The 43739-nt window shown below is 63.8% G+C and carries 41 protein-coding genes, 1 tRNA gene and 2 pseudogenes; 19 read left to right on the top strand and 25 right to left on the bottom strand.

Going from position 1 to position 43739, the window contains the following annotated elements; genetic code table 11:
* From PKE80_RS20905 to guaA, 3 genes are all read left to right on the top strand, one after another.
* On the top strand, nt 1-1102 hold a 1102-nt coding region (locus tag PKE80_RS20905; protein ID WP_271184190.1), incomplete at its 5' end, for an acyltransferase family protein.
* Between the two features lie 362 nt (nt 1103-1464).
* A complete protein-coding gene (locus PKE80_RS20900; RefSeq protein WP_271184189.1) occupies nt 1465-1674 on the top strand; it encodes a hypothetical protein in 210 nt (69 codons plus the stop codon).
* Nucleotides 1675-1758: 84 nt separating this feature from the next.
* Complete coding sequence (guaA, locus tag PKE80_RS20895; protein ID WP_271184188.1) at nt 1759-3318, top strand: glutamine-hydrolyzing GMP synthase; 1560 nt, start codon at nt 1759-1761, stop codon at nt 3316-3318.
* 18 nt (nt 3319-3336) lie between these two features.
* On the opposite strand, the gene PKE80_RS20890 is transcribed toward guaA, so the two are convergent.
* The 7 genes from PKE80_RS20890 to PKE80_RS20860 form a co-directional block, all read right to left on the bottom strand.
* Nucleotides 3337-4815 carry a thiol-disulfide oxidoreductase gene (locus tag PKE80_RS20890; protein ID WP_271184187.1) on the bottom strand — a complete coding sequence of 493 codons (1479 nt, stop codon included), beginning with the start codon at nt 4813-4815 and terminating at the stop codon, nt 3337-3339.
* Between the two features lie 30 nt (nt 4816-4845).
* On the bottom strand, nt 4846-5247 hold the full coding sequence (locus PKE80_RS20885) for a thiol-disulfide oxidoreductase DCC family protein (protein WP_271184186.1): 402 nt from the start codon (nt 5245-5247) through the stop codon (nt 4846-4848).
* Nucleotides 5244-5441 carry a hypothetical protein gene (locus tag PKE80_RS20880; RefSeq protein ID WP_271184185.1) on the bottom strand — a complete coding sequence of 66 codons (198 nt, stop codon included), beginning with the start codon at nt 5439-5441 and terminating at the stop codon, nt 5244-5246. The genes PKE80_RS20885 and PKE80_RS20880 overlap by 4 nt, the downstream gene beginning before the upstream one ends.
* A 184-nt stretch (nt 5442-5625) precedes the next feature.
* A complete protein-coding gene (locus PKE80_RS20875; RefSeq protein WP_271184184.1) occupies nt 5626-6033 on the bottom strand; it encodes a hypothetical protein in 408 nt (135 codons plus the stop codon).
* A 172-nt stretch (nt 6034-6205) separates the two neighbouring features.
* Entirely contained in the window at nt 6206-7624 is a 1419-nt protein-coding gene (gene tldD, locus PKE80_RS20870) for a metalloprotease TldD (RefSeq protein WP_008827764.1), read from the bottom strand.
* Between the two features lie 54 nt (nt 7625-7678).
* Nucleotides 7679-7888: a zinc-finger domain-containing protein gene (locus tag PKE80_RS20865; protein WP_008827765.1), complete on the bottom strand. Its 210-nt coding sequence runs from the start codon at nt 7886-7888 to the stop codon at nt 7679-7681.
* Nucleotides 7889-8085: 197 nt separating this feature from the next.
* The gene (locus tag PKE80_RS20860; RefSeq protein ID WP_271184183.1) at nt 8086-8655 is read right to left on the bottom strand and encodes an FMN-dependent NADH-azoreductase; all 570 of its coding nucleotides are present in this window, start codon (nt 8653-8655) and stop codon (nt 8086-8088) included.
* Between the two features lie 91 nt (nt 8656-8746).
* Here PKE80_RS20860 and PKE80_RS20855 point away from each other — a divergent pair, with 91 nt between their 5' ends.
* Entirely contained in the window at nt 8747-9172 is a 426-nt protein-coding gene (locus PKE80_RS20855) for a winged helix-turn-helix transcriptional regulator (RefSeq protein ID WP_271184182.1), read from the top strand.
* Between the two features lie 84 nt (nt 9173-9256).
* Here PKE80_RS20855 and PKE80_RS20850 read toward each other — a convergent pair whose 3' ends face one another.
* Nucleotides 9257-10540: a cytochrome P450 gene (locus PKE80_RS20850; protein WP_271184181.1), complete on the bottom strand. Its 1284-nt coding sequence runs from the start codon at nt 10538-10540 to the stop codon at nt 9257-9259.
* Between the two features lie 134 nt (nt 10541-10674).
* On the opposite strand from PKE80_RS20850, the gene PKE80_RS20845 reads away from it, so the two are divergent.
* Both PKE80_RS20845 and nadB read left to right on the top strand, forming a co-directional pair.
* Nucleotides 10675-11625, top strand: coding sequence for an ABC transporter ATP-binding protein (locus tag PKE80_RS20845; RefSeq protein ID WP_271184180.1), 951 nt, complete (start codon nt 10675-10677; stop codon nt 11623-11625).
* 593 nt (nt 11626-12218) lie between these two features.
* Nucleotides 12219-13820: an L-aspartate oxidase gene (gene nadB, locus PKE80_RS20840; RefSeq protein WP_271184179.1), complete on the top strand. Its 1602-nt coding sequence runs from the start codon at nt 12219-12221 to the stop codon at nt 13818-13820.
* A gap of 95 nt (nt 13821-13915) precedes the next feature.
* On the opposite strand, the gene PKE80_RS20835 is transcribed toward nadB, so the two are convergent.
* Entirely contained in the window at nt 13916-14158 is a 243-nt protein-coding gene (locus PKE80_RS20835) for a GlsB/YeaQ/YmgE family stress response membrane protein (protein ID WP_036529465.1), read from the bottom strand.
* A gap of 720 nt (nt 14159-14878) precedes the next feature.
* On the opposite strand from PKE80_RS20835, the gene PKE80_RS20830 reads away from it, so the two are divergent.
* Nucleotides 14879-16837 (top strand): ribonucleoside-diphosphate reductase subunit alpha, encoded by a 1959-nt coding sequence (locus tag PKE80_RS20830; RefSeq protein WP_271184193.1) that lies wholly within the window; start codon nt 14879-14881, stop codon nt 16835-16837.
* A gap of 72 nt (nt 16838-16909) precedes the next feature.
* On the opposite strand, the gene PKE80_RS20825 is transcribed toward PKE80_RS20830, so the two are convergent.
* From PKE80_RS20825 to PKE80_RS20795, 7 genes are all read right to left on the bottom strand, one after another.
* Complete coding sequence (locus PKE80_RS20825; protein WP_271184178.1) at nt 16910-17710, bottom strand: glycosyltransferase family 61 protein; 801 nt, start codon at nt 17708-17710, stop codon at nt 16910-16912.
* A gap of 495 nt (nt 17711-18205) precedes the next feature.
* Nucleotides 18206-18916 carry a hypothetical protein gene (locus tag PKE80_RS20820; RefSeq protein ID WP_271184177.1) on the bottom strand — a complete coding sequence of 237 codons (711 nt, stop codon included), beginning with the start codon at nt 18914-18916 and terminating at the stop codon, nt 18206-18208.
* 51 nt (nt 18917-18967) lie between these two features.
* Nucleotides 18968-19270, bottom strand: a complete 303-nt coding sequence (locus PKE80_RS20815; RefSeq protein WP_271184176.1) for a hypothetical protein — start codon at nt 19268-19270, stop codon at nt 18968-18970.
* Nucleotides 19271-19382: 112 nt separating this feature from the next.
* Nucleotides 19383-21794 (bottom strand): outer membrane protein assembly factor BamB family protein, encoded by a 2412-nt coding sequence (locus PKE80_RS20810; RefSeq protein WP_271184175.1) that lies wholly within the window; start codon nt 21792-21794, stop codon nt 19383-19385.
* A gap of 238 nt (nt 21795-22032) precedes the next feature.
* Nucleotides 22033-22260 (bottom strand): DUF2171 domain-containing protein, encoded by a 228-nt coding sequence (locus PKE80_RS20805; protein WP_271184174.1) that lies wholly within the window; start codon nt 22258-22260, stop codon nt 22033-22035.
* Between the two features lie 104 nt (nt 22261-22364).
* The gene (locus PKE80_RS20800) at nt 22365-22604 is read right to left on the bottom strand and encodes a DUF2171 domain-containing protein (protein ID WP_271184173.1); all 240 of its coding nucleotides are present in this window, start codon (nt 22602-22604) and stop codon (nt 22365-22367) included.
* Between the two features lie 127 nt (nt 22605-22731).
* Entirely contained in the window at nt 22732-23685 is a 954-nt protein-coding gene (locus PKE80_RS20795) for a complex I NDUFA9 subunit family protein (RefSeq protein WP_271184172.1), read from the bottom strand.
* 217 nt (nt 23686-23902) lie between these two features.
* On the opposite strand from PKE80_RS20795, the gene PKE80_RS20790 reads away from it, so the two are divergent.
* The 6 genes and pseudogenes from PKE80_RS20790 to PKE80_RS20765 all read left to right on the top strand — a co-directional run bounded on the left by PKE80_RS20790 (nt 23903) and on the right by PKE80_RS20765 (nt 27360).
* Nucleotides 23903-23989: transfer RNA gene (locus tag PKE80_RS20790), tRNA-Leu, on the top strand.
* Between the two features lie 179 nt (nt 23990-24168).
* The gene (locus PKE80_RS25270) at nt 24169-24504 is read left to right on the top strand and encodes a DUF6538 domain-containing protein (protein WP_309299000.1); all 336 of its coding nucleotides are present in this window, start codon (nt 24169-24171) and stop codon (nt 24502-24504) included.
* Nucleotides 24485-25010: pseudogene (locus PKE80_RS20780) on the top strand (tyrosine-type recombinase/integrase); the annotation flags it as partial. The gene PKE80_RS25270 and the pseudogene PKE80_RS20780, both read left to right, overlap by 20 nt.
* A 137-nt stretch (nt 25011-25147) precedes the next feature.
* Nucleotides 25148-25396 carry a helix-turn-helix domain-containing protein gene (locus PKE80_RS20775; RefSeq protein ID WP_271184171.1) on the top strand — a complete coding sequence of 83 codons (249 nt, stop codon included), beginning with the start codon at nt 25148-25150 and terminating at the stop codon, nt 25394-25396.
* A 3-nt stretch (nt 25397-25399) separates the two neighbouring features.
* On the top strand, nt 25400-26734 hold the full coding sequence (locus PKE80_RS20770) for a type II toxin-antitoxin system HipA family toxin (RefSeq protein ID WP_271184170.1): 1335 nt from the start codon (nt 25400-25402) through the stop codon (nt 26732-26734).
* Nucleotides 26735-26862: 128 nt separating this feature from the next.
* Entirely contained in the window at nt 26863-27360 is a 498-nt protein-coding gene (locus tag PKE80_RS20765) for a hypothetical protein (protein WP_271184169.1), read from the top strand.
* A gap of 258 nt (nt 27361-27618) precedes the next feature.
* Here the strand turns inward: PKE80_RS20765 and PKE80_RS20760 are convergent, their stop codons facing one another.
* Nucleotides 27619-27828, bottom strand: a complete 210-nt coding sequence (locus PKE80_RS20760) for a hypothetical protein (RefSeq protein ID WP_271184168.1) — start codon at nt 27826-27828, stop codon at nt 27619-27621.
* A 153-nt stretch (nt 27829-27981) separates the two neighbouring features.
* Nucleotides 27982-29211, bottom strand: coding sequence for a S41 family peptidase (locus PKE80_RS20755; protein WP_271184167.1), 1230 nt, complete (start codon nt 29209-29211; stop codon nt 27982-27984).
* Between the two features lie 292 nt (nt 29212-29503).
* Here PKE80_RS20755 and PKE80_RS20750 point away from each other — a divergent pair, with 292 nt between their 5' ends.
* On the top strand, nt 29504-29866 hold the full coding sequence (locus PKE80_RS20750) for a PRC-barrel domain-containing protein (protein ID WP_271184166.1): 363 nt from the start codon (nt 29504-29506) through the stop codon (nt 29864-29866).
* A 17-nt stretch (nt 29867-29883) separates the two neighbouring features.
* Here PKE80_RS20750 and PKE80_RS20745 read toward each other — a convergent pair whose 3' ends face one another.
* Genes PKE80_RS20745 through PKE80_RS20735 form a run of 3 tightly spaced genes read right to left on the bottom strand, consistent with a single transcriptional unit; the run spans nt 29884 to nt 33045 of the window.
* The gene (locus tag PKE80_RS20745) at nt 29884-31125 is read right to left on the bottom strand and encodes an SEL1-like repeat protein (RefSeq protein WP_271184165.1); all 1242 of its coding nucleotides are present in this window, start codon (nt 31123-31125) and stop codon (nt 29884-29886) included.
* Nucleotides 31126-31129: 4 nt separating this feature from the next.
* Nucleotides 31130-32089, bottom strand: a complete 960-nt coding sequence (locus PKE80_RS20740) for a tetratricopeptide repeat protein (RefSeq protein ID WP_271184192.1) — start codon at nt 32087-32089, stop codon at nt 31130-31132.
* Nucleotides 32090-32124: 35 nt separating this feature from the next.
* Nucleotides 32125-33045 carry a hypothetical protein gene (locus PKE80_RS20735; RefSeq protein ID WP_271184164.1) on the bottom strand — a complete coding sequence of 307 codons (921 nt, stop codon included), beginning with the start codon at nt 33043-33045 and terminating at the stop codon, nt 32125-32127.
* Nucleotides 33046-33214: 169 nt separating this feature from the next.
* On the opposite strand from PKE80_RS20735, the gene PKE80_RS20730 reads away from it, so the two are divergent.
* Together PKE80_RS20730 and PKE80_RS20725 are read left to right on the top strand one after the other, a co-directional pair.
* Nucleotides 33215-33358, top strand: a complete 144-nt coding sequence (locus PKE80_RS20730) for a hypothetical protein (protein ID WP_271184163.1) — start codon at nt 33215-33217, stop codon at nt 33356-33358.
* A 164-nt stretch (nt 33359-33522) separates the two neighbouring features.
* A complete protein-coding gene (locus tag PKE80_RS20725; protein WP_271184191.1) occupies nt 33523-34272 on the top strand; it encodes an AraC family transcriptional regulator in 750 nt (249 codons plus the stop codon).
* Nucleotides 34273-34727: 455 nt separating this feature from the next.
* Here the strand turns inward: PKE80_RS20725 and PKE80_RS20720 are convergent, their stop codons facing one another.
* The 4 genes from PKE80_RS20720 to ptsP are packed head-to-tail and all read right to left on the bottom strand — an operon-like array spanning nt 34728 to nt 41328.
* Nucleotides 34728-36086, bottom strand: coding sequence for a carbohydrate porin (locus PKE80_RS20720; RefSeq protein ID WP_271184162.1), 1359 nt, complete (start codon nt 36084-36086; stop codon nt 34728-34730).
* Nucleotides 36087-36140: 54 nt separating this feature from the next.
* Nucleotides 36141-37841: a PTS fructose transporter subunit IIC gene (locus tag PKE80_RS20715; protein ID WP_271184161.1), complete on the bottom strand. Its 1701-nt coding sequence runs from the start codon at nt 37839-37841 to the stop codon at nt 36141-36143.
* A complete protein-coding gene (pfkB, locus tag PKE80_RS20710) occupies nt 37838-38806 on the bottom strand; it encodes a 1-phosphofructokinase (RefSeq protein WP_271184160.1) in 969 nt (322 codons plus the stop codon). Before pfkB ends, PKE80_RS20715 begins: the two co-directional genes overlap by 4 nt.
* Nucleotides 38806-41328: a phosphoenolpyruvate--protein phosphotransferase gene (gene ptsP, locus PKE80_RS20705; RefSeq protein WP_271184159.1), complete on the bottom strand. Its 2523-nt coding sequence runs from the start codon at nt 41326-41328 to the stop codon at nt 38806-38808. The genes pfkB and ptsP overlap by 1 nt, the downstream gene beginning before the upstream one ends.
* Before the next feature lie 144 nt (nt 41329-41472).
* On the opposite strand from ptsP, the gene PKE80_RS20700 reads away from it, so the two are divergent.
* The 3 genes and pseudogenes from PKE80_RS20700 to PKE80_RS20690 all read left to right on the top strand — a co-directional run.
* The gene (locus PKE80_RS20700; RefSeq protein WP_271184158.1) at nt 41473-42483 is read left to right on the top strand and encodes a LacI family DNA-binding transcriptional regulator; all 1011 of its coding nucleotides are present in this window, start codon (nt 41473-41475) and stop codon (nt 42481-42483) included.
* A gap of 5 nt (nt 42484-42488) precedes the next feature.
* Nucleotides 42489-43337: a shikimate 5-dehydrogenase gene (locus PKE80_RS20695; protein WP_271184157.1), complete on the top strand. Its 849-nt coding sequence runs from the start codon at nt 42489-42491 to the stop codon at nt 43335-43337.
* Between the two features lie 71 nt (nt 43338-43408).
* Nucleotides 43409-43670, top strand: a pseudogene (locus PKE80_RS20690) (class 1 fructose-bisphosphatase); the annotation flags it as partial.
* Nucleotides 43671-43739 lie beyond the last annotated feature (69 nt).

The raw sequence follows: 43739 nt of genomic DNA, 5'->3' as shown, positions 1-43739 counted from the left end.
ACGGTGGCCACCCTCTCAGGGAAACCTTCCTACACCACCCCGCGGGACACGACCACTTGTCTGGCCCAATCTTGCCAAGGCGGGGTGCATCCTGCTGGTGGTTATGATGCATTTGGGCGAGCAGATCGCGCATATGCCCTGGGCTAACCAGGCTGAGCTGGCGGCGGCGTGGCATGTCGTGAACGGTTTCATCCGCCCGGTCCGCATGCCGTTGTTCTTCCTGGTTTCGGGGATACTTGCATCGGATTCGATCATGGAGCCGCGGCCGGATACGCAGCGCAGCCGGTTGGTGAAGCCGCTCTATCTCTATTTCGTCTGGGCAACGATCTATCAGATCCTGGCGCCGATCGATCCCGTGGGCTGGTGGTTCGAGGTCGCCATGACCAATCGCTTCCTGCCAGCGCTCCTGTTGACGCAAGTGTCGTGGTATCTGGTGGCGCTCGGCATGTATTACCTGCTGACGCGGATCACCCTGTCGCTGCCGGTCTGGACGACATTGCTGCTCTGCGCGGTTCTGTCCGTGCTGGGCACCGTGTTCGAGGGGCAGCTTGCCGCGCACGAGCCCAAGATGCTGCGGTGTGCGATCTTCTTCGTCGCCGGCGTGCGGATGAAAGGCGAGGTGCTGGCCTTCGTGGAACGGGCGACGGCATCGCGGGTGCTCGTGCTGGGGGCGGCATACCTTGTCGGAGCGGCAGTCGCGCTGAAGTCTGATACGTTTCTCCTACCGGTGGATATCCTGGCGGTCGCGGCCGGGGCGATGCTCTGCATGCTCATCGCGCGGCGCGGATCGGCGCTGATCCGCCCTGCGTCCTGGCTGGCAAAGCGGACTTTGCCGATCTATCTCATGCACTTCCTGCTGATGCCGGCGCTTTCCTTCACAATCGAACGGTGGGCGGCGCCGCTTCTCGGCAGTATCTGGGTCGGCGCGGCCTATCCGCTTCTAGCGGTGCCGCTGCTCGTGGCCGGGTGTCTCGCGGGGCATGTCGTGCTGGTGCGCACGCGCGCGGCCGAGTGGCTGCTGGATCTTCCTACATGGCGCATGCCGGGGCAGCTTGCGGTCGAGGGTCGCAGTATCCCTGTGTCGTTGAAGATGGCGGCCTGACGGGAGAGAATACGTCGCCCATACGAAAAAAGGCGGCCCTGGGGCCGCCCTTCTCATGGGTAATTCAGGGTAACGCCCCCAAGGCCTGAAATCAGGCGAGGGTGAGCGCAAACGCCAGCGCGCTGGTGCCCAGCGCGGCAGCGAACCCGAACGTGCGGTGCACGAGGGTCATAATAAAGCTCCTGCAAACATTTTTATCGTTTCATCGCATGCACAGAGCGTTCCGGCGCTCTGCTTTGCGTGCGGCACGAAGCGTTCCGGCGCCTCTTGCTGCGATGCGGCAAATAGCGATGCACAAAATTTGCGCAAATTCAAAAGGGGCAAGTTAGGTTGCAAGTCTTGCAACAAAGGAGCGATTTGGCGTGCGTGATGCTCAAGTCATCGCCAAACTGAGCCAGTTTTCCGTAAATGGCATTATCGCTTTTACCATCCGGTCGCTGAAACCTCCGGTTGTCTTCGCGCTCCGGCAAGGCGTCTGCCTAAAAATTAGGCAGTCATCGCTGCCGCGGAAAATGCTGCAATGCGAACTCGAAATCGCCGAGCATTTTCGCACGAATGGAAAACTGCCTTGAGGGGGCGCCGTGCGCAGCAATGATGCGTCATCCGGGTCGTTTCGGGGGCTGGACAGTCAACGCGCGCGCGACTAGTGGCTCGCCATGAATATCCAGCCCACCGAATCCGTTCTGATCGTCGACTTCGGCAGCCAGGTGACGCAGCTGATTGCCCGGCGCGTGCGCGAGGCCGGCGTCTATTCCGAGATCGCTCCATTCAACGCCGCTGAAGAAGCGTTTCGCCGCATGAACCCGGTGGGCGTGATCCTCTCCGGCTCGCCCGCCTCGGTGCTGGACGAGAACGGTCCGCGCATTCCTGACGTGATCCTGGAAAGCGGTCGCCCGATTCTCGGCATCTGCTACGGTCAGCAGTCGTTGATGCACCAGATGGGCGGCGAAGTGACCGGCGGCGACGCGGGCGAGTTCGGCCGCGCCTTCATCGAGATCGGCGACGAGTGCGCGCTGTTCAACGGCCTGTGGAAAGTCGGCGAGAAGCACCAGGTCTGGATGAGCCACGGCGACAAGGTGACCAGCCTCGCTCCGGGCTTCCGCCCGGTCGCATCGAGCGCAGGCGCGCCCTTCGCCGTGATCGCCAACGACGAGAAGCGCATCTACGCGATGCAGTTCCATCCGGAGGTCGTGCACACGCCCGACGGCGGCAAACTGCTCAAGAACTTCGTGCGCCACGTCTGCGGCCTCGCCGGCGACTGGACGATGGCGGAATTCCGCAAGACCAAGATCGAGGAAATCCGCGCCCAGGTGGGTGACAAGCGCGTCATCTGCGGCTTGTCCGGCGGCGTCGATTCGGCGGTCTGTGCGGTCCTCATCCACGAGGCGATCGGCGACCAGCTCACTTGCGTGTTCGTCGACCACGGCCTGATGCGCATGGGCGAGGCCGACCAGGTCGTCAGCCTGTTCCGCGGCCACTACAACATCCCGCTGGTCCACGTCGATGCCTCGACGCTGTTCCTCAAGGGCCTCGAAGGCGTCACCGACCCCGAGGCCAAGCGCAAGTTCATCGGCAAGACCTTCATCGACGTGTTCGAGGACGAGGCGAAGAAGATCGGCGGCGCCGAATTCCTTGCGCAGGGCACGCTTTACCCCGACGTCATCGAGTCGGTGTCGTTCACCGGCGGTCCTTCGGTGACGATCAAGAGCCACCACAACGTCGGCGGCCTGCCCGAGCGCATGAACATGAAGCTCGTCGAGCCGCTGCGCGAACTGTTCAAGGACGAAGTGCGTGAACTCGGCCGCGAACTGGGCCTGCCCGACGTCTTCGTCGGCCGTCACCCGTTCCCCGGACCGGGCCTCGCCATCCGCATCCCTGGCGAAGTCAGCCGCGAGCGCTGTGACATCCTGCGCAAGGCGGACGCGGTCTACCTCGAGGAGATCCGTAACGCCGGTCTCTACGACGCGATCTGGCAGGCCTTTGCGGTGCTGCTGCCGGTCAAGACCGTGGGCGTGATGGGGGACAGCCGCACTTACGACAGCGTCTGCGGCCTGCGCGCGGTCACTTCGACCGACGGCATGACGGCGGATATCTACCCCTTCGACGCCGCGTTCCTCAGCCGCGTCGCGACCCGCATTATCAACGAGGTCAAGGGCATCAACCGCGTGGTCTACGACTACACCTCGAAGCCGCCCGGCACGATCGAGTGGGAGTAAACGACAACCCGGTCTGCCCTAGTGTGTGCAGACCTTGGGCTGGTTTGGGTCGACCTGCTTGAAGATGAGCAGCTTGCGTTCGAGCCAGGTCGCGGATTCCAGCGTCAGGCTGGCGGCCGTCGCCTGCTCGATCAACTGGCCGTCGTGGATGTAAGTCACCCATTGGTCAGGGTGGCGGCGCAGAAATTCCTCGATCGAAAACAGCACGTTCATCCGGCCCTCGTTCGCCGTACGGGTGAGCGAGGGGCTTGACGAGGCGACGACCTGCACCACGTCCTGCTGATAGTCGAACAGATAGGGCGGCCGCGAGAACAGCAGGTGGTTGGTGGTGCCGCCCTCGGTGTGCAGGTTGCTGAACATGCTGATCGAGCTTTCGGTCTTGAGCCCGAGATAGGGTGACAGGCAACTGACGAAGTAGAGTACCGGGACGATCCTGTTCCATGCAGCATAAGGACTGCGACCGGCGGTTCCTCCGCGATAGGGCAGGTATAGCATCGCTGCGTAGATCATCGCGGTCATGGCCACGCCGCCCACCACTGCCCAGGTCAGGATGAAGATCGAGTGCAGCAGCATGAGCGCGGGGCGGCCCGGGTTCGCGAGCGCCAGTAGCAGCACGACCAGCGTGGCGATCGCCAGAAGCGCGGCTATCGGCGCCAGAATGCCGATGCGGCCGAACAGGCTGCGCAGCGGCTCCACGACATGACGGCAGGTAATCTCGTAGATCTTCGCGCTGGCGTCGCGCGGCATCGTCAGCATGTAGAGCGCGAAGACGAGGCTGGAGAAGTCCATGTACCAGCTATAAGCCGAGATCGGGATGATATAGTGGAACACCAGCGCGCTGGTCAGGCCGATCGCGAACCACCGCTTCCAGAACAGCGCGACGATAGCGATGCCCTCGATCACGAACGTCGACCAGATCGCAAGGTAACGGCCGAAGAGGTTGTCCTCCAGCCCGAACGGCTCGGCCAGCGGCTTGTACAGGCCGACCGCGCAACTGACGGTAGGGTCGAGAAAGTCGGTATTTATCTTATGGAAGATCCCGTAAAAATACATCGTCGCGAGGATCAGGCGCGCCGGAGTGCGCAGTGACTCGTAAAGGCGCTCACGGGTCAGTTTCCCTTGTGCGGCCAGCACTGCACCGCTGAGCAGGATGCACAAGTCGAACATCGTGGTGATCGTCTTGTTGTTGGATGCGACCGGCAGACGCAGTGCGTAGAGCAGCACTGTGCAGGCGGCGAGGGCGACGAAGGCGTAAGTCTTGCGCGGGAACAGGATCGTCATCACGCTGGTGGCCACGACCGACCATGCCAGTAGCATGTAGACCGCGCCTTCGCGCCCGGTCAGGCCCCACGGATCGCCGACGATGCTGAACAGTGCCGCGACGCCCCAGCAAGGGGCTACGGCGGTCAGGCCGTCGAAAGTGGGCGTTACTGCGCCCTGCGACAGGCTGCGCCACGCGATCGGGCGGAAAAGCGGAGTGCCTGGTGCCGACGACATAAGTTTCCCCTCGGTGTCGTTAGGTGCCGGTCAGTCCCCGGCGGCAGGAGACTGTGCGATGCGCTTGCGCCCGCGCAGCCACAGGGTCGCCCTTCGCCCCGCCTTCAGCCAAGGATAGCTGAGCCGGGCGATGGTCGGCCGCGAGAAAAGCAGGGCATTCATGCGGTTGAACAGGCTGGAGGGCGATGCCAGCAGCGCCAGCGCATGCACTGCGTCGGAGCCGTGGTAAATCCGCTCGCGGTAGGAGAAGACCATGCCGTGGTCGAGGTCGAAGCCTTGCGCCGCTATCGCGGCCACGCGCGGGTCGTCGCTGCGTGCATCGACGAGTTCGACGGGGCCGACGCTGTCGCGCAACCTGAGCATGCGCACGTAGTTCTGGCAGAAGATGCACTCGCCATCGTAGATGACCAGCGCCGGCGCCTCGCCGCTCACGGGACGTCCTTGCCGAGTTTACCGGGAGGATCGCGGAAGGATTCCCTCTCGCAGTTGCCGTAGAAGGCGCACCCGGATACCACCGGGATATTGTGCAAGGCATCGACTATTCCCACGAGGGTCAGGAAGACGCTTGCGTAGACGGCCGCGCGCTTGAGAGGCGTGAGGGCCTGCGGGTGGGTGGGGTCCTGCACGGCCCGAATCCTTGACGGTGACGAGATCGATCTGATCTCGGTACATGGGGAGGTTTTCAGACTTGGCGCGGCAGGACAACCGTATCGGAGTGGCTAACCCGTTCGGATAGTCGCTGCAGTGCAGCAAAACGAGGAAAACGGCCGGGGAGGTCCCCGACCGCCTTCTTCGTGCGACCGCTCAGGCTCAGTTGGCCGATGCGACCTTCTTGTAAGGGACGAAATCCTGCAGGCCGACGAAGCCGTTCCACATGAAATTGGCGTTGCGGTCATGCAGTTGCACGGTGTCGAGGCGACACAGCTGCGACGTATACAGCTTGGTCACCATGACATCATCATCGTCCAGCCGGTCGGCATTCGTCGGACGGTTGACGTAGAGCGTGCCGCCGACCCGGTAGACGATCGCGGTCTTGTCGATCACGGTCGTGTTCTGGGTCTGCGAATAGGGGATGCAACTCACCGGCTTGCCGGCTTCGCGCCCGTCCAGCATCTTGGCGAGCTGTTGCTCACCGGTCAGCTTGGTGCGGGCCTCTGCGGCAGGCATGGCGAGCAGCGAAGCGACAGCGAGTGTCGCGCAGATCGCAAGCGTCTTCATGGCCTTCTTCCTCAGTTGACGCACCCCGCGTTGATCTTGTGTGTAGCACGATTCGTCTGAACTTGGGCTGACTGTTCGCGCCCTTCGACAGGCTCAGGGTGAGCGGGAGCAGGGTAATCCTCTCAAACCCGCTCAGGCTGAGCTTGTCGAAGCCCCGGCGACATACTTCGGCTCAGGCGGTGCCGCCCACCGTCAGCCCCTCGATAAGCAGGGTGGGCTGGCCGACACCGGCGGGCACGCTCTGGCCGCCCTTGCCGCACACGCCGACGCCGCGATCGAGTTCGAGGTCGTTGCCGATGCCCTTGACCTTGGTGAGTACCGAAGGTCCGTCGCCGATCAGCGTCGCGCCCTTGATCGGAGCGCCCAGCTTCCCGTTCTCGACCATGTAGGCCTCGGTGCACGAGAACACGAACTTGCCGGAGACGATATCGACCTGCCCGCCGCCGAAGTTCTTGGCGAAGATGCCCTTCTTCATGCCCGCGAGCAGTTCTTCCGGGTTGTCGTTCCCCGCCTTCATGAAGGTGTTGGTCATGCGCACCTGCGGGGCATGGGCGTAGTTCTCGCGGCGGCCGTTGCCGGTGGGCTCGACGCCCATCAGGCGGGCGTTGAGGCGGTCCTGCATGTAGCCCTTGAGGATGCCGTCCTCGATCAGCACCGTCTCGCGCGTGGGGGTGCCCTCGTCGTCGATGGTGAGCGAGCCGCGGCGGTTCGGGATCGAGCCGTCATCGACGATGGTCACGCCGGGTGCGGCCACCCGCTCGCCGATGCGGCCGGAGAAGGCCGAAGTGCCCTTGCGGTTGAAGTCGCCTTCGAGGCCGTGGCCGATCGCCTCGTGCAGGATCACGCCCGGCCAGCCGGGGCCGAGCAGCACGGGGAACTCACCGGCGGGGGCGTCGATGCTTTCGAGGTTCACCAGCGCGGTGGCGAGGGCGGTATCGATGCCCTCATTCCAGTTCTCGGGCTTGAACAGGTCGTCGTAGAGGAAGCGACCGCCCATGCCGAACGAGCCGGTTTCGCGCCGCCCGTTGCTTTCCGCCACGATCGAGACGTTGAGGCGCACCAGCGGGCGCACGTCGGTGGCGATGTAGCCGTCCGGGCGGACGATCTCGACCACCGACCACGAGCCGGACAGGCTGGCGCTGACTTGCGCCACGCGCGGGTCGCGGGCGCGGGCGGCGGCGTCGATCATCTCCAGCAGGCGCACCTTTTCGGCGAAGGGCACGAGGTCGAGCGGGGAGACGTCGGTGTAAAGCTTGGCGTTGGTGCGCTGCGGGGCGGCCGGACGAATGCCGGTGGCGGGATCTAGCAGGCGCAGTGTTTCGCCGGCGCGGCGGATGGCGGCGGCGGAAATCTCGTTGGCATGGGCGAAGCCGGTCATCTCGCCCGAGACGCCGCGCAGGCCGAAGCCCGCGTCGCGCGAATAGTCGGCGGTCTTGAGGCGGCCGTCGTCGAAGCCGAACGCCTCGCTGGCGACGAACTGCATGAACAGTTCGCCATCCTCGCAGGACTTGAGCGTCTCGGCGGCGAGCGCCTGTGCCTCTTCGGGCGAGAGCTGGGTGTAGAGCAGCGAGCGCGGGTCGGTCATGGTCATGCCGCCGATATAGGCAGCATTATCCCCGCGCGAAAGACAAGAACCGCGAAGGGATCAGGCGGCCTGCTGGTCTGCCCCGTTGTCGGCAACCCCGCCCTTGAGCACGAAGCGGCGGTCGCAGTAGCCGCATTCGACATAGCCCTTCTCGTCGATTTCGAGCCAGACGCGGGGATGACCGAGCGCGGCTCCGCCGGGAATATCGGTGGCCCCGTCGCAGGAGACGCGGTGGGAATCGGTGAATACGGTTTCGGGCGCGTTGGTCATGGTGTCGCCGGATTACCAAGGGTTTGCGGCGATTTCCAGATGGAATGGCAACAGTCGCAACGTCGATACCAAAAACCCGTCATTCCCGCGAAGGCGGGGACCCATCTGATGCCGATGCAACAGGCACGGTCGGGAGTTGGGTCCCCGCCTTCGCGGGAATGACGAGGGTAAATGGGAATGGTCGAATTGCGTGCAGATCAGGCCGCGACGGCTAGCGAACCCGCTTCCTCGATCGCGGCGGCGACGGACTTCGCGCGGGTGTCGGCATCGATGGCGATGCCTTCGGCCAGCACGAAAGTCGGCTCGGTCACGCCGATGAAGCCGAGCACCGCGCGCAGGTAGCTCTCTGCGTGCTCGAAAGCGGCGGCAGGCTGGCCTTCACCGTAGTAGCCGCCGCGGGCGAGCGCGACGTAGATCTTCTTGTCGCCGACGAGGCCTACGGGGCCTTCGGCGGTGTAGCGAAAGGTCTTGCCGGCGATGGCGATGCGGTCGATCCAGGCCTTGAGCTGGCTGGGGATCGAGAAGTTGTAGAAGCCCGCGCCGATCACCACCACGTCGGCGTCGAGGAACTGCGCCAGCTCGGGCGTACCCTCGGGGTTGCCGAGGACGTCGAGGGTCAGGTGCGCCAGCGGCTCGGCAGCGAGGTCGCGGTAGGTGACTTCGAGCGAGGGATCGGCCGTGGTCAGCGAGGATACGATGGCGGCGGAAATGGCGCGGCTGGCCGAATTGTCGCCGAGAATGCTGGAATCGAGGTGGAGGAGCTTCATGGGAGGGTGCCTCAGTCTGGAAATGTGACCAGGTCTAGCTATGTTGCTGGAATGATCGCGCCAAGAGCGCATATTTTCGGAACCTGGTACCATGAAGCTGACTACGTTCGACGAAGCTGACCGGCCTGCCGCCGCCCCGCAGGAAGCGATCGTCCACGACCCCAACGGCAAGGACTGCCGCCTCGTCGGCGACATTCTCGCGCGGGTCGGCGACAAGTGGTCGATGCTGGTGGTGATGACGCTGCTTGAGGCGCCGCTGCACTTCAACGAATTGAAGCGCGCGATCCGGGGCGTGTCGCAGCAGATGCTCTCGCGCAACCTGCGCGCGCTGGAGCGGGACGGGCTGGTCGAGCGTACCGTCCATGTCGGTGTGCCGGTGCGGGTGGAATATGCGCTGAGCGACCTTGGTCGCTCGCTCGCAGGCCCGGTGCAGGCGCTGGGCGCCTGGGCCGCCCGGGCACGTCCGGCGATCGAGGCCAGCCGGACGGCGTTCGACCGACAGCATGATGCGTCGTAACCTTGGAGCATAAAGCGATCGGATTGAATCGTCGTCCGTCATTACTTCGCTTCGCTAGCAATGACGGTTATTTATAATATCAGATCAGCTTTTACTCTCGAACCGCAAGTGAAGGTTCGCGAGCCCCCGGATGATGTAGCTCGGCTCGTAGTCGATCCCGCGTGCGGTCGCGGGTCCGTGATGCGCCTCGTCGAGCGTGATGGCACCGGTATGTTCCAGCAGACGGTCGAGCAGGACCGCCACTTCCGCCCGTGCCAGCGGTGCCCCGGCGCACGTATGCGCGCCGCGTCCGAACGCCAGATGCTCTTTGATGCGCGGACGCCCGATGCGGAATTCGCCCGGCTCGTCCCAGCGGCGCGGGTCGCGGTTGGCGGCGGATAGCGAGACGACCACGCGCTTGCCGGCGGGAATGTCCATGTCGCCGATCTTCGTCGCCCGGGCGGCGATGCGGAAGGTGGCCTTGGTCGAGCCCTCGACGCGCAGAACTTCCTCCAGGAACGGGCCGATCAGCGTGCGGTCCTCGCGCAGGGCCTGCTGCATCGCCTGATCCTCGCACAGGCGGCGCAAGGCATTGCCGATCAGCTTGGCGCTGGTGTCCTGCCCGGCGGCGAAGAGGAACATCGCCGACTTCACCACCTCCATCGCGTCGGGCGTCGAGCCGTCCGGATACGTGGCCAGCGCCATCTCGGTCATGACGTCGTCCTGCGGCCGGGCGCGGCGCTCGGCGATGTAGCGCGCGAAGTAGCCGGCCATGACCATGAGGGGGTGGATGCTCTGCGCGTCGGGCGTGTCCATGTTGCCGGGCGGGGGAGCATCGTCGATGATCTTGCGGAAGGCCTCGCGATCCTCTGCGGGAACGCCGAGCAGATCGGCGATGACCATGGTGACGAAGGGGGTGGCGATGGAGCCCACCAGTTCGCACCCGCCCGCCGCGACGGCCTCGCGAACCATGTCGTCGGCATAGGCGCGCATGAACGCTTCGTTGGCCTTGAGGCGCGAGGGCACGAACAGCGGGTTGAGCAGCGAGCGGGCGGCAAGATGCTTGTCGCCGTCGTAGGAGACCATCAGTTCCATCTGCCCGTTCGGGGTGGCCCCCAGCAGGGCGGAGATGTCGTCGCCCTCCACCGCGAAGGGCAGCGGCGCCAGCGGATCGGGGTTCAGCCAGGACGAGAAGTCGCGCTTGTTCAGCAGCACTTCGAGCGCCTCGGCAAAGCCGGTCACCACGATCACGTCACGGCTCTGCATCTGATAGACCGGGCCGTGGGCGCGGATCGTCTCGAAATAGTCGTAAGGGTCGAGCAGCACCGAATGGTCGGTGAAGTAATCCTTCTCGATGGGGGCCGGGGTGATCGTCGTTGCGGTTGCCATGGGCGCTCTCCAATATCGGCCGCTCGATTGGCGACGCTTAGTGATATAGTGTGGATCATATCATCTGCCGCGAGAGCGTCAACGCAGCACCTGCGGTCTTTACGCCGTGGCGATCATGGCCCACATGCACGGCCATGAGCACTTCTACCCCCGCGATCGCCATCCGTGACCTCGTCAAGCGTTATGCTCCCGCCGGAAGCGGCGAGGGCAAGCTGGCGCTCAAGGGCGTCTCGTTCGACGTGCCGGAGGGCGGCATCTTCGGCCTGCTCGGCCCCAACGGCGCGGGCAAGTCGACGCTCATCAACATCCTGGCCGGCATGGTCATGAAGACCTCGGGCTCGGTGGACATCTGGGGCTTCGACATCGACCGTGACCAGCGCAACGCCAAGCGTGCGATCGGCATCGTCCCGCAGGAGATCGTGTTCGACCCGTTCTTCACCCCGTTCGAGGTGCTGGAAATCCAGGCCGGGCTCTACGGCATCACCAAGGCACTGCGTCGTTCCGAAGACCTGCTGCGCGCGGTTCACCTGGCCGACAAGCGCGATGCCTATGCCCGCACGCTATCGGGCGGCATGAAGCGTCGCCTGCTGATCGCCAAGGCACTGGTGCACCGCCCGCCAGTGTTGGTGCTCGACGAGCCGACCGCCGGCGTCGATGTCGAACTGCGCCGCCAGCTCTGGGAACTGGTCACCGAACTGAACAAGGAAGGCGCGACGATCGTGCTGACCACGCACTACCTCGAGGAAGCCGAGGAACTGTGCGACCGGATCGCCATCATCAACCACGGCGAACTGATCGCCAACAAGCCGACCCGCGAACTGGTCGGCATGGCGCGCGAGAAGATCATCGTCCTGACCCTCGATCGCGATGTGGCGGAACTTCCCACTCACCCCGGTTTTATGAAGTGCGTGAAGACCGGCGAGCGGGTTCTGGAGATCACTTACGACAAGGATCGTGCCAATGCGGGTGAGATCATGTCGGCGTTGCAGGCGCAGGGATTCGCGATTGTCGACGTGACGACTCGCGAAGCGGATCTTGAGGATGTGTTTGTTCGCTTGACCACTGCGGTACATTTGGCCCCCTGAACCCAGTCACGACTCGGCGCACGAGGAAAACGGCTCGCCGCCGTTTCATGTTGCGGTGCAGATGTCTCGGAATTCCAGGGTAGTGCCCGGGGGTGCGGTATCGCGCGCGATTAACAAAATTTTACAACAGGCCGGGCCGGGTCAAGCAAAAGCGCTGGTGCTCACTTCTCCCCACTGAATATTCGGGAGGATGAGAGGCTTGCCCTAAAGCTAACGATTTTTACTTACTTGTCGGTTGCTTCACTGTCGTCAAGTTTCCAAACCTTGTGTTTGTGTCTGCGAATAGTCTTTCCGCAATTTTTACACGTCCCGATATAATTGAGACCATTCCACTTCACGTCATTGCGAACCGGTTCATGCCTATTGGCAAAGCAAAGCGGAATCGAGATCGCCACGAGATAGGTTCCTCAAAGAGAAGCGGAAGCTGACTAGACTAATCAACGGGGTTGGCAAGTAGCAAAATCGCCGTAAGTTAACCGTCTTTGTAATGACTTGGTCTATCTTATATAAGAACCCTATCGCACCGCAACATGGAAGTGGAGCGGTGAGCAAACTATTGCGATCCATGCGTAACGGGCGCTAGGAGCGGCGTCATGGAAACGCCATCCAGCGCCGCCGGCGCATTCGACGTCCTTGTGATCGGTTCCGGTGCGGCCGGGCTCACGGCTGCGCTCGCGGTAGCCGACAAGGTCAAGGTCGCGGTATTGGCCAAAGGCACATTGACCGGCGGTTCGACGGCATGGGCACAAGGCGGCATCGCCGCCGTGCTCGACGCAGGGGATACCTTCGAGGAGCATGTCCGCGACACCATGGTCGCAGGGGCTGGCCTCAATCGGCGCGAGACGGTCGAGTTCGTCATCGAGCGGGCACCCCATGCCATCGAGCGGCTGGTCGAACTGGGCGTGCCGTTCAACACGGACGGAGAGGCGCTTCACCTCACGCGTGAGGGCGGCCATTCGCACCGCCGCATCGTCCACGTCGCCGACGCCACGGGCTGGGCGGTACAGCAGGCGCTGCTGCAGGCCGCCGAGGCGCACCCCAACATAACCCTGCTTCCCGGCTATTCGTGCATCGACCTGATCACCGGGCGGCATGAGCTGCGCTATTCGGGCTCGGGGCGCGTCTGGGGCGTCTATGCGCTGAACGAGGAGAGCGGCCGGGTCGAGGCCTTCACCGCCCGCGCCACGGTTTTGGCGACGGGCGGCGCGGGCCGTGTCTACCAGTTCAGCACCGCCCCGCGCGGCGCCACCGGCGACGGTATCGCCATGGCCTGGCGTGCGGGCGCGCGCGTCTCCAACATGGAGATGATGCAGTTCCACCCGACCTGCCTCTACAATCTGGACGTCAAGAACTTCCTTATCACCGAGGCCGTGCGCGGCGAGGGCGGGCACCTGATTAACCCGCGCACCGGCAAGCGCTTCATGACCTTCTACGATCCCGAGCGGCTGGAACTGGCCCCGCGCGACGTCGTGGCGCGCGCCATCGACTCCGAGATCAAGCGCTTCGGCCTGGACTACGTCCACCTCGACGTCAGCCACCAGCCCGAAGACTTCGTGAAGGCGCACTTCCCGAACATCTACGAGAAGTTGATGGGCCTCGGCATCGACATGACGAAGGAGCCGATCCCGGTCGTGCCGGCGCAGCATTACACCTGCGGCGGCATCCTCGTGGACCTCGACGGCCGCACCGATCTGCCGGGGCTCTATGCCGCCGGTGAGTGCACCGAGAGCGGGCTGCACGGGGCGAACCGTCTGGCGTCAAACTCCTTGCTCGAATGCTTCGTCTTCGGCGAGGCGGCAGCGGCGGATATTCTCGCGAAGTGGGGCAGTTTCGAGGCGCCGCCGCAAGTGCGCGCCTGGGACGAAAGCCGCGTGACCGATTCCGACGAGGAAGTCGTCATCAAGCAGAACTGGACCGAAATCCGCCGCTTCATGTGGAACTACGTCGGCATCGTGCGCACCACCAAGCGGCTGGAGCGCGCCATGCACCGCATCCAGATGCTCAATGGCGAGACTGAGGAATACTACCGCCACTTCCGCGTCTCGACCGACCTGATCGAATTGCGCAACCTGCTGCAGAGTGCGGAACTGATCGTCGAATCCGCGTTGAAGCGGCACGAGAGCCGGGGGCTGCATTATACGCTGGATTATCCGGCGGCGGATGCGCAGCCGCTGGATACGGTGCTGGTGCCCTGAGCCACCGCGTCATTGCGAGCGAAGCGAAGCAACCCGGGGCAGTTTTGCTCTTCCCCGGGTTGCTTCGCTTCGCTCGCAATGACGGGATCGAGGGGTCACCCGATATGCAACACCCGACCGAGGAAGATCAGCACGATAGCGCCGATCACCGAGGCGAGGCATCCGGCGCGGCTGAAATCGCCGCGCCCGCGGCTGGTCACCAGCCCCGCCAGCAGCGAGCCGCCGACGCCCAGCAGGATCGTCGCGATCCAGCCCATGGGCACTGCACCTGGATAGAAGAACCGGGCCAGCGCGCCGATGACGAGGCCGCTGATGATGGCACCGATGATGTTCAGCATTTGCAAAATAACTCCCCTACGCGCCGCAGCGCCGTCGCATTCACGCTGATAAGCGGCGAGGCGGCCGGGGGTTGCAGGTCCTCGTCAAGGGACGCATGCATCTCGACGAACGCCGATGGGAATGCTGGGGAACGTCGCTGCGTCGGGTCTTGACCACCTCCGTTCGTCGCACGCCCGATTCGTCTCACCGGTGATTTATGTGGAAAAATTTAGAAGGCGAGGGCCGATTCAAAGGGTTGCGCTTCTGCAAGACAACGGAAATTCGGCGCGTCGCGGCAGTCAGGTGACGGCCCTGTGGCGAATGCATGGGCCAATGCCATATTCCGGCCCCCTCTTGAACCTCTCGCTGGAAAGGGCACTATAGGTTGTGTCGCACCGATCGAGGGGCCTCAATACCTAGGGATACAGCGCATAAGCCGAAAGGCCCGTGCGGAACCCGTCAGGAACCTTGGGACCAGACTTCTCGAACAGGCGCGCCGGTGGTCTGGCAGGGAATGTCGTTCTCTTTTTGTGCTGGTTCTGATAGATGGGGCGTTCTTGAGCGCCCTTCGACTCGGTGCCGGCCTGCTTGGCCGCCGAAAGCAGTTTGGATCGCCCTCGTGGCGGTTCGATGACAGGTTTTGACGATACATTGGGGGCGCACCAGTGGACTTCAGGAATGGAAGCGACGGACACGTGTCTGATTCGGATGTGAGCTACGCGGATCCCGCGCAAGTCGATATGGAGTCGCTCCTTGCCGGGCATGTCTCCGAAGCGGCGATGAAAAAGGAAGCCTCGGCCGTGGCCATGGACAAGACCGATACCTCGACCGCCGATCTGGTGGTCGAGGCGCCGAAGACGAAGAAGAAGGTCGTCGATTCCAAGACGATCCACGATCGCCGCTTCACTATCGTCACCGATGCGTCGCGTGATGCGCTCCTGACCGACTTCGGCAAGGAAACCCTCGACGACCGCTACCTGCTCCCCGGCGAGAAGTACCAGGATCTCTTCGCCCGCGTGGCCGACGCCTATGCGGACGACCAAGAGCACGCACAGCGCCTGTACGACTACATCTCGCGGCTGTGGTTCATGCCTGCCACCCCGGTCCTGTCGAACGGCGGCACCGGGCGCGGGTTGCCGATCTCCTGCTACCTCAACTCGGTCGAGGACAGCCTCGAAGGCATCGTCGCCACCTGGAACGAGAACGTTTGGCTCGCCTCGCGCGGCGGCGGCATCGGCACTTACTGGGGCAACGTGCGCGGCATCGGCGAGCCGGTCGGCCTCAACGGCAAGACCAGCGGCATCATCCCCTTCGTGCGCGTGATGGATTCGCTTACCCTCGCGATCAGCCAAGGTTCGCTGCGCCGCGGTTCGGCCGCCTGCTACCTCGACGTCTCGCACCCCGAGATCGAGGAGTTCCTGGAAATCCGCAAGACCTCGGGCGACTTCAACCGCAAGGCGCTCAACCTGCACCACGGCGTGCTGCTGACCGACGAGTTCATGGAAGCCGTGCGCGACGGCACCGACTTCGCCCTGCGCAGCCCCAAGGACGGCTCGGTGCGCGGCAAGGTCCATGCCCGCTCGCTGTTCCAGAAGCTGGTCGAAGTGCGCCTCGCCACCGGCGAGCCCTACCTCGTCTTCTCCGACACCGTGAACCGCATGATGCCCAAGCATCACCGCGATCTCGGCCTCAAGGTCTCGACTTCGAACCTGTGCTCGGAAATCACCCTCCCCACCGGCCGCGACCACCTTGGTAACGACCGTACGGCGGTGTGCTGCCTCTCCTCGCTCAACATCGAAACCTGGGAAGAGTGGAAGGGCGATCGTGCCTTCATCGAGGACGTGCTGCGCTTCCTCGACAATGTCCTGCAGGACTACATCGACCGCGCGCCGGACGAAATGGCCCGCGCCCGCTACTCGGCGGAGCGTGAGCGTTCGGTCGGCATGGGCGTGATGGGCTTCCACTCGTACCTGCAGAAGAAGGGCATCGGCTTCGAAAGCGCGATGGCCAAGGCGCTGAACCTGCAGATGTTCCAGCACATCAACGCCAAGGCCAACGAGGCCTCGATGATGCTCGCCAAGGAGCGCGGACCGTGCCTCGACGCCGCCGACCAAGGCGTGATGGAGCGTTTCAGCTGCAAGATGGCGATCGCGCCGACCGCGTCGATCTCGATCATCTGCGGCGGCACGTCGGCCTGCATTGAGCCGATCCCGGCGAACATCTACACCCACAAGACGCTCTCGGGCAGCTTCGTGGTGAAGAACCCCTACCTGCAGAAGCTGCTGGCCTCGAAGTCCAAGGATTCCAACAACGTGTGGAATTCGATCCTCGAGCAGAACGGGTCGGTCCAGCATCTCGACTTCCTCTCGGCCGAGGAAAAGGCGGTCTACAAGACCAGCTTCGAGATCGACCAGCGCTGGCTGCTCGAATTCGCGGCTGACCGTACGCCTTACATTGACCAAGCGCAGTCGCTGAACCTGTTCATCCCCGCCGACGTCGACAAGTGGGACCTGATGATGCTCCACTTCCAGGCATGGGAAAAGGGTATCAAGTCGCTCTACTACCTGCGCTCCAAGTCGGTGCAGCGTGCCGGTTTTGCAGGCGGCGTGGAAGCCGACAACACCAGCGAACTGCCCAAGTTCGAACTGGCGGCCAGCGGCGGCTCGACCGACTACGATGAATGTCTCGCCTGCCAGTAAGGCGCTGAAGTTTCACCGAGAGCGGCCTTCCGGGTAAACGGGAGGCCGCTCTCGTTTGAGCGGCGGGTGAGATCAAGACTTCACGAGATCGAGCGTCCTTTCAATATCGTCGATGTCGGCGGCAAAGATCTCGTCATTCCCTTCGCCGATGACGACCGCGAAGTCTTGCTCCTGCCTGTCCGTAAGCATCTTCATCACGGAAACCGCGCGCGTCGGCGGGAAGATGGCCAGCGCGCAGGCATTCGGCGGCATCACCGCGAAGCCGTGATTGAGATGGCTGCCCTCGACTCCTGCGACGACGCCGGCGTTCGCGCAGACGTGAGCGATCTCATCGACACTGGCGTGGCTGGGGTCGAGAATTTGGAAGCCGCGTGCCCGTCCGAGCCGCTCGGCGATCGCCCATTCGTTGCGCAACACCCGAGGATCGCCTGTGCTGCCCCTCAGGAGGAACACGCCCGGATGCGGTGGCATCGCATCACGGGCCAGACGATCCCGAATGGCATCCGCCCGTTGTCGCTTGTGTCGGTTGTTGGCGGCATCATCGAAGACGTGGAGTTCCCGGAACCACGCGCTGAACCCGCGCTCTGGCGCCATACCCAGCCGATCCTCGTAATCCTTCTTGTGGCCTGTCGGCATGCCGGTCGTGAACGGATGCCCGGTTTCTTGCGCCAGTCTGTAGGTTGGGCAGTCGTTCGCCAGCCAGAGCCCGAACCACCTGTTGCCCATCCAGCTTTCGTAGATCGAGGCGGTGTCGAACTCGCATGCAGGTGTCGCGGCAGGCTTCCAGATCGCGTGGGCGCGCAAGTGTCGCATCGCGCCCCCTGCATAGAGTGCGCCATCGGCGAGAAGCACGTCCTTGAGGCGATAGCCCATCGTCGCCCCCTGCATCGATGCGAAGTCTCCCCTGAAGTCCCGGACGACTTCGTCCAAGGTCCCGAATTCAGAGCCACGGATGCGGTCGAGCTGGCCCGGCAGGCATATCGCCGGCCGCACGCGGACCTCGGTCCCGGGTGCGATCTGCCAGGAATCGCTTGCGGCCGAAATCAGTTCGGCAACAGGGCGCCGCAAGAGCTTGCTGACGATGGAAGCGGTAGGCCGAAACGAAATACGTGGCGCTCGCGGTGGGACTGTCAAGCGCTGGGGGGATGTCCCGCCTTCTCGGGCGGCACCAGGCGATGCTTGCATACAAGTACTCCGGCTTCGAGCATGCTAATCAAGCACACCGAAGACGGTATAAGTATTCATAATAATGGGACCAGAATGTCTTTAGCACACGATCGACGGAAAGGGAAGAATTATTTCCACAATGTTTCTGAAGAGTGTTTGCGCCTCAATTCAACAACCGGATGATATGCTCGTGGCAAGGCGTCAATTGCCGGTATTCGCGAAAGACTGCATGCGAATGCGCGGGAATACCTCTTCAAGCGGCTTCATGTCCGGAGTTACGTAGACGTAGCCGCCCCTCTTCCGGAATAGCGGGCTGATGGTCTTGGTATAGAACGCGATTGGCACGTTTATGCATCCGAACGTGATGCGGTTGTCTTCGCTGGTAGGAGAAAGCATCCGTTCTCGACGCCTTTCCTTCGGCTTGCCCGGGCGAGGAATGGGGTGCAGCGCCACGGAGGTCGCATAGTCCACCCACAGCACCCTGGTGTTGGCTGCAGCCACGCCGAACTTTGCAAGGAAGCGCCCGGCAGGCGTGGTCTTTTCGGCAGGGCCGATCTCGGAGAGATTCTTGCTGCCGATGCCCGGGCTCGCATCATCCCCCGGCGCTATGCCTAAGAGGACCGGCACCTGACCCAGTTTTTCGCCCTTTGCATCGAACAACAGCAGCGCTGCGGCCTTCTTGTCGATGATGGCGTAGGGCAGGTCATTGTTATCCCCCGACGCGGCGATCCAGTCGGCGACGCGGGTTGCGTCTGGCGACTGGATCGCCGTGCTGTCCGGCGCGATTCTTTGCGGTTGCGATGTCTTCGGTCCTGCCGACCGGGCGTTTTTCGCCGCCCATGCAGGCGGGGAGCCTGTCAACGCCGCACCGATCATCAGAAGTCCGGCGAGCGCCCTGGAAACCGTGTTCATCGCTGTCAAAGTACTCGAATCAAGCCGGGACTATCGGAGTAGCCGTAAGGATCAGTTGCGGGCGCGCTTGCGCTGGGCTTCGGCCATTCGCTGTTCGACGCTGTCGACACGGCCGCCGAGCTGGTCGATGCGCTGGCTGTTCTGCTGGGCCTGGCCGGATGCGGCTTGGGCTTCGGAACGGGCGGCCTGTGCGGTCGCATCGGTCTGCTGCAAACGGCTGTCGAGGGCATCGACGCGCTGGTTCACGGCGGCGACCTGCTCACGCACGAAACCCTTGGTGGCGCAGCCGCCGAGGCCCATGGAACCGGCCAGAATGACCACGGCCGGAGCGATTTTCTTGAAGGTGGGCGACATTGTTCTTCTCCTAACGGTCAACAGACCGGAATCGTCCAAGCCCAGCGGTCGGGGTTCGACAATGCGATTCTGGCCGGTCGTGCTTCCGCTCCGATGAGCGGAAATCCGTAGTTCAGCGAACGCCCGAGACAGGAAAAGTTCCAAAAGGACCGTTGGAATTTTCGCCGACCAGCTTTCCATCGCGCACCGTGACGTCGTATTTCACGGTGATCGGCATAGGCATGGAGGCGCGTCCCTCGAACTTCGCGCGGCCGTCCCTTATACCCCCGGCGACCTCCACAGCGCCTTGTTCCGCAGAGATTTTTCCGGTCACCACATGGCCTTTGACGGTCAGGTCCATGACCGCCTTCTGGGGGCCGACGGGGGACTGGATGGTAATGTTCCAGTGGCCCGCGAAGTCCTGCGGCCTGGCATTGCTGGCCTTGGCGGCCTTTGCCTTGTCGAGCAGCGCCTTTTGCTCGGCCGGTGCTGCCTGGGCGCGGGCACGGAGGTAGAAGCGCAAGGTTTCTAGCTCGGCATCGGTGAACTGCGGGAAGGGCGGCATGCCGTTCAGCTTGAGCCCACCCTCCTTGACGATTGTGCGGAAGGTCGCTGCGTCGGTGATCGCCGGGGAATAGCGCAGGTCCGGTGCCGCGCCGCCGGCCACCGCGTTCCAGCCATGACACACGATGCAGGAGCGTGTGCCGAACAGCATCGCGCCGGCTTGCGCCCGGGCGAGGTCGGGCTTGAAGCCGGGGTCCGAGATCGGTTCCAGAGCGGGCATCGCGAACGGCGGGATAGTGTCCTTGCCGTCGAGCGCGAAAGTCAGCACACGGCGCGGCAGGCGGTAATCGGTGCGGTAGGCGGCATTGCCCAGCGTCTGCATGCCCGCTCCCTGTCCGCCGGCCCCGGTGAGCACGGTGACGTACTGTCGCCCGTTCACGCGGTAGGAGATCGGAGCGCCGACGATCGGGCTCTCGGTCTTGAAAGCCCAAAGTTCCTTGCCGGTGCCGGCATCCCGCGCGACGAACTTGCCGTCGATCTGACCTTGCCAGACGATCCCGCCGCCCGACGCCATGACACCGCCGGGCCAGGTGCCGGGAAGGTCGACGCGCCATGCCTCGGTCTGGGTGACCGGGTTCCATGCCTTGAGGTAACTCCTGTGGCCGCCGGGCAACTCGACTTCGGGGATGAGCGTGACGCCCATGCCTGCCGCAACCTCGCCGCCGCCCCTCTGGCCATCGCCGATGAGCGCGGGCAGGTCCATCACGGGCACATAGACCAGCCCGGTCTGCGGGCTGTAGGCCTGCGGCTGCCAGGAATGCGCGCCGGTCGGACCCGGCCACATCTCGAACAGGCCGGGCTTGCCATTGTAGCGAATGCCAGGGTTTTCGACCGGGCGGCCGGTCGTCGGATCGATGCGCTCGGCCCAGGTCACCTTGGCGATCTTCTGAGCCGAGATGAACTGTCCCGTCGCTCGGTCGAGGACATAGAAGAACCCGTTCTTGGGTGCCTGCATCAGCACCTTGCGGTTCTTACCATCGATCGTGAGCGTCGCCAGCGTCATGTCGGAGGTGGCGGTGCAGTCCCACTGCTCACCGGGACACAACTGGTAGTGCCATTTGTATTCCCCGGTATCGACGTTCACCGCCACTACCGAGGCGAGGAACAGGTTGTCGCCGCCGCCTGGGCTGCGCAGCTTTTGGTTGTAGGGAAAACCGTTGCCGACGCCGAGGTATACGAGGCGCAGCTCGGCATCATAGGCGAAGGCATTCCACGCCGTACCGCCGCCGCCACGCCGGGTGCCGTCGGGGTTCTTCCAGCCGCTTGGCCACGTCTTGCGCATGACCTCTTCAGCCTTGCGGTTTACCGGCGTTACCTCGTCGCCGGGCGTGGTGTAGAAGCGCCAGGCCAGCTTGCCGGTCCTGGCGTCGTAGGCGCTGACGAACCCCCGAGCCGGGCTGATGTCGCCGCCACCGAAGCCGGTGATGACTTTGCCTCCGAAGACGCGAGGTGGGCCGTTCGCGTTGCGCGGCGCATTGTCCGGAAATTCCAGGGTCTTCCAGGCTTCCTTGCCGGTCCGGGCGTCCAGAGAGACTACGTAGCCATCCGTGGTGACGAGGAAGACATGTCCGGCGTCATAAGCGATGCCCTTGCTGCCCCATGACATCTGCAGCGCTGTCTTCGCCCGTTCTCGGGTGCCGGCATCGTATTCCCACAACTGCCCGCCTGTCGCCGCGTCGAGCGCGCGGATGTGTGAGTGGCCAGTGGTGATGAAGACTTTGCCTTCGGCCATCAGCGGGGTGGTGGGCGTGTAGCCCGGCTCCAGATCGAAGTGCCACGCGAGCTTCAGCCTGGAGACGTTACCGGTGTCGATCTCGTCGAGCGGCGAGTAATGGGTCTCGGTGCCGGTCCGCCCCCAGCTCGGCCATTCGTCCGGATCGACGACGGTTTGTTCCTCGATCGGCTGGGCGGGGCGATGGCACGATGACAGCGCGATCGGCGCCAGCGCGGCGAGTGACAACCGGATAGCGATCTTGCCCAAGCCAGAGATCACGCCTTTTCCCCCTCGTGCGGTCTGTTCTTGGTGTGTCGAGTATCAACGGGGGCCGAAGTTGGGAATAGATGCTATTCACTATGTATCATAACGTGCAAGGCATCGCCGGGGGGATGCGCTGATGAGTCCCGGCCCCCCATGAAAACCCCGGCCTTCCCTGAGGAGGACCGGGGTTACGCAAGGCAGCGCGCGAGGGGGGACGCGCTGCCAGCTCGGTGGTTCTGGATCAGTTGGCGCCGACGCCCATCGGGATCGGCGTACCCTGCTTCAGGTACACGCGGTTATCTTCGATCTTTTCGACGTTTTCGAACGCGATGTAGTGATGGGCTCCGTCGGAACTGTCCGAGCGGGTCAGCTTGATCTGGTCGTCCTTTACCTCGTCTACCGTGCCGACGTGCTGTCCTGTGCTGGTCGTCACTTCCATGTGCTCACGCACGCGCAGCTTCTCGAACATTGTATCTCTCCATCATCTCGGGGCTTGTGATGATGAAACGGCGAACCCTCGAAGGACGTTCCGGCGTTCGTCTCGGGCTGTAAACGGCTCGTCAGTTCGTGGGTTCAGGGTGTGGCGCCCAGCCCGAACGTCGCGTCACCACGGTCGGAAAGAAGCACTGCATCGGCACTCACACCATCGACCTGGGTGATCGCGACGAACTCGTGCGAACCGCCTTCCAGCATAAGTTCCTCGCCTTCCAGCGCGGCAACGGTACCGACGAAGCTGCCGTCGGCGGCGATCACCTTCATTCCCTTGCGGATGGTTCCCTGCTGCGTCGTCCAGGCAATGTCTGGGGTGGTCATGGGGCCTGCTCCTCTCGCTGTGGGGCTGTGCCCCGGACGTGGAGAAACAAACCCCCGCCCGCCGGACGGTTCCGGCAGGCGGGGACGGGATTTCGTTTCCAGTCGGACCGGTTCAGGTCCGTGACGTTCAGGCGCTGGCAGTCTTGGTGCCGAAGCGACCGTGCTTGCGGAAGCGCACCATCCAGCGGTCGAGGAACAGGCCGAGCGGGCGCGGCGTCACGCCAAGCTCTGCGAGGCCCGCAGCCGAATCGCTCGCCACGCTGCCGGCTTGCAGCAGCTTGAGCTGGTCGCTGGAGATCGGAGCGCCGGGCAGCCAGCCGGTCGTCGCGGCGATGAGGCCGGAAACCGCATCCGGCAGTTCGACGAAAGTCCGCGAGCGGCCCTGTGCCTTGGCAATACGCTGGTTGAGATCGAGCATGGTGATGACTTCCGGTCCGGCGAGTTCGAAGGTCTTGCCCTGTGCGGCGACGTTGCCAAGCGCATTGGCGATGGCCACGGCCACGTCGTCGACGAACACCGGCTGCAGCCTTGCCTGCGGCGCGAAGACCGGCAACGCGGGCAGGCGCGAGATCAACTCGCCGAACATGTTCACAAAGTTGTCGTCCGAGCCGAACATCAGCGAGGGACGCACGATGGTGGCGCTAGGGAAGGCGGCCAACACGGCGGTTTCGCCTTCGGCCTTGGTGCGGGCGTAGGCGACCGCCGAACCTGCATCGGCACCGATCGCCGAGACGTGTACGAAGGCGGTGGCGCCCGCAGCCTTGGCCGCCGCCGCGATTTCGCCTGCACCCTTGCCCTGTAGAGCATCGAGATTGCCTGCAAACGCGCCGATGAGGTTTATCACGGCGTCCGACCCGGCCAACACGGGGGCGAGCGTTTCGGCCTTGGTGACGTCGACACCCGCGAACTGGACTTGACCCAGATTGCCCAGGGGCTTGATAGCGAAGGCTTTCTTGGGATGGCGGCTGGCGATGCGCAGGCGGGCACCGCGTGCAAGCAATTCCTGCGCGAGATGGCGGCCGACGAAGCCGCTACCGCCCAGGATGGTGACGATCTTGCCGGAGAGGGTGTCGGTAGTCATGGTCTGGATCGGTCCTTCAGGTCGCGCTGCGCTCGACGTGTCCCGCGCTGCCGCACGGGCGTCCTAGCCCCTGCCACAAGCCTGTGAACGGGGCAACCGGACAACGAAATGCACGAAATGAAAAATGTTGCGTTGGATGGTGTTGACAAGACTTCGGCTGCCCCTTAGAGGCGCCCTCCTACCCAGCGGGGACGGCGCTTCGCCCCCTCGCTAAAGTGCCCAGATGGCGGAATTGGTAGACGCACCAGCTTCAGGTGCTGGCGCTCGCAAGGGCGTGGAGGTTCGAGTCCTCTTCTGGGCACCAGCACTTCTCAAGTGCTTGAGAACGTTGGGGGATCATCGAAAGATGGTCCCCCAAGTTCGTTTCGCTACGATAAACTGCTACGGTTTGGTGTCGATAGTCCGCAGCGAAAGTCCCGGAAATCTGCGGGAAAGGGTCCGCGCGGCTGTTACGGTTTCAGTCCCGGTTTGCTGCCAAAAGGTATGCGCCTTCGTAGCGGGCGGTTCTATGTCCGCCGTCACGTGCCATGCGATCTTCAAGAGCCTCTCAGCCGGGTGGAACTTTGGCGTTCGTTGAAGACGGACAGCCTCCAGACGGCACTGCGGAGAATGCCCATCGTCATGGCTGGGATTGAGGCTGAGTTTGACCGTATTCGAGCAGGAATCGGCGCGACTGCGGATGACGCGATTTCGCGATTGCCGACCGTAGCTCAGCCCATCGTAGAGAAAGTGCGGGTGTCGGCGGAATGCCCGGCCTCTGTTCCATCCAATGGCCTGACGCTGGCGGAAGCCTATCAGCCTCTTCGTGCGTCCCGGTGAACTTCGGCAGGCCGAGTGGGCGGAGTTCGACTTCGATCGCAGCGTCTGGAAACATTCCCGCCGAGAAGATGAAGATGCGTCGGCCGCATCGCGTGCCTCTTTCGGCCCAGGTAGCAGGGCTGTTCGAGGAACTGTGGGCCCTGACAGGCCATGGCCGCTATTGCTTTCCTTCGTTTCGGACCGGTCAGCGTCCGATGTCTGAAAACACCGTCAATGCGGCACTCAGGGCCCTTGGCTTTGGCCAGGAGGAAATGACGGCGCATGGCTTCCGGGCGATGGCCGCGACCCTTCTCAATGAGACCGGGCAGTTCAATCCCGATGCGATCGAGCGTCAGCTGGCCCACATGGAAAACAATGGGGTGCGCCGTGCCTACACGCGCGGCGAATACTGGAGCGAGCGGGTCGCCTTGATGCAGTTCTGGTCGGATGAACTAGAGCGCCTTCGCGATGGAGCCAAGGTTCTCAAGCCGAACTTTGCAACGCGGAAGCGCCCAGATGCGGCCTGACATGACTGAGATTTGGCAGAAATTATAACTTAAGGGTTATATCTCGGATTTAATCCCTATAGGGTATATCTCTTGAAAATACCTTGTGGGGTATATATTACGAATATACCTCGTAGGTTATAGACGGAGCAGCTCTCATGGAACAAGTGGTACGGCTTGCCAGCCAACTAGGCGCTTTGCTCCAGACGGAGCGACGGCGTCGATCCATGAGCCAGGCCGACCTTGCTGGCAAAGTAGGGACGCATCAAAAGACGATCTCTGCCGTCGAGAACGGAAGTGAGGGAGTGAAGCTCGAGACACTTCTAGGGATTATCGCTGCGTTGGATCTGGATATGCAGATCGTACCGCGCCGTAAGGTTGGCAAATCGATCGAGGATGTCTTCTAGGCTATGGCGCGCAAGAAAAGCCATGCTCCTCTAGATGTCCTGATTAACGGGCGTCTTGTCGGCCGTCTTGAAAAGGCCGCCAATGGTGCGACCTCCTTTCAGTACGCAGCAAAATGGCTGCAATGGGAGCACCGGTTCGCGGTATCGATGTCCCTGCCGTTGCGCCTGGATGCATACCGCGGCGCAGAGGTCGCCGCCGTCTTCGATAATCTCCTGCCGGATCGCGATGCCGTCCGAAGGCGTGTTGCAGAGCGGATGGGGGCGCAAGGTACAGACTATTACAGCTTGCTGGAGGCAATTGGACGCGATTGCGTCGGCGCGATGCAGTTCATTCCCGAGGGAGCGGATCTGGATACGGCTGTAGCAATTGAAGCCCAGGACATCAGCGATGCGGAGATAGAGGCCATGCTGGCGGACCTTGCCAGCGCTCCTCTGGGCGTCGACCGTGAACAGGAATTCCGGATATCGGTGGCAGGCGCGCAGGAGAAGACCGCGCTGCTGCTGAAGGACGGGCGCTGGTGTCGACCGCTAGGCACCACTCCGACCACGCATATTCTCAAACCGCAGCTCGGCCAGATTCCGACGTCCGAGGGCATGATCGACATGTCGGACAGCGTCGACAACGAGCACTATTGTCTAAAGCTGATGGAAGCCTTCGGGCTGAAAGTGGCGTCGACCGAGATAATGACATTCGGGCAACGGCGCGTCCTCGTCGTTGAACGGTTTGATCGGCGCTGGCGCGATGGTAGCCGCATTCTGCGCCTTCCTCAGGAAGATTGCTGTCAGGCACTCGGAATTCCACCAACGCGCAAATACCAGAGCGATGGTGGGCCAGGCATGCGGCATATCCTGGAACTGCTCCGGGGGACTAATGATCCGCAAAGCGACCAAGCCGCCTTCTTCAAGAGTCAGATACTGTTCTGGCTCATGGGCGCGACGGATGGGCACGCAAAGAATTTCAGTATTTTCCTCGAGCCGGGAGGCGGGTTCCGATCGACGCCGTTATATGACGTCCTGTCGGCCCAGCCCGCGTTCGACATGGGCCAGATCGCCCAAAATCAGTTCCGTATCGCGATGTCGGCCGGAAAGAGCCGCCATTACGGGATGCCGGAGATCATGGGGCGGCATTTCGTGCAGAGTGGCAAGGCTGCAGGGCTCAGCGCGAAACTGATGTCCGACGCAATCGCGGAGCTTCTGGATACGGCGGATAGCGCCCCGGGAAAGGCATTGTCGGTCATGCCCGACGACTTTGCGGCAGGGGTGCACGAAAGCATCTCAGCTGCTTTGAAAGCGCGATTGCCGCGATTGGCCGGTTCCATGGCAGATCTTGGTGAATGATAACGGTATGCGGTGAGCTGCTTGGGCAACCTGTCAGTTGGCTTGGGGCATCCTGAGCCGATATGCCGACGCATTCGTCGAACTCGGCGGCGTCGGACCACGATCCAACTCGAAAGCATAGGTATCATATGGCGTTCTTCGACACTGGCGGTCCCGATGGACTGCTTCCTGTTGCTGATATCGAGCGAATGGAGCGTGGGTGGGTCTCGGGATCCTCAGGTGAGCATCATTCGGCTGTGGTGACCATGGAGAGCGGGAGGACGATCGAGGTCGAAGAGGCGGTGATCGATCAGATTCTCAAGGTTCAGTCACAACTTATCCCTGTTGCTGAGGGCCACACACTCGTGACCTTCTGCTACTTTCCCGGAACATCCGACCCTGGTCCCTGGATGGAGCAGCGCAATATCGTTGCGTGGCGAACTTCGGTTCATGGCGCTCTGGAGCCAGTTGTCCTAGACGAACACTTTGCCTTCATGGAAGCAGATCACGCTGTCCTGTTCCTGGACGGGAAAGTCGAAGCCCGCGATCGTCCCTACGATTCCATAGATCACTGGATGAAGGAGATGAAGGACCCAGTGGATGCTGCAACCGCGCTGGCAGCGAGGAAAGGTAGCACGATCCAGTAAGAGGGCTGTTCTGGGGCAAAGGTGTTCATCCCGTTGATGTACAGGCCAGGTGAGGCTTACCAGTTCGACTGGAGCCACGAGGACGTCGAGATCGCGGGCAAGCCGATGCGAGTGAAGGTCGCGCACAGCGCGGGTGACCGCTATTGGCATGATGCGGTGCAGCAAAATCGTGTACGCCGCACATGCGACCCAAAGGGCTTTACAGCCCTTGCAATCAGCTGGCCCGGCACTTGCAAGAGGTCCGGGCCTCATTGCGGTTCACGATAATGCCCATATTCCAAGGGCGATCACCGCCCAAAGCCCGGCATTGATGCCGACGATCCAAAACAACCCGTTCACTTTTTTGGGTGTTTGTGGGGGCGCGTAATAGGTGATTTCAAAAGCGTGAGGCATAACCGACTCCTCGCGTCTCAATTGAGCGAGGATGGCATCGCGGCGCGCCAATCCAAGATGGAGATAGGTTCGCACCTGTTCGTTCTTACAGCCGATCCGGCGGCATTGCCCCGCTTTGACAAGGTCGGAGGCGTCGCCACCATCCCTGCATGTGCCGGTGTGGACGGCCTCTCATCGCCACGGATTAATGGCGCTCCCGTGTCATGGTCAGATGAGAGGAGAATAATTTCAATTGCGGCTGATAGCCGTTTTAACCTCCGCTATGCCGGCAGCGAGAATGTCACTGCCGTGCGCAACTTCCACGTCCGGGACGAAGTGCCAACGTGGGCGATCCTTCGTGTCATAAACGGGTTCCCCCGAATATTGTGCCTGTATGCCGGTCCGATCCAGTCTGATCGGAAAGACGGCTGCTCCCAATCCCATCATTTTCGTGCCAACGACCGTCGCGCGGCCTATGTCGCGCATACCCATTGGGAAACCCTCGGCCATGCTTCCGCTCCAATGACTCGTCAGCACGACAACAGGCTTTCTGTAGGTAAAGGGGCCCTTCGGATCGACATATTCGGTCCACGGTGCGCTCAATCCTGCCCCTGCCCGCCTACGCATGATGGCGTAAGCTGTCCGTTCTCGAATGAATCGCCCCATGATCGGCCTGGCAACGGCCGTGTCGCCACCCCCGTTTTCGCGAACATCAATAATCAGGCCCGGAGCATCCTGTAGACTTTCCAATGCCTTGTCGAAAGCATCAACTGTCGCGGTGTCGGAAAAGCTCCTGATAACGATATAGCCGATGCCGTCTGGAAGCATCCCGCTTTCAACGTCAGGCAAATCGGGCCACTTCTTGATGGGAAGCGGGACTGTTCGGGAGGCGCCGTCTTTCGAACTCACCGACAACAGGCGGGCCTTCCCCCGATACCCCGCAACCGCGACGTTGATGGTGTAGGCATCGGCGGCCGGGTCGGGCTTTCGGAGGCATTTCGGCATCAAATCTTGGATGACCGTTTCAATCGGTCGCCCGTCGATCGCGATAATTCGATCACCAATCTTTAATCCGGCATCGGCCGCCGCCGAGCCGCTTTCAATGGCAGCTATACGAACCATGCCGCCAGTTCGCTCGGCAAGGAGATCGAACAGCGGCCATCGTGGTGCTCCGTCAGGCGGATGAGAGAGATGAGTGTGCGCGTCATACAATTCCGCGAGGACACGCCGGACGACATTAGTGAAAGCGGCATCGTCTTCCGCAGCCAAGGCCATCGGCCGGTAGAATGAGCGCACCTGATCCCAGTCAGTCTGCTTGTCGGCCAGAAAACAGTAACGCTCCCCCAGCGTCCGCCACAATTCATCGAAGTCCTCGACAAACGTGACATCGTGCAGTGGTTCGGCCGCCCACGCAGGAGCGGCAGCGAGGGCGATGCCGCCCCCCCAAAAGGCTCGGCGGGTCAGGAAAGGTTGTGTCACAGCGGTTGAGTAACATTCATTCCCGTCCACCGAACAGGGAAATTCTCGACGCGAAAGGGAAACCTTTTGCCACTAACGAACGGCCGGTTCCGGGAACGCCGCGACATCTCGTGAATGGCAGGGGCTGGGGCGCTAACGTACAGTCAGCTTCCCAGCATCACGCGTCCATCTGCAGCACGGCGGAACGGAGAGTGGCTTCGGGTGTTTGCCCTAGGCCGTCCTTGTTCGCGGGAAGATAGCCGACGGACAACGATCCGAACGCCAGCGTATGGCTGGTTACGAGGAGCTTTCCATGACAGAAGTATCGCCAGCAGCGCCGACCCTCGTCGAGGCGGAAACTTCGGGATTGAAGGTGCGATCACGCGATGGTGACACCCTCGGTCACGTCAAGGCGCTGATGGTGGACAAGCGTTCAGGGCAAGCGACGTTTGCGGTCCTGAGCCTGGGGGGCTTCCTGGGGTTCAACAAGAGCTTCTATCCCGTGCCCTTCGGCGTGCTGGGCTATGATCCGGCCGGGGACGACTACATCGTCACGATCGACCGCCGAGTGCTCGAAGGCGGCCCGAGCTGGGCAAGCAATGCGCCCGATTTCAACCAGGCCTACGCCGACCGCGTGTCGAGCTATTACGGCACGGTGCCGACTCAGATCGCTTGAGCACGGGCAGTGGGCGTTCAAGTCGGGTCGTCGAGTGCCGCCAGAAACATGACCTTGAGCTTCCGGCGTGTGGCCATGGCGCTGTCGTAGTCGGCACGCGGCCGCGCCATGTCCTTGCACGACGCAAACGTACCTTGGGCGCGGACCAGGGCATCGCAGGACTTTGTCCAGGGCGCGTGCTGTCCGATACCGGTCTTGTACAGCGCTAGCGCCTCGTCGCAGACCGTCCTGGCATCATCGGTGCACGCTTGGGACAGCGCCACATAGGCGAGCAAGTCCGCCTTGGGGTATCGGCTGGGCTTGGCATCGCGCACGGCGAAAACGGTCTTGGCGAAGAAGTGGCACCCCTCGGGGTCGATCATCTCCGCATCATTGTGCAGGAAGCAAGCGCGTGCCAGCTTGGACCAGGCTTGGTCGAGATTGCGGCTGACGCCGGTAGCGGTCAGATTCATCCATCCCAGATACTTGCAGGCGTAGGGCCCGCGTCCCGGGTCACTGCCGTCGCACACGCGCGCGAACCGCGCTTGGGCCTTGGCATAATCGCGCAACTGGCGGTTCTGCAGGTAGAGCTTGCCCGCCTCGTAGCAGCCAAGATCGTCGAGGTGAGCGTCGCAGGACATGTCGTAGTGCCCCAGCGCGCCTCGCAGATCGCCGCCGCGGGCCGCACCGACGCCGCGGCTCCAGCAGGTATCGACGTTGAAATCCGCCTTGCAGGGCGGGGACTGGTCAGCGGGTGCGGGATACTGGATTTCGTAATTCGGAAACGATTCTCCATCGGAAGATCGCTCCCGCCCGATCTCGCGCATGCCAGCAAGCAGGCGGTCGTGGACCCGCCTGATGCTGTCCGGGCGGCAACTCAGCGCGGCGAGAGTCTTGCCCGCCCGGCTGACCGTCAGCAGCCCGAAACGCTGAAGAGCGGTCGGGTCCGGCGCCGCTCCGTTCCTGAAACCTGCCGCCACGCGATAGGCAGTATCGCCGTTGGTGAAGGTCACGATCTCGTCGATCGTGTCGCCCGGGCCGTTCTTTCGGCGATAGTCCAGGTCCGCCAGGGGGCTGCTCAGCATCAGCTCCGGCTTTTGCAGGGACGAACCGTAGCGATAGGTGGCACGCGTGCCGGTGATCGAGACCGACACCTCGCGATCCTGACCCTGGATACGGCAGGTCAGCACGGCCTCGTCCCGAGGCGCATCCGCAGCCATCGCTGCGGTCATCCAGGCAGCGGCCAGCAGCGAGACGAGGGCGGCAGTGATTTGGCGCATCGCTCTATTCCTCATTTGCGCGATGGCCTTCCGGCTCGCCTACCTTTGCGGGGATCGATGGGGCAACGATCGCGTCGCGCGCGATGGCGAGGGCTTTCGCGGCTTCGCCGGCGGATGGAGTCCGGGGGTCTAGCGCGAGGCTACGCTCCAGCAAGGCGATGGCCCGAAAGTCATCGCGCTCGCGGCCGTTTCCGGTCTGGTAGGCCCGGCCAAGCGTGAAGCAGCTTTCCGCTTCGCCAAGCGTGCACGCCTCGTCATGCAGTTCGAGGGCGCGCTGGTGGTCCTTAGCGGTGCCCCGCCCGTCGTCGATCATGCTGGCGAGATTGCCGCAGGCGCTGCGGTCCTTGGCCTGGCACGACTGTGCGAACAGCGCGACGGCGCGTTTGTGATTGCGTCCCACGCCCAGGCCGTCGCGGTAGAGCACGCCCAGGTTGTAGCAGGCGTGCTGATCGTCGGCATCGCAGGCTTGGCTGAATAGCCGCGCCGCCCGGTGATGATTGCGCGGTACGCCTCGTCCCAACGAATAGGACGCACCCAGATTGGCGCAACCGGCTGTCGAGTTGCTCGAGCAGGCTTGCTGGAAAAGTGCGGCGGCGCGGTGATCGTCCTTCGAAATGCCGTCCCCGTTGATGTAGGCGAGCCCGAGGTTGGAGCATCCGGTCGCCTCGCCGCCATAGCAGGCATATGCGTAGTAGGCGCGCGCGATATCGGCCGATCGCGTGACGCCTTGCCCCTTGCTGTAAGCGAAGCCCGTCATCGTGCAGCCTGGCATGTCGCCGAGGTGGCAGGCCTTGCTCAGGATGGCGACCGCTCGAGCCTCGTCGGGCGCGAGCCCGTCGCCTTCGAGAAGCCGGTTGCCGAGGCGGGTACAGGCACTGGCATCGTTATCCTCGCACAGAACGTTCAGCTCGACGGCGGGGTCGATCTTGGCGACCTCCTGTGCTTGCGATGGCCCGGGGAGCATGGCCAGCAAGGCGAACGACAGCGCAATGGCACGGATCATTGCGTTGTGCACGCCGGATCCGCGCACACGAATGGCGCGTCGTCCGCGTCCTCCGGCGCAAGGCTCGCGCGGAAACGCAGGCCCTGTGGCGTAGCGGCCAGAACTTCGATTTTGATGTTGCGGATACGGATCGTCTTTTGGGCTACCGGGAAGCGCATAGGCTGCGCGCTGCTGGCGTGGGCAAGATCATCGATGCTGTAGCCGCGCACCTCGAAGGTCAGTTCCCCATTCTCGATCCCGCCATAGGCAATATCGTAGATCGTGCCGCTTTCGACCGTGTCATAATTCGGGACATCGGGAATGCCCACTCCCTTGGCATAGTCGCGAGGCGGGACGACGGCATGCCCCGCAGTGGTCGCCTGCGGTGTTCCGAACGTGCCAGGCGACGGCGCTGTGGAGCGGATTATCGGCACCTTGGGGTCCGCGCGCATCCGTTCATGCATGTCTGCCGGGCTTATCGAAGCCTTGGTGTCGGCGATCAGGGCCTCGGCGAAAGCGACCTGGTCGATCGCCAGGGGGAAACCACCGCCCAGGGTTCGATCGGTGGCGCAGACGAACTGCAACTGCGCGGCACCCACCGACCCAGCTTCTACGGGATTAGGCCCCGCATAGCTCAGCGCTGTCTCGTCCAGCCGTTCGTCATCGGCGCCGTAGCGCAGGACGAGGTCCCACGTTTCGGTTTGTTCGCGGCAGTTTCCCGTCATGGAGGCACGCAACGAGGCGGCGGGGTTGCCGGGCTCGCGCAGAATCTGGCTGGCCTCGTACCGCACAATGTCGCCATCGCGCACGATCGACTCGACATCGACGAACAATACCTTGTCGGCGCCTTGCGTCACGTACCACCACTGAGAGGCGCGTGCTTGCGCAATCTCGGGAGAGAGCATGAGCAGCCCACAGGCGACAATTCCAAGCTTCATCACATCTCCCACGCTTATGCGACGACAATAAACAACAGAAATCGCGCGTTACAACAGCCTGCTTTTTTCGCGGCCATGATGGCGAAGCGTTCGATTTCACGTGTGACCGAAGACGCGGCAGGTTGCGGCGTCAGGTAGCCGCTATTTATGCCTTGCCTGCCATGGGCGGGTGACCGAAGGCCCCGGGGGGATTTTTGTCCCCGAATTACAAGCAAAGTTTTTGATGACCACTGAAGTCCTCACCGTTGGGGATGCGCCGTTCGTGGCGCTTGATTTGGAAGATACGGTGTTCGAAGCTGGATTCATGGCGTGACGTCCATGCGGATCCGTCGGCGGGGCTCGTGCCCTGTCGGATCGGCGACGGCCGGATTGTGCACCAAATGCCCCTTCGATCATCGAGAGATGGGCGGAAGGCACAGGTCGTATGGGTGCGCGAACGTCAGCTTTCCCCTAATCGAACTCTGAAACCGGACTGTCATCGCGCAGGGCGGCAAGCGCGTGCTGCTTGGCGATGCGGTGATCGACTATGGCCCTGCCAGCTATCTCGTTGCCTCGCTCGACCTGCCCATCACAGGCGCGGTGACGCAGGCTAGCGCGGACGCGCCTTATCTCTGCTTCTGCCTCTATCTCGACCCCGCCCTGTTGTCGGAGATCGCGTTAACCCTGCCGCCTCTGCCGGGGGGCACGGAGGAGAGGGGCGGGATGACGCTGCACCCGATGACACCTGAACTGATTGACGCGGCGACGCGGTTGACGGCGCTGCTCGGCGATCCGGCGAACGCGGCGCTGCTCGCGCCGCTCATCGAGCGGGAATTGCTGGTGCGGCTGATGACCGGGCCGGGCGCGGGCATCTTGCGCGCGATAGCGAGCGGCGAAAGCCGCACCAGCCAGCTGGCCAAAGCGATCGCCTGGCTCAAGACCCATTTCCGCGAACCATTTAGCGGACCACACCTTGCCGCCCTTGCCGGCATGAGCCTGTCGAGCTTCCATGATCATTTCCGCCGCGCCACCGCCATGACTCCGCTGCAATATCAAAAGCAGCTGCGGTTGCAGGAAGCGCGGGCGCTGATGTTGGCCGACCGCCTTGATGCGGCAGAGGCGGGCTTCCGCGTCGGCTATGACAGCCCCTCCCAGTTCAGCCGCGAATATCGTCGCCTCTTCGGCGCCCCGCCTTTCCGCGATGTGGGGCGGTTAAGGGCAACGCCGCAGATGGTTATGGCGATTTGAAGGGGGGTCGTATTTCGGCATTATGCGGACCGGCGACACTCACATAGCTTTCATCCGCTTCGTTGACGTGGGCAGTGGCACGTCTGCAAAGCAAGATGAAACGGATCGGCACACCTGCTGCTCGTCGCCGCTTGTAGAACCGTCCGTGTCGTTTATCCCCTCGGCGCGACGATTCGGGTGCGACATTAGGGCGGCCGCGAAGGTTCCTAACCATATGCTAGAAAAACAAGGCTTCACGGCAGGGGGCCTGCCGATCGCGTTATTGCAAAGTTTTGGCAGGCAACTGCGAAACTAGCTGACGGTCTGCAGTTGGCGAACTGAGATCGGATGCTGAGTGTCGGCAGTGGTGGTATGCCGACTTTCTTTCAGTCAATATCGGGAAGTTGTTGGTTGCGACTGAGACGAGCCCCGGGAGCCTATAAGTTTCCACTGAGAACTCTCAACGGTAATTGCGGTCACAGACCGAGACGGAGGGCGTCCACCGTGAACTTGGCGCCGAGGATCAGCGCGTCGCCGGTCGGACGGCCCCGGAAAGGCGCGCCGGTGCGGTCGGGGTTGAGGATGTACTGGACGTTGGGCGACAGACGGATCGCCGGCCCGATTTGCGCGCTGTAGGACAGCTCCATCATCACCTGATGGCGCGAGACCTTGCTGCTCCCTCCCACCGAGAGATCAGCAGCCCGCATCCGCCGCATGGCAAAGTCGCTAAAACGCTGGTCGCTGACCATGAAGCCCACGCTGTCCTCGTCGCGCCCGGCGAAGGTCCCGGTCTGCACGACACCGATGTCCCAGAACTGGCTCTCCTCGACACGGCCGGAGAGGTTGGTCATGGCGACGCCGAAGAGGCTGAGGCCGCGCTTCGAAGTCGGGTCGGGCCGGGTAAGCTGTTGCTCGAAGCGGAAATAGAGGCCTGAGCGCCCGTTTCGGACCTGCGCCGGGAGGCCCGAGACGACAACGATGCCGCCCGCGTCGTCGCGGAGCGGATCGTCGTAGTCGCCCTTGTCCACCCATCCGCCTAGGATGTAGCGGGCGGGAAGGCGGGCCTGTTCGCCGGTTTCGTAGCTTAGTTCCCAGGGTATGATCACTCCGGTCGCGCTGGCGATGCCGAAGGCGGTGCCGTGGTCGTTGGCGCGCTTGCGGTCGGGGTTTACCTCGTAGGCGCCGACGTGGGCGTAGACGTGATCGGTCAGCCGCGCCTTGGCGTGGGCCATCCAACTCGATGCCGGGAAATAGGTGAAATTGCTGTTCTTGAACACGAACGTCGGATTACCGCAGCCCGAATTGCCCTGAAACTGGCAATAGAGCGGCGAATTGAGGAAGTGGATGTTCGCTTGGCTGCGTCCCGCCTCGATCACCAGCCGGTCGTCGAGCAGATGCTGCTCCCAGGTCAGGATGGCGAGGTGGGTGTTCTGAGTGCCCCAGATTTCCTGAACAGAGGTATTGTTGCCGATTGCCTGCGCCGAGAGGCTCTCGCCGTGCCGGTTCGTCGCCGCCACATGCAGCGCGCCGCCGCCAATGCCGCTGATGCGGTCCATGTCGAAGTCGGCGCCGACGTAGACCTGCCCGGCATAAGCCGCGTCGCGCCGCAGCCCGCCGGTGACGTTGCCCGCCGCCTCGCCGGTGTAACTGAGCGAGAGGATAATGCCCTCCTCGGCGAGGGGTTGGAAGGCCTCGGGCTGCGGCGCGGGTCCTGCGGCAATGTCGATGGTCTCGTCGGCTGACTGGGCCCGGACCTCGGCAGGCGCGGCAGCGATCGACAAAGCGATAGCGGCGACGCCTGCGAGGCAGGCGCCCTTGAACGGCAGGGCCGACATGTACTGATCCTCTCGAGTATGCCTAGGTATCGTCAAGGCCGGCTTAGGTGCGCTTCAGGACAGCGCTTCCGGTCTGCGTTTGAGGAGTCCGACGAGCACCGCGCTCACCAGCGTTCCCGCAACGATCGCGGCCCCGTAAGCGGCCAGATGCGTCACCGCGCCGGGGATCGGCAGCACGAAAACCCCGCCATGCGGCACTTTCAGCTCGACACCCGAAGCCATCGAGATCGCCCCCGCCGTTGCCGAACCCGCCATCAGCGAGGGGATCACCCGAAACGGATCGCGCGCTGCGAACGGGATGGCACCCTCGGTGATGAAGGCCAGCCCGAGAACCGCAGCGGCCCCTCCCGCCTCGCGTTCCTCGGCCGTGAAGCGGTCGCGGAACAGGCGCGTCGCCAGCGCGACGGCCAGCGGCGGCGTCATTCCAGCCGCCATCGTCGCCGCCATCGGCGTGCAGACGTTGCTGGCGATGAGGCCCACCGAGAAGGCATAGCCAGCCTTGTTGACCGGGCCGCCCATGTCGAAAGCGGACATGGCGCCCAGGATCACGCCGAGCAGCAGCGCGCTCGACCCCTGCATGGACCGCAGCCATTCGGTCAGGAAGGCGAGGGCAGCGGCCACCGGCGTGCCGACCCCGTAGACCATCAGGAGGCCCGTCAGCAGCGTGCCCAGCAGCGGCAGGATCAGCACGGGCTTCAATCCCTGGAGGTTTTTCGGCAGGTGGATCAAACGGTTGAGCCCATCGACGCCGTAGCCGGCGATGAAGCCCGCCGCGATGCCGCCGAGGAACCCGGCGCCCAGCTGCGCAGCCATCATGCCGCCCACCATGCCCGGCGCGATACCCGGCCTGTCGGCGATGGAGAAGGCGATGTAGCCCGCCAGCGCGGGCACGATCAGCGCGAAGGCCCCCTGCGCGCCCACCTGGAACAGCGTATGTGCCAGCGTGCCCTTGGCCGCGTCGGTATTGGCGCCGATCCCGCCGAGCGCGAAGGCGATGGCGATCAGCAGGCCGCCCGCGACCACGAAGGGCAGCATGAACGAAACACCGGTCATGAGGTGCTTGTACGGCCCCGCACGTTCCTGCCTGGTGGCCGAAGCGCCGTCAGCGACCTCGGCTTCCCCGCCCTGCTGTCTGGCCTCTGCCAAGGCGCGCTCGATCAGTTTCGCGCCGCCCGAGATCGCCGGCTTGGTGCTGGACACGAAGACACGTTTGCCGGCGAACCGCGCGCGGTCGACCTCGCGGTCGGCGGCGATGAGCACGACGTCGGCCTCGGCGATTTCCGCGGCCGTCAGCGGTGTTCCGGCGCCGACCGAACCCTGCGTCTCAACGCGGATCGGATAGCCGAGCTGCCTGGCTCCCTCGGTCAGTCCCTCGGCTGCCATGAAGGTGTGAGCGATGCCGGTCGGGCACGAAGTGATAGCGACAACGCGCGGGCTCTTCGTGGCCAGTTCCGGAGTGCCGGTATCTTCGAACGCCAGCGCGGCAGCGGGATCGGCGAGCACGGCCTCGAGCGTCACGTGGCGGTCGGCCCGGCGAGCCAGCGCGTCGCCTGCCGGCCCGTCGCCGACCAGCAACAGCAGGCCGCCCGCGCCCGGCACGTCGTCGCCGAGCGGATTGAGCACGCCCTGCTGAGTGCGGACCTCGACCTCGATGGTGCGTCCGTCGGTACGCGCGGCGCGGCGCAGGGCCTCGCCCGCCAGTACCCCCTGCACGGCCGAAGAGTCCGCCTCGACGACGGCAAAGATCGTCTTCATTTTGCCTCTCCTGCCGCTGTCTTCGCGGTCATTTTCACCGGGGTCACTGTCACTTCGTCGGCCAGCGCATGCACGCTTGCGAGCGTCGGCAGGTTCGGGCCGATCATGCCGAGCTTCGCCACCGCAAATGCCGTCGCGAGCCGCGCGGTGCGTTCGAGCGATGCCTCTTCCAGTACGGCGGCGGCGATGCCCGCCACCATCGCGTCGCCCGCACCGACAGTGCTCGCCAGCTCCCCGACCGCGAGCCAGGCGGTGAGCGCACCCTCATCCGAAACGAACAGCGCGCCGTGCTCTCCCATCGAGACCACGACGAGCGCCACGCCGCTCTGGCGCAAGGTGGCGGCGGCCTCGACCATCGCGGGAAGGTCGGGCAAGTCGCGGCCCAGCATCTGCGCTAGTTCGTCGCGGTTGGGCTTGACCACGTGGGGTGGTTGCTCCGTCTCCAGCGCGCACTTGAGCGGCAGACCGCTGCTGTCGAGGATCACGCGGCATCCGATGGCCCGCAGGCGCTCTGTCAGGGCGGCGTAAGTATCGGGCGGGCAGCCTGGAGGAAGACTGCCCGCCAGCACGACGAGGTCACCCCCGCGTGCCGCATCGCAGATGGCGGCGGCGACCATTTCGGCGCGACCGGCATCGACTGCGAGGCCATCCAGATTGATATCGGTGGTGCCGGCTGGGTCGACCAGCTTGAGATTGACGCGCGTCGCCCCGGCAATGCGGATGAAGCGGTCCTCGATGCCCTTGGCGGCGAACAGCGCATCGAACGGCGCCGCGTTGTCGCTGCCGAGCAGGCCATACGCGGAAACGGACACGCCCCAGTCGGCCAGGCAGCTGGCGACATTGACGCCCTTGCCGCCGGCATTCTGGCGAACCGCATGGGCGCGGTGGACCTCTCCGGGGACGAGCCGGTCCAGCGTGACAGTCTGATCGATGGCGGGGTTGAAGGTGACAGTAAGGGCGCGCATCACATCGCCTCCCCGTCGAGCGCGCGGACCTCGGCAGCGCCTTCGGCGGCCAAGGCGCGCGCCGCGAGTTGGGCGAGTTCACTGCGATCGGATGCGCGCAACCGGGCCTTGACCGCCGGAATGTCGCGCGGGGTCATCGACAGTTCGCTGACGCCCAGACCCACCAGCAGCGCCGCGCCGAACGGATCGCCAGCGATGCCGCCGCACACTCCGACCCAGCGGCCATGCGCCTTCGCGCCTTCCACGGTCATTGCCATCATGCGCAGGACGGCGGGGTGCAAGCTGTCTGCCTCGCCGGCGAGTTCCGGGTTCTGGCGGTCGATCGCGAGAGTGTACTGGGTAAGATCATTAGTGCCGATCGAGAAGAAGTCGGCATGGGCCGCGAGCGACGCGGCCTGCACCGCTGCCGCCGGAACCTCGATCATGATGCCGATCGGCACCTGCGGGGCTTCGAGTTCCGCCCGGATCGCCTCGCAGCGCTGGCGCATGGCGACGAGTTCGTGGGCCGAGGTGATCATCGGGAACATGATCGAGAGATTACCGCCGAGCTTCGCAGCGCGGTAGAGCGCGCGCAGCTGCGGTTCCAGCAGGTCGGGACGGCGCAGCAGCAGACGCGCGCCGCGAACGCCAAGGAACGGGTTCTCCTCACGTGGGAGATCGAGGTGGGGCACCTGCTTATCGCCGCCGATGTCGAGCGCGCGCACGATCAGCGGGCGGTCCTGCGCATCGTCGCCGAGTGCGTCGATCATGGCGCGGTAGACGGCAAGTTGTTCGTCCTCGCCGGGGCTGTCCCCGCTTTCGAGGAAAAGGAATTCGGTGCGCATCAGGCCCACGCCCTCGCCGCCCTGCGCAAGCGCAAACGCGACCTGGTCGGCGCGGTTGACGTTGGCAGCGATTTCCACCCGGTGGCCATCGCGGGTGACGGCGGGCTGTCCGCGCTCCTGCTCCTCGGCAACGCGCCGGGCGGCGAGGGCGGCGATCCAGGCGCGCGCTGAGATGAGATCGTCCTCGGAAGGCGAAATCCAGACCTTGCCGCCATCGCCATCGACGACGGCGACGGTCCCGGCAGCGGTCGCGAGCAATTCGGGGCCGCCTGCGACGACCGAAGGCAGGCCTAAAGTACGGGCAAGGATCGCGCTGTGCGAAGTTGGCCCGCCGAGCGACGTGGCTATTCCGGCCACTTTCGCGGCGTCAAGCGTCGCGGTGTCGGACGGCGACAGATCTGCGGCGACGAGGATACAGGGCTCGTCGGGTAGGTCGGCGAGGGTGCCGGTGACGAGACTGGAGTCGATCTCGGCCAGCACGCGGCGGCCCACGTCCTCGAGGTCGGCGGCGCGCGCGGCGAGTACGGGGTTCCCGAGTGCCGAGAGCTTGCCGGCGATGCGCTCCACGGCGTGGTGCCACGACCAGGCGACGCCGTGGCCCTCGACCATGAGCTGGCAGGTGAGAGTGATGATGTCGGTATCTTCCAGCAGCTCGGACTGCGCCTTGAAGATGGCGGCTTCCGAGGCGCCGAGGCGGCGGGTGGTGTCGTCGATCAGCGCCGTCATCTGCGCGCGGGTGCGCAACAGCGCGCTGTTGAGTTGTTCGCCGCCGGTGGCAAGGTCGACCGGCACGTCGGGCACCACGAGTTCCGCGGCACTGAGAACATGCACCCGGCCGATCGCGAGGCCGGGGCTGGCGGCGACGCCAGCTATCATCCGGGGACTTCCGGCGGGCGTCCAACTGCGGCTCGGCGCCTTGGCTTTCTCGGCGGCGCGGGCAGCGTCTTCCTTCTCGCGCGACGTGAGGCGGCGGACGGCGGCAACGAAGCTGTCCAGCGCCGGTTCAGCGCCCGCGCCGTCGGCAGAAAAGGTGACTTCGTCACCGCAGCGCAGGCCCAGCTGGAGCAGGGCGACGAGGTTGCGCGGATCGGCGCTTTCGTTGCCGTGGCGCACGCGCAGGCGGACGCTGGAGCCCCGTGCAGTCTCGACCCAGGTCGATGCGGGGCGGGCGTGGAGGCCCGAGGGATAGTCGACCACCCAGACGGCGGTATGGGCGAGGTCCACGGCAGGCGCGGAGGCCGAGGCAGGGGCCGCGTCTTCGCCGAGGGCGCGCGTAAAGTCGGCCGGATCGTCGGTGGCGATGAGCGCCTGGAGCCGGTCCTCGTCCTGGATCAGCCGAGTCAGGCGGCGCAGGATGCCGATGTGGCTGTCCGAGTTCGCGGCGATGCCGACGACGATGTGGGCGCGCTGCCCCGGGTTCCAGTCGATGCCGCCGCGAAGCTGTAGGATGGCGATGCCGTCGCGGCGGACGAGGCTCTTGTCCTCACCCAGCCCGTGCGGGATGGCGAGGCCGGAGCCAAGGAAGGTGTTCGCGACGGCTTCGCGGCGCACCATGCTCTCCTCGTAGCCAGGCGCGACATAGCCGGCGGCGACCAGTAGCTGGCCGACCTGGCGAATAGCATCGGTCTTGTCGGCGGCCGTGGCGTCGATCCTCACGAGATCGGTGGCATGCGACGCGGTGAAAGCGTCTGCGAGCATCGTCGTTCCTCTCCAATTCACTCCCATCTCAGAAAACGTTTTCTAAGCGAATTTGTCAAGGGGGGTTGTGATTAGCGTAATCAATGGTGCATAATCCTGCTATCGGGATGGGATTGGCTGTTTGGACAAGAGAACGATTTCCACATGGCGATAGGGATCAAGGATGTGGCTCAGGTCGCCGGAGTCTCCCCCGCTACCGTCTCGCGCGTGCTGGCGGGCCGACCGGTCGATCCGGCGATGAGCGAGCGCGTGCTGGCGGCGGTGAAATCTACTGGATACCGCCCGAATCTCGCCGCTCGGCGGCTGCGCTCCCAGCACAGCAACACCATCGGGCTCGTCGTCGCCGACATCGGCAACCCGTTCTTCACCGCCGTCTCGCGCGCAATAGAGAGCGTTGCTGCCGCGCGCGGCTTGCGGGTGATCCTGTGCAATACCGACGAGGACCCCGCCAAGGAAGCGGCCTACCTCGAACTGCTGCACGAGGAGCGCGTGACCGGCGTGATCCTCGCGCCTTCGCGCCAAAGGGTCGCGAGAGGCGGGCGAAGCGAACTCGACTATCCCGTGGTCCTGATCGATCGCGCCGCGCCCGATGCCGAGTTCGACTGCGTACTGCTGGACAATGCGCGCATGGCGGAGGTCCTCGTCGAGCACCTGTACGCGCAGGGACATCGCCGGATCACCGGCCTGTTCGGCGCGGCCAGCACCACGGGCGCCGAACGCCGCGACGGTTTCACGAGGGCGGCGGGGCGGCTCGGACTTACGGTGGAGACGATCGCGGTACCCCATACAAAGGACGCGGCGGAGCAGGTCATCGCCCAGTTGCTCAGCCGCGCGGAGCGGCCCGACGCCGTGGTGGCGAGTAACGGCGTGATGCTCGTCAACGTGCTGCGGGCCTTGCGCGACCTTGGCCTGGAAGTGCCGCGCGATATCGCGCTCGCTGGGTTCGATAACAATGACTGGATGGAGTTCGTCGGCGGTGGCCTAAGCGTCATCGAGCAGCCGGTGGAGGAGATCGGCCGCACTGCGATGACGATGTTGCTCGACCGGCTCGAAAACCCCGATGCCGCGGGCCGCAAGGTCGTGCTGGCGGGCCGCCTGATACCTCGCGGATCGAGCATGCGTGCCGATATCCGCTGCAAGACTACCGGAGACTGACGCTCATGGAACGTACCACCATCGGCCGCGACACGCGCTTGTGCATGTCCTTGTCGGCCCGCCCCGGCAATGCCGGATCGCGTCTGCACAACTGGCTCTACGACCATTATGGGCTCGACTACGTCTACAAGTCTTTCAGCACGAGCGACCTCGCCGCCGCCGTCGGCGGCATCCGGGCGTTGGCAATTCGCGGCTGTGCGATCTCGATGCCCTTTAAAGAGGCGGTCATCCCGATGCTCGACGCCCTAGAGGACTCTGCACGGGCAATCCACAGCGTGAACACCATCGTCAACGACGGCGATGTGCTCACCGGCTACAACACCGACTACGTCGCCGTGCGCGACCTCGTGACGCGCAGGGGCATCGATCTGGCAACGCCGTTCCTGCTGCGCGGCAGCGGCGGCATGGCAAAGGCCGTGGTCGCCGCGCTCCGCGATCTGGGCTTCCGCCAAGGCACGATCGTTGCGCGCAACCGCGAGGATGGTCCCGCGCTCGCGGCGCAGTACGGTTTCGAATGGCTAGCGGAAATGCCTTCACGGGGCGCTGCGATGCTCGTCAACGTGACGCCGCTGGGCATGGAGGGGCCACAGGCCGAGGCGCTCGCCTTCTCGCCCGAGCAGGTCGCGGCCTGCGACATCGCCTTTGACGTCGTGGCCCAGCCCGCGAATACGCCCTTCGTCCGGGCTGCGCGAGAGGCCGGGAAGACGGTGATATCGGGCGCGGAGGTGATCGTGCTCCAGGCGATCGAACAATTCGTGCTCTATACAGGATTGCGACCTGATGCGGAGGCAGTAGCGCAGGCGGCTAGGTTCGCGCATGGTCCGCAGGTGGCAGATTCGCTGCGGAGCGCGTGACTCGTTCTCTGCCGATTTCCGGACAAACCTGAGTTCTGCGCCGGGCGCAACGTCCATCGCGAAAGGTCATGATGCAACCGATCACACTGACCCGCTTTCTCATCGAGTAGCAACGGTGCGAGGACAATGCCTGTCCATCGGAACTGCGGCTTCTCGGTAGCCCGCGCCTGCAAGACGATCACGCACGCGATCTCGAAGGGCGCGCTGGGCGATGTGCTGGGCTGCCTTGGCTCGGAGAACGTGCAGGGGGAGGTCCAGAAGAAGCTCGACGTCATCGCCAATAAGATCCTGCTCGACGCCAACGAGTGGGGCGGCCATCTCGCCGCCATGGCCCTGCCTAAAACAATCAGTGAGAACGGCGGTGGAATAGTCGGCCACGGTAGCGGCGGGATAGGTCCGCTG

The organism is Novosphingobium resinovorum, from assembly GCF_027922145.1.
Taxonomy (GTDB): domain Bacteria; phylum Pseudomonadota; class Alphaproteobacteria; order Sphingomonadales; family Sphingomonadaceae; genus Novosphingobium; species Novosphingobium resinovorum.
This window is presented reverse-complemented; position numbering and strand designations above follow the sequence as displayed.

Bases quoted from the DNA above. Each gene is read 5' to 3' on its own strand.
- guaA (WP_271184188.1), top strand. From the start codon at position 1,759: ATGAATATCCAGCCCACCGAATCCGTTCTGATCGTCGACTTCGGCAGC.
- PKE80_RS20890 (WP_271184187.1), bottom strand. From the start codon at position 4,815: ATGTCGTCGGCACCAGGCACTCCGCTTTTCCGCCCGATCGCGTGGCGC.
- PKE80_RS20875 (WP_271184184.1), bottom strand. From the start codon at position 6,033: ATGAAGACGCTTGCGATCTGCGCGACACTCGCTGTCGCTTCGCTGCTC.
- tldD (WP_008827764.1), bottom strand. From the start codon at position 7,624: ATGACCATGACCGACCCGCGCTCGCTGCTCTACACCCAGCTCTCGCCC.
- PKE80_RS20865 (WP_008827765.1), bottom strand. From the start codon at position 7,888: ATGACCAACGCGCCCGAAACCGTATTCACCGATTCCCACCGCGTCTCC.
- PKE80_RS20860 (WP_271184183.1), bottom strand. From the start codon at position 8,655: ATGAAGCTCCTCCACCTCGATTCCAGCATTCTCGGCGACAATTCGGCC.
- PKE80_RS20855 (WP_271184182.1), top strand. From the start codon at position 8,747: ATGAAGCTGACTACGTTCGACGAAGCTGACCGGCCTGCCGCCGCCCCG.
- PKE80_RS20850 (WP_271184181.1), bottom strand. From the start codon at position 10,540: ATGGCAACCGCAACGACGATCACCCCGGCCCCCATCGAGAAGGATTAC.
- PKE80_RS20845 (WP_271184180.1), top strand. From the start codon at position 10,675: ATGAGCACTTCTACCCCCGCGATCGCCATCCGTGACCTCGTCAAGCGT.
- nadB (WP_271184179.1), top strand. From the start codon at position 12,219: ATGGAAACGCCATCCAGCGCCGCCGGCGCATTCGACGTCCTTGTGATC.
- PKE80_RS20835 (WP_036529465.1), bottom strand. From the start codon at position 14,158: ATGCTGAACATCATCGGTGCCATCATCAGCGGCCTCGTCATCGGCGCG.
- PKE80_RS20830 (WP_271184193.1), top strand. From the start codon at position 14,879: ATGGAGTCGCTCCTTGCCGGGCATGTCTCCGAAGCGGCGATGAAAAAG.
- PKE80_RS20825 (WP_271184178.1), bottom strand. From the start codon at position 17,710: ATGGGCTATCGCCTCAAGGACGTGCTTCTCGCCGATGGCGCACTCTAT.
- PKE80_RS20820 (WP_271184177.1), bottom strand. From the start codon at position 18,916: ATGAACACGGTTTCCAGGGCGCTCGCCGGACTTCTGATGATCGGTGCG.
- PKE80_RS20815 (WP_271184176.1), bottom strand. From the start codon at position 19,270: ATGTCGCCCACCTTCAAGAAAATCGCTCCGGCCGTGGTCATTCTGGCC.
- PKE80_RS20805 (WP_271184174.1), bottom strand. From the start codon at position 22,260: ATGTTCGAGAAGCTGCGCGTGCGTGAGCACATGGAAGTGACGACCAGC.
- PKE80_RS20800 (WP_271184173.1), bottom strand. From the start codon at position 22,604: ATGACCACCCCAGACATTGCCTGGACGACGCAGCAGGGAACCATCCGC.
- PKE80_RS20795 (WP_271184172.1), bottom strand. From the start codon at position 23,685: ATGACTACCGACACCCTCTCCGGCAAGATCGTCACCATCCTGGGCGGT.
- PKE80_RS25270 (WP_309299000.1), top strand. From the start codon at position 24,169: ATGCGCCTTCGTAGCGGGCGGTTCTATGTCCGCCGTCACGTGCCATGC.
- PKE80_RS20775 (WP_271184171.1), top strand. From the start codon at position 25,148: ATGGAACAAGTGGTACGGCTTGCCAGCCAACTAGGCGCTTTGCTCCAG.
- PKE80_RS20770 (WP_271184170.1), top strand. From the start codon at position 25,400: ATGGCGCGCAAGAAAAGCCATGCTCCTCTAGATGTCCTGATTAACGGG.
- PKE80_RS20765 (WP_271184169.1), top strand. From the start codon at position 26,863: ATGGCGTTCTTCGACACTGGCGGTCCCGATGGACTGCTTCCTGTTGCT.
- PKE80_RS20750 (WP_271184166.1), top strand. From the start codon at position 29,504: ATGACAGAAGTATCGCCAGCAGCGCCGACCCTCGTCGAGGCGGAAACT.
- PKE80_RS20745 (WP_271184165.1), bottom strand. From the start codon at position 31,125: ATGCGCCAAATCACTGCCGCCCTCGTCTCGCTGCTGGCCGCTGCCTGG.
- PKE80_RS20740 (WP_271184192.1), bottom strand. From the start codon at position 32,089: ATGCTCCCCGGGCCATCGCAAGCACAGGAGGTCGCCAAGATCGACCCC.
- PKE80_RS20735 (WP_271184164.1), bottom strand. From the start codon at position 33,045: ATGAAGCTTGGAATTGTCGCCTGTGGGCTGCTCATGCTCTCTCCCGAG.
- PKE80_RS20720 (WP_271184162.1), bottom strand. From the start codon at position 36,086: ATGTCGGCCCTGCCGTTCAAGGGCGCCTGCCTCGCAGGCGTCGCCGCT.
- PKE80_RS20715 (WP_271184161.1), bottom strand. From the start codon at position 37,841: ATGAAGACGATCTTTGCCGTCGTCGAGGCGGACTCTTCGGCCGTGCAG.
- pfkB (WP_271184160.1), bottom strand. From the start codon at position 38,806: ATGCGCGCCCTTACTGTCACCTTCAACCCCGCCATCGATCAGACTGTC.
- ptsP (WP_271184159.1), bottom strand. From the start codon at position 41,328: ATGCTCGCAGACGCTTTCACCGCGTCGCATGCCACCGATCTCGTGAGG.
- PKE80_RS20700 (WP_271184158.1), top strand. From the start codon at position 41,473: ATGGCGATAGGGATCAAGGATGTGGCTCAGGTCGCCGGAGTCTCCCCC.
- PKE80_RS20695 (WP_271184157.1), top strand. From the start codon at position 42,489: ATGGAACGTACCACCATCGGCCGCGACACGCGCTTGTGCATGTCCTTG.